Origin of the sequence: Bacillus sp. RE35 (assembly GCF_052146655.1) — a bacterium.
GTDB classification, from domain to species: domain Bacteria; phylum Bacillota; class Bacilli; order Bacillales; family Bacillaceae_G; genus Bacillus_A; species Bacillus_A cereus.
Genome location: NZ_CP197377.1, coordinates 3,739,280 through 3,796,950, shown reverse-complemented (window position 1 = coordinate 3,796,950; position 57,671 = coordinate 3,739,280). Strand labels below are relative to the sequence as shown.

The window sequence follows — 57,671 nt, the reverse complement described above, 5'->3', positions numbered from 1 at the left end:
AGCTTATGTTTGCGAAAGGAAATTTAACGCGAGATATTGGGACGAATGTAATTGGTGGGGATGCAGTAAAGTACGGTCTTATAGATGATGTCGGCGGTATTGGAAATGCGATTCGAAAATTAAACGAATTAATAGATGTTCGTGCGGAAGATAGTACAGAAGGGACAATGCTACAATGATTTTATATACAATTATGCCAGAGCAACTTGTGTATCCGGTCGATTATTCACAATGTGAAAGTCAAAAAGTTGTAAATATAAATGGTGTGGAATTAATGGTTTCTGAAGAGGAACATGGATGTTATTCTATTGTACGTGTGCTAAGTACGGACCCACTTCACTATTTAGAGTTTGAGCCCGGTCAGAAAATAACCTTTTAGCAAAAAGAAGGATTTTGTTTAGAAGCTATGGTATAATATAAAAAACAAGACGGTTGAGCAGCCATGAGTAGGCTGCTTTCTTCTGTTTATTTAGCATTTTACAAGAAGTGTAAAAATAGAAGATATAAAGACCAGAAAAATAGAGAAAACAGACATATAAATAGAGCGTTTTGAAGGGAGCTTTACTTATATGTAGAACACGAGGTGAAGAAATGGCAAAACAAAAGCAAAGAGGGACGAAGGCAAAGGCAAGACGTACGATAAAGCCAACTTTGTATTATGAAATCGTCGGTTTAACTCTTTTTGCACTTTCAATCATTACGATTTTACAGCTAGGCGTTGTAGGGAAATCGTTTGTGTTATTTTTTCGCTTCTTCTTTGGTGAGTGGTACATAATTGGTGTGTTAGGTGTAATAGCTTTATCGGTTTCCTTTGTTATAAAACGCGGATGGCCGAACCTTTTAAATAAACGATTAATTGGATTTTATTTAATTGTATTGGCGATATTAATGTTTAGTCATATTACATTATTTAACCTTCTTACAAAAGATGGAGCAGTGCAAAATACTTCTGTTATTGTGAGTACGAAAGATAACTTCTTTCTTGAAATGAAAAAGGGGCCAGATAGCGTTCATTTAGGTGGTGGTATGTTTGGTGCGCTTATGTTCGCAACATGTTACTTCTTATTTGACGAAGTAGGAGCTTATATCATTGGTATTATTCTAGTTATTCTCGGTATACTTTGTATAACAAATAAGCATATTGGAGAAGTGTTAGCTCCAGTTGGTAGAATTCTTAGAAGTCAGTTTCAAGTGATGCAAGGGGATTATAAAGATTGGAGAGCCAAAAGAACGGCTGAACAAACAGAAAAGAAAAAAACAACAAGAAGCACAAGAAGCAAACGTGCTGCAGAACAAGAAGAAATTATTGAGCCGATGGAAGAAATCTCAATTGATCCTCCGATTATTTCGAATTTCACTGAGAATTATCCTGTAAATGAAGAAGAGGATAAACGAATCGAAGTAGAGCAAGAAGAGTTGATCACTTCACCGTTTATTGAAGAGACTCCGCCAATTGAAGAACCAAAGAAAAAGCGTGGAGAAAAAATTGTTGAATCGTTAGAGAGTGAAGCGCAAGCACCTCCTATGCAATTTTCAAATGTAGAAAATAAAGATTACAAGCTTCCTTCACTTGATATATTAAAATTTCCAAAGAATAAGCAAGTTACAAATGAAAATGCGGAAATTTATGAGAATGCTCGTAAATTAGAACGTACATTCCAAAGTTTCGGAGTGAAAGCGAAAGTAACAAAAGTGCATAGAGGTCCTGCAGTTACAAAATATGAAGTGTATCCTGATATGGGGGTAAAGGTAAGCAAAATTGTCAGTTTAAGTGATGATTTAGCCCTTGCTTTAGCTGCAAAGGACATTCGTATTGAAGCGCCAATTCCCGGGAAATCAGCTGTAGGGATCGAAGTTCCAAACTCAGAAGTTTCGATGGTAACGCTGAGGGAAGTTCTTGACTCTAAGGCTAATAATCATCCGGAAGAGAAGTTGTTAATTGGTCTTGGCCGAGATATTACAGGTGAAGCTGTATTAGCCCGGCTAAATAAAATGCCTCATTTACTCGTAGCTGGTGCGACAGGTAGCGGGAAAAGTGTATGTATTAACGGTATTATTGTTAGTATTTTAATGCGTGCAAAACCACATGAAGTAAAATTAATGATGATTGACCCGAAAATGGTAGAGCTAAATGTATATAACGGTGTGCCTCATTTGTTAACGCCAGTTGTAACTGATCCGAAAAAAGCATCGCAAGCATTGAAAAAAGTTGTGAGTGAAATGGAACGTCGTTATGAATTGTTTGCTCATAGTGGTACACGTAACATTGAAGGATACAACGATTATATAAAAGAGCATAATAGTCAATCAGAAGCGAAACAACCCGAATTACCTTATATTGTAGTAATTGTGGACGAGTTAGCAGATTTAATGATGGTTGCTTCGTCTGATGTAGAGGATGCGATTATGCGTCTAGCGCAAATGGCTCGTGCTGCTGGTATTCATTTAATTATTGCAACGCAACGTCCGTCAGTTGACGTTATTACGGGTGTTATTAAAGCAAATATTCCATCACGTATTGCATTCGCTGTATCTTCTCAAACAGATTCTCGTACAATTCTTGACGGTGGTGGTGCAGAGAAGCTACTAGGTCGTGGAGACATGCTGTTTATACCAATTGGTGCATCGAAACCTGTACGTGTACAAGGCGCATTTTTATCAGATGATGAAGTTGAGAGAGTTGTAGAATATGTTATTGGACAGCAAAAAGCACAATATCAAGAAGATATGATTCCGCAAGATGTTCCTGATACGAAGCAGGAAGTAGAAGATGAATTATATGATGAAGCGGTTCAACTTGTAGTGGAAATGCAAACAGCATCTGTTTCTATGTTACAACGTAGGTTTAGAGTAGGTTATACGCGAGCTGCTCGCCTAATTGATGCAATGGAAATGAATGGTGTAGTAGGTCCGTATGAAGGGAGTAAACCGAGAGAAGTACTCATTAATGATGTACAAGAAAAAAGTTCTTAAAAAAAGCCTAATTGTTTTTACAATTAGGCTTTTTTATATAGTGTTTTTGTTATATACTATACTCAGCGATAAAGAAAGGGCTTACATTTAGGGGTGCCCTTTAGAATACGAATACTTTGAGTATGTTTTATGTAAATGTTCGATATTTAATGCAGAAAAATGTTAGATTTTGTTGACACGTATGAGAGCAAGTGGTAAGATTACTTCGAAAAGAATCACTGCCTCATATAATCTTGGAGATAAGGTCCATAAGTTTCTACCTGGCAACCATGAATTGCTAGACTATGAGGGGAAAAGTGTGTAACAAAGGATGTAAAGGATCTTTGTGCCGAACTTTTTCTCGAAATGAGGAATGTTTATGGTGCAAAGTTTTTTTTATGCAATAAAGAGTGAAAATTTTATTTTAAAAAATTATTATTATTTATTCGACAATTACACTTATTTTGGTGTTTAGTCATTTGTACTATGTTGTAAGTTGAAAAAAGAGAAAAGAAGTCTTACATCAGAGGTCGAATAATTGAAATGCGGGGGAGTCTTATGTCAGTAAAATCTGATAGTCGTCACCTATATCTACGGGTGATTGATCACATCAAAGAAAAAATTAAAGATGGAGCTTATAAAGAACGACAAAAGTTACCATCAGAGTTTGATTTAGCGAAAGAACTTGGCGTAAGTAGAGCGACTTTAAGGGAAGCGTTGCGTATTTTAGAAGAAGAAAATGTTGTCATTCGTAGACATGGTGTAGGGACATTTGTAAATGCAAAGCCATTATTTTCTTCTGGAATAGAACAACTTTCTAGTATTACAGATATGATTTCTAGTGTGGGGAAAACACCAGGAACAATCTTTTTATCATCATCTACTACAACTTTAACAGAAGAGGAAAAAGAGAAGTTTAATAGTGAAGATGGTTTTAATGCAGTGATGATTGAACGCGTGCGTACAGCAGATGGGGAACCTGTTGTGTATTGTATCGATAAACTTGCAAAAGAAATATTGCCAGACTTATCGGGTTACAATGAGGAATCATTATTAACGGTGATACATAATAACACGCATAAGCGCATAACATATGCGGTTGCTCACATTGAGCCAATTGGCTATCACCCTAAAATCTCACCAATTTTAGAATGTGAGCCTGAAACAGCACTGCTTGTATTAAAACAAATGCACTATGATCAAAATGATGAGCCAATCTTATATTCTATCAATTACTTTAGAGCTGATAAATTTAGCTTCCACGTATTAAGAAAGCGTATGTAGGTAAATTCCTTTTTAGGGAGGTGACAGCAAGAAGTAAGGAACAGCAGCGTAAGAATAAATAAATATATATCATTTTTGGAGGGGTTTCTAGTATGAAGAAAAAAGCAGGCCTTTTATTATCATTAACTTTAGCAGCAAGTACAGTTTTAGGTGCATGTGGTAACTCGGATAAGGCGAGCAGTGACAAGAAAGACACGAAAGACAATAAAGACTTCAAGGTTGGTCTCGTAACGGATGTTGGGGGCGTTGATGATAAGTCATTTAACCAATCTTCTTGGGAAGGGTTACAAAAGTTTGGTAAAGATAATGGTTTAAAAGAAAAGACAAATTATCGTTACCTTCAGTCTGAAAAAGAAGCTGATTATATTCCGAATTTAAAAAAATTCTCAAAAGATAAATATGATTTAACATTCGGAATTGGTTATAAATTAGAAGGTGCAATTAAAGAAGTAGCAAAAGAATCTTCAAAACAACAATTTGCAATCGTAGATACTGTTGTAGATGCACCGAACGTAACGAGTATTACGTTTAAAGATCATGAAGGATCATTCCTTGTAGGTGCGGTAGCAGCTATGTCAACAAAATCGAATAAAGTAGGATTTGTTGGTGGAATGAAAAGTGATTTAATTAGTAAATTTGAAAATGGATTTAAAGCTGGTGCAAAGGCAGTAAATCCAAACATTGAAATCGTATCTGAATATGCAGAAGCATTCGATAAGCCTGAAAAAGGTACAGTTCTTGCTTCAGCAATGTATGGTCAAGGCGTAGACGTAATTTATCATGCTGCTGGTGGTACAGGTAACGGTGTGTTCACAGAAGCGAAAAACCGTAAGAAAAAAGGTGAAAATGTTTGGGTAATCGGTGTTGACCGTGACCAACATCAAGAAGGTATGCCTGAAAATGTAACATTAACTTCAATGATTAAACGTGTTGATGTAGCAGTAGAAAAAGTAGCTAAAGAAGCAAAAGATGGGAATTTAAAAGGCGGGAAAATTGAAGAGTTTGGCTTAAAAGATGACGGTATTGGTATTTCAAAAACAACTGATAACGTGAAAAAAGTTAACCCTGAAATTTTAACAAAAGTAGAAGAGCTTGAAAAGAAAATTACAGCCGGTGAAATTAAAGTGCCAGCTACAGATAAAGAGTATAAAGAATATGAAGCTTCTCTAAAAAAATAAATAGAGAAATAGCAAAGGTTAGTTCATAGAACTAACCTTTGTATGTATAAAACTTCCGAATTGCTTAATAAGTTAATAGTGTAATAGGGAATGTTCCCTGTTAAAAGGAGGAACACAATGGAATACGTAATTGAGATGAATAACATTACGAAAGTATTCCCAGGCATTGTAGCGAATGATGATATTACGCTGCAAGTAAAGCAGGGTGAGATACATGCTTTACTTGGAGAAAATGGTGCAGGGAAATCCACATTGATGAATGTACTATTTGGTTTGTACCAACCAGAGCAGGGTGAAATTAAAATTAAAGGTAAACCTGTAAAAATCACAAATCCGAATATAGCAAATGACCTTGGTATTGGAATGGTCCATCAACACTTTATGCTTGTTCATAATTTTACAGTTACAGAGAATATTATTCTCGGAAATGAACCGAAGAAAAAAGGGAAAATTGCTGTTGAGGAAGCTGCTAAAGAAATTCAAAAACTGTCTGAACAATACGGTTTATCTGTAGATCCATATGCGAAAATACAGGATATTTCAGTTGGTATGCAGCAGCGTGTTGAGATTTTGAAAACTCTTTACCGCGGTGCAGAAATTTTAATATTTGATGAACCAACAGCTGTGTTAACACCGCAAGAAATTCATGAGCTAATTCAAATTATGAAAAAGCTTGTGCAAGAAGGAAAATCTATTGTTCTTATTACACATAAGTTGAAAGAAATTATGGAAGTTTGCGATCGTTGTACGATTATTCGTAAAGGAAAAGGGATTGGAACGGTTGACGTTGCAAATACGGATGAAAATAAACTTGCAGAATTAATGGTCGGACGTCAAGTGAATTTTAAAACAGAAAAAATAGACGCGAAGCCAAAAGAAGAGGTACTTTCAATTGCAAACCTTGTTGTTCACGATGCACGTCAACTACCTGCTGTAAAAGGCCTTGACTTAACTGTTCGTGCGGGGGAAATTGTTGGGATTGCAGGGATTGATGGAAACGGACAAAGTGAATTAATAGAAGCAATTACTGGTTTACGAAAAGTTGAGTCAGGTTCTATTGCAATTAAAGGAAAAGAAATAACAAATTGGCCTGTTAGAAGAATAACAGAAGAAGGAATTGGTCATATTCCAGAAGATCGTCATAAACACGGACTCGTTCTTGATTTTTCTGTTAGAGATAATATAGTTCTGCAAACGTATTATAAAAATCCATTTTCAAAGAAAGGGATTTTAAATTTCAGCAAAATTACAGAAAAAGCAAAGGCTCTTATTGAACAGTTTGATGTGCGTACACCTAGTGAGCAAACGTTAGCACGCGCTCTATCTGGGGGGAATCAACAAAAAGCAATTATTGCACGTGAAGTAGACCGAAATCCAGATTTATTAATTGCGGCACAGCCAACACGTGGTTTAGATGTAGGAGCAATTGAATTTATTCATAAGAGATTAATAGAGCAAAGGGATAAAGGAAAAGGTGTATTACTTTTATCATTAGAGTTAGATGAAATCTTAAATGTTAGCGATCGAATTGCTGTTATTTATGAAGGGGAAATTGTAGCAATAGTTGATGCGAAAGAAACGAATGAACAACAGCTTGGATTGTTAATGGCTGGAGGAACAAAGAAGGAGCAGGTGGGTACAAATGGCTAAAAAGCTTTTAACAGAACGAACGATAAATATTTTAGTCCCAGTACTATCCGTTATTTTCGGCTTACTTGTAGGAGCGATTGTAATGCTAGTTAGTGGCTATGATCCAATTGTTGGTTATAGTGCACTTTGGACAGGAATGTTCGGCAGCGCAAGTGCGATTGGTGAAACGCTTCGTACAATGATACCGCTTATTCTTGCTGGCTTATCGGTGGCGTTTGCATTTCGTACAGGTTTATTTAATATCGGGGTAGAGGGTCAATTGTTAGTTGGTTGGCTTGCAGCGGTTTGGTTCGGTTATGCAGTCTCACTACCAGCTTTCCTTCATATTCCATTATCTATTTTATTTGCAGCATTGGTGGGCGGAATTTGGGGCTTCATTCCGGGATATTTAAAAGGGAAGTTTCAAGTGAATGAAGTTATTGTAACTATTATGATGAACTATATCGCTTTGTATGTAACGTATGACATCATTAAGCGTTTCTTACATGCGGGTAATGACAAAACGTATGATATTAAAGAGAGTGCGTCACTATCTTCAGACTGGCTTGCTTCTATTACTGATGGTTCACGTCTACACTGGGGAATTATTGTAGCAATTTTAATCGCTATTTTAATGTGGTTCTTATTAGATCGAACAACTTTAGGTTACGAATTAAAGTCAGTAGGATTTAATCAGCATGCTTCTCAATATGCAGGTATGAAAGTTTCTCGTAATGTAGTATTCTCCATGACAATTGCTGGTGCATTTGCGGGGATTGGTGGAGCGATGGAAGGATTAGGGACATTCCAGAGTATGACAGCGATGTCTTCGTTTACAGGAGTAGGATTTGATGGGATTGCCGTAGCATTACTTGGAGGGAATAATCCGTTTGGTATAATCCTTTCAGCTTTATTATTTGGTGGTTTGAAAAGTGCTTCCCCTCAAATGAACTTTGAGGCAGATGTACCGTCAGAGCTTATTAATGTAATTATTGCATGTATCATCTTCTTTGTTGCATGTAGTTATGTGTTAAGATGGGCGCTTACACGCATGAGCAAGGAGGGGAAATAAATGAGCTTTTTAGATATATTAGCCATTCTTGTGACGGGTACGTTATATACATCGGCACCTATCATTTTCACAGCACTAGGTGGTGTATTTAGTGAACGATCGGGTGTTGTAAACATCGGATTAGAAGGACTAATGCTATTTGGTGCATTTATTGGAGTCGTTACAAACTTATTAATGGGTGATACTTGGGGAACGATGACTCCGTGGATTGCGTTACTATTTGCGGCAATTGGTAGTGGGTTATTTGCATTACTTCATGCGGTAGCTTCTATTACATTCCGAGCAGATCAAGTTGTAAGTGGTGTAGCCATTAACTTCTTATCTCTTGGTTTAACAGTATTTGCAATTAAGAAGATTTTTGATAAAGGGCAGACTGACTTTATTCAGTATCGTATTGAAAAGATTGATATTCCAGGCCTTTCGGATATTCCGGTTTTAGGGAAAATATTTTTCTCGAACGTACCAATAACGTCATATATTGCCATTATTTTAGCATTCGTTGTTTGGTATGTTATTTATAAAACACCGTTCGGTCTTCGTCTACGTGCTGTTGGTGAACACCCAATGGCAGCGGATACGATGGGGATTAACGTATATAAAATGCGCTATATTGGAGTCTGTATTTCAGGAGTGTTTGCTGGAATTGGTGGAGCGATTTTTGCAATGTCAATTTCTAATAACTTCTCAGGGGCAACTATTACAGGACAAGGTTTCTTAGCTTTAGCTGCTATGATTTTTGGAAAGTGGAATCCACTAGGCGCACTAGGTGCAGCTCTATTCTTTGGTTTTGCGCAATCTCTAAGTGTAACGGGCGGAACAATCCCTGTATTAGATCAAATTCCAAGTGTTTTATTAACGATATTACCATATATATTCACAATATTAGCGCTTGTCGGTTTTGTAGGTCGTTCTGAAGCTCCCAAAGCTTTAGGAACTCCTTATGAAAAAGGAAAACGATAAGTATTTTATAAGTATAAAAAAGCTCGCACATTAGTGTGGGCTTTTTTACATAGAATATATTTAATACGGAATTTTACTATGTTCCTTACATATTAAAGTTTTTAGAAAGAATCATATGTAAGCATAATAAGGGAGAAAAGTTGATTTTTTATTTCTAAAAACTGTATATTGAAGAGGAATATTCCTATATACGTAAAGGAGGGCTATAAATGAAACTAATGGAACAACAACTACATGAGTTAGGTGGTTTGCGCGTACATATTATTCCGACTGATAAATATAAAACGAATACCTTTGTATTTCGTTTTAAAGCGCCTTTAAATGAGGAGACGGTGACAGAGCGTGCCCTATTGCCATACGTATTGCAAAGTGCGACAGAAAAATTACCTTCTGTAATTCGTCTTCGTCAATATTTAGAAGAATTATACGGATCTTCTTTAGCGGTAGATGTAAGTAAAAAAGGGGAAGACCATATTATCTCCATTTATGTAGACATTGCAAATGAAGTTTATTTACATGATGCACCACCGTTATTTGAAAAAGCGCTTTCTATGTTGTCAGATATTGTGTTACATCCAGCAACGGAGGGGAACGGTTTCCTATCTTCTATCGTAGAAAGTGAAAAAAGAGCACTGTTACAGAGAATTGAAGCTACTTATGATGATAAAATGCGTTATGCAAACGAGCGTTTAATTGAAGAAATGTGCAAAGTAGAACCGTATCGTTTAAGTGCAAATGGAAAAAAAGAGAGTGTTATGTCTATTACAAATGAAAGTTTGTATCAATATTATCAAAAGGTGTTAGCGGAAGATGAAATGGATCTATATATTATTGGTGATATTTCAGAAAACGCCGTTGATCTTGTAAGTAAGTATTTTTCTATTTCAACTCGTCCAGTGAGAGAAAGAAATGTACTCCTTCATAGACGAAATAATGAAGAAAAAGAAGTTGTTGAAAAACAAGAATTAAAACAAAGTAAATTACACATCGGTTATCGTACATTTGTCACATATAAAGATGAAGATTATTTTGCATTGCAATTGTTCAATGGATTGTTTGGTGGCTTTTCTCATTCGAAGTTATTCGTAAATGTGCGTGAAAAAAATAGTTTAGCGTACTATGCAGCATCGCGCTTTGAAAGTCATAAAGGTTTATTATTTGTTATGTCAGGAATCGAAGCGAAAAATTATGAAAAAGCAGTTGAGATTATTAAAGAACAAATGCTTGCGATGCAAAACGGAGAGTTTTCTGAAGAAGAAATACATCAAACAAAAAGTGTCATCCAAAATCAAATATTAGAGGCAATTGATACACCACGTGGCTTTGTAGAAATGCTATATCATGGTATTATTTCAGATCGTACACGTCCAGTTGAAGAATGGCTTACAGGTATAGAAAGTGTGACGAAAGAAGAAATTGTAAAAGTTGCTAAAAATATTGAACTAGATACAATTTACTTTTTACAAGGAACGGAGGGAGAGTAAATGGAGAAAATTGTTTATGAGCAATTAAAAGAAACACTCTATTATGAAAAACTTCCTAATGGATTAGATGTATATGTTTTACCGAAACAAGGATTTAATAAAACATTTGCGACGTTTACGACGAAATATGGTTCTGTAGATAATACATTTGTACCATTAGGGAAAGAAGAAATGATTCGTGTGCCTGATGGAATTGCACATTTTCTTGAGCATAAATTATTTGAAAAAGAAGATCACGATGCTTTCCAATTGTTTAGTAAACAAGGAGCATCGGCAAATGCTTTTACATCATTTACACGAACAGCTTACCTTTTTTCATGTACTTCAAACGTAGAACAAAATTTAAATACATTGCTAAACTTCGTGCAAGAGCCTTATTTCTCTGAAAAAACGGTTGAAAAAGAGAAGGGGATAATTGGGCAAGAAATTCAAATGTATCAAGATAACCCAGATTGGCGTTTGTACTTCGGGTTAATTGATAGCTTGTTTGTAAAACACCCAATTAAAATTGATATTGCAGGGACAATCGAATCTATTAGTAAAATTACGAAAGATTTATTGTATGAATGTTATGAAACATTTTATCATCCGAGCAATATGTTATTATTTGTTGTGGGTGCAATTGATCCAGAGAAAACAATGGATTTAGTACGTGAAAATCAAGCGAAAAAAGATTATAAAAACCAGCCAGAAATTGTGCGTTCATTTGAAGAAGAACCAAATGAGGTAAATGAAAAGAAAAAAATTATTTCAATGCCTGTGCAAACACCGAAATGTTTAGTTGGTATTAAAGCGACTAATTTAAAGGAAAAGGGGCAAGCGCTTTTAAAACAAGAAATTGCGCTTACGTTACTCTTAGATTATTTATTTGGGAAAAGTTCTGTTCATTACGAAACTTTATATAATGAAGGGCTTATTGATGATTCATTCTCGTATGACTATACAGAAGAAAATAACTTCGGTTTTGCAATGGTTGGCGGTGATACGAAACAACCTGATGAATTGGCAAATCGTTTAAAAGATATTTTATTAAAAACAGATTATGATCAATTAGATGCGGCGGCATTAGAACGAGTGAAGAAAAAGAAAATTGGTGGTTTTTTACGCTCGTTGAATTCACCAGAATATATTGCAAATCAATTTACACGATACGCGTTTAATGAATCTAGCCTATTTGACGCATTGACTGTATTAGAAGGACTAACCGTTCAAGACTTACAAGAAGTAGCGAAATTATTGTTATCAGAAGACAAAATGAGTATTTGTCAGGTGTTACCGAAAAAATAAAATTAAAAAGATACCCTCATCTTATCATTGAAAAATTGTAAGATGAGGGTATTATTTAGTTATGTGAAAATTGAACTTGTAGAGATAAGAGAGGGACTTTATGAAAAAGTATGCGTTAGTAACTGGAGGGAGCGGAGGAATTGGCTCTGCTATTTCGAAACAATTAATTCAAGATGGATATACAGTTTATGTTCATTACAATAACAGTGAAGAAAAGGTATTGGAATTGCAGAAGGCATGGGGAGAAGTTATCCCTGTTCAAGCGAATTTAGCTTCTAGTGATGGAGCAGAGCAATTGTGGGGACAAATTGAACATCCTATTGATGTTATTGTATACGCAGCTGGGAAGAGTATTTTTGGACTAGTAACAGATGTAACAAACGATGAATTGGATTATATGGTAGAACTTCAAGTGAAGAACGTATATAAATTACTTTCTATGGCACTTCCGCCTATGATCGGGAGAAGAAGTGGTAATATTGTAATTGTTTCATCTATATGGGGACAAATAGGGGCTTCTTGTGAAGTGCTTTATTCAATGGTAAAAGGGGCACAAAATTCATATGTGAAAGCTTTAGCGAAAGAAGTTTCTTTAAGTGGATTACGTGTGAATGCAGTAGCACCAGGAGCAATTGAAACGGAAATGTTAAGTGTTTTTTCTGAAGAAGATAAAATGGGAATTGCTGAAGATATACCATTAGGTAGAATAGGATTACCAGAAGAAGTAGCGAAAACAGTTTCATTCCTCGTATCACCAGGAGCGTCTTACATAACTGGACAAATTATCGGAGTGAATGGCGGTTGGCACTGCTAAAAAATTCTTACATAAAAAATGAATAGTTGCACAAATTAAGGATGATTTTATTACTCAATAGTGAGGTGCTTAATTATGTCAGTATTAGATAATTTTGATCAGTGGAAGAGCTTTTTAGGAGAACGTTTAGAGCAAGCGCAAGACAAAGGTTTAGATGGCGGTGCGGTATCAGATATGGCGTTTCGTGTTGGCGACTATCTTGCTAATGAGGTAGAAGGACGCAATGACCAAGAGAAATTATTAGCTGAGCTTTGGAAAGTTGCTGATGAACAGGAGCAACATACAATTGCAAATTTAATGGTTAAGTTCGTACAACATAAGTAAAAGTAGAGAGGAGATTCTCCTCTCTACTTTTTTTGTATAATAATTACACAGGGTAGATTATACATTTAGCTTCCCTATTAAGGTGAAATCATATAATATAGTACGTAGGTGTAAAGTAAGCAAGGGGAGTGATCTTGGATGATTGAATGGTATTTTGAATATGAAATACATAAAAACCGACCTGGCTTGCTTGGTGACGTTTCTTCGTTAATCGGTATGCTCGGCATTAATATTGTCACAATTAATGGTGTAGATAATGCACGACGTGGGTTACTTCTTATGTGTGATAATCAAGAGCAAATCTCTAGACTTGAATCAATTTTAAATACGATGGATAACATAACGGTAACGAAATATCGTCCGCCCAAGCTAAGAGATAAGCTAGCGGTTAGACATGGTAGGTACATACAACGAGATGCAGATGATAAGAAAACATTTCGATTTGTGCGTGATGAATTAGGCTTACTTGTAGACTTTATGGCAGAAATTATGAAAAAAGAAGGCCATAAACTAATTGGGATACGCGGAATGCCTCGTGTCGGAAAAACAGAATCCATTGTTGCTGCAAGTGTTTGTGCAAATAAAAGGTGGTTATTTGTATCATCTACTCTTATTAAGCAAACTGTTCGTAGTCAATTAATTGAAGATGAGTATAGCGATGACAATATTTTCATCCTAGATGGAATTGTGTCAACGAAGCGTGCTAACGAAAGACATTGGCAGCTCGTTCGTGAAATTATGAGATTGCCTGCAACGAAAGTTGTGGAACATCCTGATGTATTTGTGAGTCAGTCAGAATACACATTGGATGATTTTGATTATATTATCGAGTTGCGTAACGATTATGATGAAGAAATTCAATATAATTTAGTAGATGAAATTGAGCAAGGTACGCAAAATAATTTCTCTATGTTTGACTTTTAAAGAAATATTGAGGTGTTAGTAGTGACGGAATTGGGACAAAAGCTGAAAGAAGCAAGAGAAGCGAAAGGCTTGTCTATTGATCAGCTGCATGAGATTACAAAAATTCAAAAACGCCATTTAGTGGCAATTGAAGAAGGCAATTATGATGTATTGCCAGGAGCTTTTTATGCGCGTGCATTCATTAAACAATACGCAGATGCGGTTGGATTAAATGGAGAGGAACTGCTCGTAGAACATCAGAGTACGATACCACAATCTGAAAAGCGTGAAGTTCCACAAGTATCAACGGGACAAAAAACACAAGAAACAATGCAAAAATCTTCATCATGGCCAATTGCAGATCACATGCCGAAAATCTTAGTTGCGCTGTTAGTAATCGCAGTTGGAGTGGTAATCTGGTTTGTGTTTCAAGCGTTAACTGGAAAAGATGATGAAAAAGTTCCGAGTGCTCAAAGTGAGAAAATTGAAGTTCAAAAAGCGAAAGATTCTCCGTTAGATACGAAGAAAGATGAAGTGAAAGCGGAAGAGCCAAAAAAAGAGGAACCAAAGAAAGAAGAACCAAAGAAAGAGGAGCAACCAGCACAACCAACTGGACAGCAAGAAGTGAAAGTAGTTGGAACAACTGGAAAAGTATCTACTTTGGAAATTCATAATAATAAAACATTAGAACTGGAATTATCGGGTAAAGGTGCGAGTTATGTAGATGTTAAAGATGATGCTGGGAATGTGATTCTAAACGCTACAGTACAAGAGGGCCAAATAGAAAAACGTGATGTATCAACATTAAAAGAAGTGCGACTTAATATTGGAAATGCAACGAATGTTGAAGTTAAACTGAATGGCCAAGTGGTCGCTTATCCATTGGATCCAGAAAAAGAACTTCACCAAAGATTGGTGATAAAAAACCAAGGGATAGAGCAACCTGCACAATAACAGTCATCGCTTCGATGACTTTTTTTCGATGAACAAATGTTTTTGATATGATGGAGGAATAGCTGTGAATTTACCAAATAAAATTACAATATCTAGAATCTTCTTAATTCCAATTTTTATGGTAATTATGTTAGCACCCTTTGATTGGGGTTCATACAAAATTGGTGATGTTGATTTACCGATTCAACATTTAGTGGGGGCACTTATCTTTATCATTGCTTCAGCTACAGATTGGATTGATGGACATTACGCAAGAAAATATAATCTTGTAACGAATTTAGGGAAGTTTCTTGACCCGTTAGCTGATAAATTACTTGTTTCGGCAGCACTTATTACATTGGTAGAGATGCAATATGTACCGGCTTGGATTGTTATTGTAATTATCAGTCGTGAGTTTGCGGTAACTGGTTTACGTCTTGTACTTGCTGGAACAGGGGAAGTAGTTGCAGCAAACCAGCTAGGAAAAATTAAGACATGGACACAAATTATTGCGATTGCAGCATATTTATTACACGATGTACCTTTAAATTTAATCCATATTCCAGTTGCGGATATCTTCATATGGATTGCATTAATCTTTACTGTTATTTCAGGATGGGATTATTTCTGGAAAAATAGAGCTGCTTTTGTAAACTCAAAATAGAAGTTTATGGGGGAATTGGGATGAATGCTGAGATTATTGCGGTTGGAACTGAATTATTACTTGGACAAATTGCAAATACAAATGCCCAGTTTTTATCTGAAAAGTTAGCTTCAATCGGAATTAACGTGTACTATCATACTGTTGTTGGTGATAATAATAAGCGATTGCAAAAGGCGATTGAAGCTGCGGAAGAACGTGCTGATATACTTATTTTTACAGGTGGATTAGGACCGACAAAAGATGATTTAACGAAAGAAACGATAGCTGCTAGTTTAGATGAAGAGCTTGTGTATGATGAAAAGGCATTAGCCTTAATAAGTAATTACTTTAAGCGTACAGGCCGTGAATTTACGGAGAATAATAAAAAGCAAGCGCTCGTTTTAAATGGAGCAACAGTATTTGCAAATGACCACGGTATGGCGCCGGGTATGGGGGTAAATAAGAACGGAAAAGTTTATATTTTATTACCAGGGCCGCCAAAAGAAATGAAACCAATGTATGTAAGTTACGTAGAGCCTTTTTTACGTAATTTTACAACAGGAGAAAACATTTATTCTCGTGTGCTTCGTTTCTTCGGCATTGGGGAGTCCCAATTAGAGGTGAAAGTTCAAGATTTAATTGATGGACAAACAAACCCAACAATTGCCCCATTAGCAAATGATGGAGAAGTGACATTACGTTTAACCGCTAAGCATCAAAATGTTAGCGAAGCGGAGAAACTAATTCAACATGTGGAAGATTTGATTTTAGAAAGAGTAGGAGAATTTTTCTACGGATATGACCAAGAATTTTTGCATTATAAGGCAATCGAGTTATTGAAGAGAAAAGGGTTAACTTTAGCGTGTGCAGAAAGTTTAACAGGTGGTCTTTTTGGAAATCAAGTAACTGAAACCGCTGGTGTTTCTTCTGTGTTTAAAGGCGGTGTCATTTGTTATCATAATGATGTGAAGCAATATGTTTTACGTGTGCCTGAAGAAGTGTTGCATACTGATGGTGCAGTTAGTAAAGAATGTGCTCGTTATCTTGCTGAAAATGTTAAGGATGTACTAAAAGCGGATATTGGAATTAGTTTCACTGGGGTAGCAGGGCCAGATGCTTCAGAACAGAAAGAACCAGGAACAGTATTTGTTGGGCTTTCGATTAAGGATGAACCAACTGTAGTCTTTCCTCTTAATTTAAGCGGAAGTCGTCAACAAATTAGAGAACGAACAGCAAAATATGGATTTTATCATTTATATAAAAAGCTAGAAGAGATATAAGTTTCTTCTAGTTTTTTTACGGTTAAATTTAGATATTATTTGATAGAAAATAAAAAAATCGAATAAATGTTCGATTTTTGTTGGCAAATTGAATTGAAAATAGGTATAATAAGATTAGCAATTCAGTTAAGGAGGAATTTTGAATGAGTGATCGTCAAGCAGCGTTAGATATGGCGTTAAAACAAATAGAGAAGCAATTCGGTAAAGGTTCAATTATGAAATTAGGAGAACAAGCGGAGCGTAGAGTTTCTACGGTTTCTAGTGGTTCTTTAGCACTTGATGTGGCACTAGGGGTAGGCGGATATCCACGTGGCCGTATTATCGAAATTTACGGACCTGAAAGTTCAGGTAAAACGACAGTTTCATTACATGCAATTGCAGAAGTACAACGTCAAGGTGGACAAGCAGCATTCATCGATGCGGAGCACGCAATGGATCCTGTATATGCACAAAAATTAGGCGTTAACATAGATGAATTACTATTATCACAGCCTGATACAGGGGAGCAAGGATTAGAAATCGCGGAAGCACTTGTACGAAGTGGTGCGGTTGACATTATCGTAATTGACTCTGTAGCAGCTCTTGTACCGAAAGCAGAGATTGAAGGCGACATGGGTGACTCACACGTAGGTTTACAAGCACGTTTAATGTCACAAGCACTTCGTAAGCTTTCAGGAGCAATCAACAAATCAAAAACAATTGCAATCTTTATTAACCAAATTCGTGAAAAAGTTGGGGTTATGTTCGGAAACCCAGAAACAACTCCAGGTGGTCGTGCGTTGAAATTCTATTCAACTGTTCGTCTTGAAGTGCGTCGTGCGGAGCAATTAAAGCAAGGTAACGACATCGTTGGTAATAAAACAAAAGTAAAAGTAGTGAAAAATAAAGTAGCACCACCATTCCGTGTTGCTGAAGTTGATATTATGTACGGAGAAGGTATTTCAAGAGAAGGTGAAATCTTGGATATGGCTTCTGAGCTTGATATCGTTCAAAAGAGCGGTGCTTGGTATTCTTATAATGAAGAACGCCTAGGACAAGGTCGTGAAAATTCGAAGCAGTTCTTAAAAGAAAATACAGATTTAAGAGAAGAAATTGCTTTCTTTATTCGTGAGCATCACGGAATTAGTGAAGATTCTGGTGCTGAGGGCGCAGAAGATTCAACTCTTCTTGATTAAAAAAATAAAAGACACGGCCTCGTGTCTTTTATTTTTTTATCTACTATTAAGGAGCATAATACTATAGATAAAAAATATTTTTTTACTTCAAATGCGTTGTGTAAAGAGGGATATTTAAATATTTTAAGTAAAAGAAATGGGAATTACTAAGGTTTTCCAGTATAGTAGGCTCCTTACTTTTAAAATTTAGGTCACATTCAAGGCTGAAGGCAAAGAAAGTAAAAGTAGACAACGCTTGACAATGAAAATTACGATAGATACAATGAGAATGTATATTTTTTCTTATATACAATATACTCTTCTCAAGAAGAGAAGTAATATTCGGAGTAAGGTTTAAATCTTACCGAAATAATAATATGACATTTTAATTGTGAAATGAAGAAAGTCCCTTAAAAAAGCGGGACGACGGTCTTTGCTGTATGTTGTAATTCAATGTACATGCCGACAGTCTTTTTTCATTCATAGCAAGGGGAGGTGAAATCATGACGAGTACAGTTTGGATACTCATCTCCATTTTGCTTGCAACAGTCGGTGCAGTTGTTGGCTTTTTTGTTCGAAAGTCTATTGCTGAAGCGAAGATTAATGGTGCGGCTAATGAAGCGAGACGTATTTTAGACGAAGCGAATCGTGATGCTGAAGCACTTAAGAAAGAAGCGCTTTTAGAAGCAAAGGATGAAATTCATACACTTCGTACAGAAGCTGAATTAGAAATTCGTGACCGTAGAAGCGAATTACAAAAACAAGAAAATCGTTTAATGCAAAAAGAAGAGAACCTTGATCGTAAAGACGAAACGCTCGATAAACGCGAGCAACAGTTAGAGAAGAAAGAGGAATCTCTTGTAGCGAGACAACAACAGATTGAAGAGTTGGAAAGCAAAGTGGGAGAGTTAGTTCAAAAGCAACAAACAGAATTAGAGCGCATTTCCAATCTGACACGCGAACAAGCGAAAGCAATTATTCTTGGTAAAGTAGAAAGTGAAGTTTCTCATGAAATCGCTGTTATGGTAAAAGAAAGTGAAGTTCGCGCGAAAGAAGAAGCGGATAAGAAAGCAAAAGAGATTTTATCTCTTGCAATGCAAAGATGTGCAGCTGATCATGTTGCTGAAACAACCGTTTCGGTTGTAAATCTTCCAAATGACGAAATGAAGGGACGTATTATCGGGCGTGAAGGTCGTAATATTCGTACGTTAGAAACGTTAACGGGTATTGACTTAATTATCGATGATACACCAGAGGCAGTAATCCTTTCTGGATTCGACCCAATTCGTCGTGAAACAGCTCGTATCGCTCTTGATAAACTAGTACAGGACGGACGTATTCATCCAGCGCGTATTGAAGAGATGGTCGAAAAATCAAGACGTGAAGTGGACGAGTATATTCGCGAAGTCGGAGAGCAAACAACGTTTGAAGTGGGTGTTCATGGATTACATCCAGATTTAATTAAAATTTTAGGTCGTTTAAAATACCGTACAAGTTATGGTCAAAACGTCTTAAAACACTCTATGGAAGTTGCATATTTAACTGGACTTATGGCGGCAGAGCTTGGCGAGGATGAAAAACTAGCAAGACGTGCAGGTCTATTACATGATATCGGAAAAGCGATTGACCATGAAGTAGAAGGAAGCCACGTTGAAATTGGTGTTGAACTTGCAACGAAATATAAAGAGCATCCTGTAGTTATAAACAGTATCGCATCTCACCATGGTGACACAGAACCAACTTCTATCATTGCAGTTTTAGTTGCAGCAGCAGATGCTTTATCAGCTGCAAGACCGGGAGCTCGTAGTGAAACACTTGAAAACTATATTCGTCGTCTTGAAAAGTTAGAAGAGATTTCAGAGTCTTATGAAGGCGTTGAAAAGTCATTTGCAATTCAAGCAGGACGTGAAGTTCGTATTTTGGTAAAACCAGATACAATCGATGACTTAGAAGCTCATCGTTTAGCTCGTGATATCCGAAAACGTATTGAAAATGAACTGGATTACCCAGGACATATTAAAGTAACTGTTATTCGTGAAACACGTGCAGTGGAATACGCAAAATAAAGTGGTGAAACACCACTTTATTTTTTTGTGTTGGAATTGGATAAAATAAAGACAGTTAGTTATATAGTATAAAAGTGAAACAAACTTATAATAAACATATTATAAGGAATTTACTTGATGCTATAGAAATAAAAAATGCAGTACATAGAAAGGGTAAGACATATGAGAATATTATTTGTTGGGGATGTAGTAGGATCTCCTGGTAGAGGTATGATTCAACAATACGTACCGGCATTAAAGAAAAAATATACACCTACAGTAACAATCATTAATGGAGAAAACGCAGCAGGTGGCCGTGGGATTACAGAAAAAATATATCGAAACTTTTTAGAATGTGGGGCGCAAGCAGTTACACTTGGAAACCACGCTTGGGATAATCGTGAAGTATTTGAATTCATCGATGATGCAAAATATCTTGCAAGACCAGCTAACTTCCCAGAAGGAACTCCAGGAAAAGGACTTATCTTTGTGAACTGTAATGGAACAGAAGTTGCAGTTATTAACTTACAAGGACGTACTTTCCTTCCTCCGATTGATTGTCCATTCCGTAAAGTGGATGAATTAATTAATATTGCGAAAAAACGTACGAATATTATCTTTGTTGACTTCCATGCGGAAACTACAAGTGAAAAACAAGCGCTAGGTTGGTATGTAGATGGACGTGCTACAGCAGTAGTAGGTACGCATACGCATGTCCCTACAGCAGATAACCGTATTTTACCAAGCGGAACGGCATACATTACAGATGTTGGAATGACAGGGCCGTATGATGGAATATTAGGTATGGATAGAGAAGCAGTATTGAAGAAGTTTTTAACAAACTTACCAGTACGATTTGAAGTAACAAATGGTAGAACGCAATTAAGTGCAGTGTTAATTGATGTGGATCCAAATACAGGAAAAGCAAAGAAAATTGAACGTATTTTAATTAATGACGATCAACCATTTTTTGAGTAAATTCCCGTTAAATTTTAGATAAGTTATTATATTTTAATTTTTTAGAAAAATTACGAAAATTTAGCAGGAATACGCGCCATTCCTCGTGAATATAAGTTAAAGTGAAATAATTGCTAATACTTTTTAAAGAAACGAGGAGGAAACGCGGAATGGAAATATTAAAAGTTAAAGCAACGTCGGTCCCTAATTCTGTAGCTGGTGCACTTGCAGGTGTTATTCGCGAACGCGGAACAGCAGAAATTCAAGCTATTGGTGCAGGTGCATTGAACCAAGCGGTAAAGGCAGTAGCAATCGCAAGAGGATTTGTAGCGCCTAGTGGTTTGGACCTGATTTGTATCCCAGCGTTTACAGATATTATGATTGATGGCGAAGAGCGTACAGCAATAAAATTAATTGTAGAACCTCGTTAAGTTTTAAACAACCTGTTTGCAGTATGCAAACAGGTTGTTTTTATAATGGAGGAATGAAAATGAAAATTTTTGATGCTCATTGTGACGTGCTTCTTCAGTTATGGAGTGCACAAGGGAAAAGGAATTTTAACGATGATTCACAATTACATATTACATTTGAACAGTTAAAGAGAAGAAAAGGAAGTATACAATGTTTTGCTATATATGTACCAGAAACAGTGGCATATGAAAACCGATTTGAAGCAGCATTACAAATGGTAGATATTTTTTATAATGAAATTTTATCCCTACCAGGTGTAAAGTTTATTCAGACAAAAGATGATATTAACATGTTAAAACAGGACGAGGTTGGAGCGATATTAACACTAGAAGGATGCGAAGCAATTGGAAAAGAAGCAATGAAATTACGGTTGTTGTATCGCCTAGGAGTACGTTCTTTTGGACTAACATGGAATTATGCCAATCTCTTAGCTGATGGTGCGCTAGAGACACGTGGGGCGGGTTTAACGAATTTTGGTAAACAGGTTGTACAAGAACTGAATGCGCTACATGTATGGACTGATGTGTCTCATCTGAATGAAAGAAGTTTTTGGGATGTTATAGAGATTGCAAAAAATCCTATTGCTTCCCACTCAAATTGTATGAAACTTTGCGAGCACCCACGTAATTTAAACGATGAACAACTTAAAGCTCTTATAAAGAAAAATGGCATGATCGGTGTCACTTTTGTACCGCAGTTTCTAACGAATGAAAATGAAGCAAATATAACAGATATAGTAAGACATATCGAATATATTTGTTCATTAGGTGGAGAGTACAATATAGGATTTGGTTCAGATTTTGATGGGATTTTAGAAACAGTTGTAAATGTATCAGTTTATCGAGATTATGAAAATGTAATGAATGAGCTTTGTAAACACTATGCTACATCTACTGTAGAACGATTTTTATATGATAATTTTGTAGAACATATGAGTTTTTAAGTTTTGGTTTAAAATTCAGAAAAATTAAAATTAATTCATTTGATTTTATTGCTTTTTTTAAGACCTAATACTAGAATGAAAAACAAAATAGCTTTATACTAAAGATTCAGGGAAATCAGAAGAGGCATAATTTGCGTCCGTTGTAGTTTATTTGCATAAAAAATGCTAAACTATTACTGTAAAAAAATACACTACAATGAATGCAGCCAAAAGGGGTGTAGGAGATGATTAGTCAACTTTCATGGAAAGTTGGAGGCCAACAAGGTGAAGGAATTGAAAGTACAGGAGAAATCTTCTGTATTGCATTAAACCGATTAGGATATTACCTATACGGTTACCGCCACTTCTCATCACGTATAAAAGGCGGCCATACAAATAATAAAATTCGTGTAAGTACAACAGAAGTACGAGCGATCTCGGATGATTTAGATATTTTAATTGCTTTTGACCAAGAAACAATTGATTTTAATTTCCACGAACTACGTCCAGGTGGAATTGTAGTTGCGGATGCGAAATTTAATCCAACAATACCTGACAATACAGATGTAAATCTATATGTGATACCGTTTACAGATATTGCTTCAGAATTAGGCACATCATTAATGAAAAACATGGTTGCTGTTGGAGCATCAAGTGCAGTATTAGGATTAGATGAAACAGCTTATTTAGATGTTGTTGAAGAAATCTTTGGTCGTAAAGGAGAGCAAGTCGTTCAAAAGAATATGGACGCAATTAAACGTGGCTCTCAATATATGAAAGAATTACTAGGTGAGAAAGTAAACATGATGCAGCTTGAAAAAGCTGATGGTAAAAAACGCATGTTTATGATTGGGAACGATGCAATCGCATTTGGTGCGGTAGCTGGTGGTGCTCGTTTTATGTCAGCATACCCAATCACACCTGCATCAGAAATTATGGAATACTTAATTAAAAAATTACCGAAAGTCGGCGGAACAGTAATCCAAACTGAGGATGAAATCGCAGCTTGTACAATGGCAATCGGTGCAAACTATGCTGGTGTTCGTACATTAACGGCATCTGCTGGTCCAGGTCTTTCATTAATGATGGAAGCAATCGGTTTAGCAGGTATTACAGAAACTCCATTAGTAATTGTTGATACACAACGTGGCGGCCCAAGTACAGGATTACCAACTAAGCAAGAACAGTCTGACTTAATGGCGATGATTTACGGTACGCATGGTGAAATTCCAAAAATCGTAATGGCGCCAAGTACAGTTGAAGAAGCTTTCTATGACATTGTAGAAGCATTTAACTTATCTGAAGAATATCAAGTTCCTGTTATTTTCTTAACAGATTTACAGCTTTCTTTAGGAAAACAAACAGTAGAACCACTTAAATTAGATAAAGTGGAAATTCGTCGTGGTAAGCTTGATTTAGAAGTAGAATTACCAGAACGTGAAAATAAAGCATACTTCAAGCGTTATGAAGTAACAGAAGACGGCGTTTCACCACGTGTTTTACCTGGTATGAAAAATGGTGTTCACCATGTTACAGGTGTAGAACATGATGAAACTGGAAAACCATCGGAATCAGCAATAAACCGTAAAGATCAAATGGACAAACGTTTCCGTAAAATGGAGAACTTGAAGTTTAATACCCCTGTTTATAAAAATGTTAAGCATGAAGAAGCAGACGTATTGCTTGTTGGATTTAACTCAACTCGTGGTGCGATCGAAGAGGCAATGACGCGTTTAGAACAAGAGGGTATGAAAGTAAACCATGCTCATGTGCGTTTAATTCACCCGTTCCCAACAGCTGAAATCGATCCACTTGTGAAAAAGGCGAAGCGTGTTGTAGTAGTAGAAAACAATGCAACAGGTCAGCTTGCTAACATTATGAAAATGAATCTTGGTAATGGTGAGAAAATTTCTAGTCTTTTAAAATATGATGGAAACCCATTCTTGCCGAAAGAGATTTACAACGAATGCAAAAAAGGGGTTGTATTAAATGGCAACATTTAAGGACTTTCGTAACAGTGTAAAGCCAAACTGGTGCCCAGGTTGCGGAGACTTCTCAGTGCAAGCTGCAATTCAACGTGCGGCAGCTAACGTTGGCCTAAATCCAGATGAACTTGCTGTTATTTCTGGTATCGGCTGTTCAGGCCGTATTTCAGGTTATATTAATTCATATGGTGTGCATAGTATTCATGGTCGTGCCCTTCCAATTGCGCAAGGTGTGAAAATGGCAAATCGTGATTTAACAGTTATCGCTTCAGGTGGTGACGGTGATGGATTTGCGATTGGTATGGGTCATACAATCCATTCTATTCGTCGTAATATCGACATTACGTACATCGTAATGGATAACCAAATTTACGGATTAACAAAAGGGCAAACTTCACCACGTAGTGAAGCTGGATTTAAAACGAAAAGCACACCACAAGGTTCAATTGAACCATCACTAAATGTAATGGAAATGGCCTTAACAGCTGGTGCGACATTTGTGGCGCAAAGCTTTTCGAGTGATTTAAAAGAATTAACACAAATTATTGAAGCTGGTATTAACCATAAAGGATTTTCATTAATTAACGTATTTAGCCCATGTGTTACTTACAATAAAGTAAATACTTACGATTGGTTTAAAGAGAATTTAACGAAACTAAGTACAGTAGAGGGATATGATCCATCTAATCGCATGATGGCTATGCAAACTTTAATGGAAAATAACGGTTTAGTAACAGGGTTAATTTATCAAAATACTAAGCAACCATCATATCAAGAACTTGTTAAAGGCTATAGTGAAGAGCCTTTAGTGAAATCTGATTTAAATATGGATCAGAAAATGTTTGATGAGCTTGTTGCTGAATTTATGTAATGTAAGAAGAGGAGGTTGCCGATTTGGTAACCTTTTTTTATGTACAAAAATATAGGGTAGTCTTATTTACTTAGAAAATTCAGAATGATAAAATAATATATAAATCGTTGTATGAAAATGGCAAGTTCATTGCTTATGAAATGTAAGATAATAAAATGGCCTCTTTATTGTTAAAATTGGCGAAATACATCATACTATGGTAATGTTTATAGGGATAAAGCAATATGCTTTTTGGTAGGACAACAAGAAATGATAAAAAGGGAATGTCTATTTGCGTGGGGAAGACTTCATTCTTATGAATGATTAGATTGATTACTCAAGTTTCAAAGGACAAGTTATCTCTCAAGCTATCTAACCATTTTTGAGGTGAGTCTAGGCGCATTAAAATGGACTATAGAGTATGTATAGTTAAGGGTGAAAGGAGATTACCGATGAACGAGCAACAACGATTAGCAAGTCAACAAGCAAATTCCTCTACGAAAAAAGAAGAGAAAGATTATAGTAAATACTTTGAAAGTGTATATCAACCACCTTCCTTAAAGGATGCGAAAAATCGCGGGAAAGAAGAAGTTAAAATTGAACGGGATTTTGGCTTACCTGAAGAGTTTCGCAATTTTGGTACAGGAAGAAAGTTCTATATTCGTACATATGGTTGTCAAATGAATGAGCATGATACGGAAGTAATGGCAGGCATTTTCACCGCACTTGGATATGAACCAACTTTTTCAACTGAGGATGCAGATGTAGTTTTATTAAACACTTGTGCAATTCGTGAAAATGCTGAAAATAAGGTGTTTGGTGAGCTAGGCCATTTAAAGTCACTCAAACGAAGAAATCCAGACCTTTTAATTGGTGTATGTGGTTGTATGTCTCAAGAGGAATCTGTTGTAAATAAAATTATGCAAAAAAATCAGCATGTAGATATGGTATTTGGAACGCATAATATTCATAGATTACCGTACATTCTAAAAGATGCGATGTTCTCGAAAGAGACGGTAGTTGAAGTATGGTCAAAAGAAGGTGACGTAATTGAAAACCTTCCGAAAGTACGTCGTGGTGATATTAAAGCTTGGGTAAATATTATGTATGGCTGTGATAAATTCTGTACGTATTGTATTGTACCGTATACACGCGGAAAAGAGCGAAGTAGACGTCCAGAAGATATTATCCAAGAGATTCGTCATTTAGCTGCAAATGGTTATAAAGAAATTACTTTACTTGGTCAAAACGTAAATGCATATGGTAAAGACTTTGAAGATATAGAATACGGTCTTGGCGATTTAATGGACGAACTTCGTAAAGTTGATATTGCCCGTATTCGTTTTACAACGAGCCATCCACGTGATTTCGATGATCACTTAATTGAAGTGCTTGGCAAAGGTGGCAACCTAGTAGAACATATCCATTTACCAGTTCAATCTGGAAGTACGGATATGCTGAAAATTATGGCACGTAAATATTCGCGTGAGCATTATTTAGAACTTGTAAGAAAAATTAAAGAAGCAATTCCAGATGCAGTATTAACAACAGATATTATCGTTGGTTTTCCAAATGAAACAGATGAGCAATTTGAAGAAACGATGTCGTTATATCGTGAAGTAGGGTTTGATACTGCCTTTACATTCATTTACTCTCCTCGCGAAGGTACACCAGCTGCAAAAATGAAAGATAATGTACCGATGGAAGTAAAGAAAGAACGTCTTCAACGCTTAAATACACTAGTAAATACGTTGGCAATTGAAAAGAATAGTCGTTACAAAGGTCAAATTGTAGAAGTGTTAGTTGATGGGGAAAGTAAAAATAATCCGGAAGTACTTGCAGGTTATACTCGTACGAATAAACTTGTAAACTTCGTCGCTTCAAAATCTTTAATTGGTCAGCTTGTGAAAGTAAAAATAACGGAAGCAAAAACTTGGTCTCTTAACGGGGAATTAGTTGAAGAGCCGATTGAGGTGAAATAATAGATGAAAGTATATTCGAAAGATGACATTGTTGAACAAGCGAAAGAATTAGCAAAAATGATTTCTGAAACAGAAGAAGTTGATTTTTTTAAGAAAGCAGAGGCGCAAATTCATAAAAATGAAAATGTAAAGCGCGCAATCGATGAAATTAAAGCACTGCAAAAACAAGCAGTAAACTTGCAACATTACGGGAAATGGGAAGCTTTAAAAAAGGTAGAAGCTGAAATTGATGCATTGCAAGATAAGTTAGACAGTATTCCAGTCGTACAACAATTTAAATCTTCACAAACATACGTAAATGACTTATTACAGTTAGTTGCTAGTACAATTTCTAACAACGTAACAGATGAAATATTAATTTCAACTGGTGGCGATGTACTAAAGGGTGAAACTGGCGCAGCAGTAGAAAGTAAAAAAGGAAATTGTGGTTGTTAAAGAGATGTCATATTGACATCTCTTTTTTTGTGGATTAAACGTAAGGTCTTCTCAAAAAAAAGAATGACACATTCCGCTATTGTCACGCATATGATTAAGTGAATAGTGATTGAGGAGGGTTACGAATGTCCGAATTTAGAGAGATTATTACAAAAGCAGTGGTTGGAAAAGGACGTAAGTATACAAAGTCAACGCATACATGTGAATCGAATAATGAGCCAACAAGTATTTTAGGGTGCTGGGTAATTAACCACTCGTACGAAGCAAGAAAGAATGGAAAACATGTGGAAATTGAAGGTTTCTATGATGTGAACACTTGGTATTCATTTGATGGAAATACAAAGACTGAAGTTGTAACAGAACGTGTGAACTACACGGACGAAGTAAGTATTGGTTATCGTGATAAAAACTTTTCTGGTGACGATTTAGAAATTATTGCTCGTGTTATTCAGCCGCCAAATTGTTTAGAAGCACTTGTATCACCAAATGGTAATAAAATTGTTGTAACTGTAGAACGTGAATTTGTAACAGAAGTAGTTGGAGAAACGAAAATTTGTGTAAGTGTAAATCCTGAAGGTTGCGTAGAATCAGATGATGATTTCCAAATTGCTGATGATGAATTTGAAGAATTAGATCCGAACTTTATCGTTGATGCAGAAGAAGAGTAATAGAAAGCTAGGGAGAAGTTCTTCCTAGCTTTTTACTTTACATAAGTGGCGCTGAATGAACATGATTCTTTATGAAATATGTTATAATGAAGAAAGACTCCTGAAATAGGAGATAAGAGTGTCCGTGAAATGCGACATATATGAAAATAGATTATCATGTAAGAATTATGGAGGAAAAGTATGACTCAATATACGCCTATGATACAGCAATATTTAAAGGTTAAGGCAGATTATCAAGATGCCTTTTTATTTTTTCGCTTAGGCGATTTTTATGAAATGTTCTTTGAGGATGCTGTTAAAGCAGCCCATGAACTTGAAATTACATTAACGAGCCGAGATGGTGGTAGTAGTGAACGTATACCAATGTGCGGTGTACCATATCATGCGGCTAAAAACTATATTGAACAACTTGTTGAAAAAGGATATAAAGTAGCTGTTTGTGAGCAAGTAGAAGATCCGAAAACAGCTAAAGGTGTAGTACGTCGTGAAGTAGTACAATTAATTACGCCAGGAACGATGATGGAAGGGCGTACAATTGATGAGAAAGAAAACAACTTCTTAGCCGCATTAACACATTTTGAAGATGGATCATATGCATTAGCTTGTAACGACTTAACGACTGGACAAAATACAGTAACGTTACTGACTGGTTCAGTAGAAGATATTTTATTAGAAGTGTATGCAACTGGTTCGAAAGAAATTGTTGTTGATTCTTCATTTTCTAAAGATGAACTAAACAAGTTAACTGAAACATTGAAAATGACGATTTCGTATGAAGATGCAACGGCAATTCCGGAAGGATTAGAACATCTTGTGAAAAATGTTTCACAAGCAAAATTAATTAAAGCAGTTGGACGTTTATTTAACTATGTAATAAGAACGCAAAAACGTTCTTTAGATCATTTGCAACCAGTAGAAATTTATTATACGAATCAATTTATGAAAATTGATGTACATTCAAAGCGAAACTTAGAACTGACAGAAACACTTCGGACGAAAGAAAAAACAGGATCACTATTATGGTTATTGGACAAGACGAAAACAGCTATGGGTGGTCGTATGTTAAAACAGTGGATGGAACGTCCACTTATACAGAAAGAAAGAATTGAAGAGCGTTTAGAAATGGTTGAAACGTTTGTAAATGATTACTTCTTACGTGAAGATTTAAAAGAAAAGTTAAAAGAAGTATATGATTTAGAACGCTTAGCAGGAAAAGTTGCATTTGGTAACGTAAATGCAAGAGACTTATTACAATTAAGACGTTCATTACTTCAAGTGCCAGCTATTTTAGAAGCAATTAGTTTGTTAGATAACGCTTATGCATCGAGATTAATTCAAGGTGCAGATCCATGTGAAAGCTTAACAGAATTACTAGGAAGAAGTATTCAAGAAAACCCACCGCTTTCAATTAAAGATGGAGATATTATTAAAGATGGTTATAATGACAAGCTTGATCAATATCGTTACGTGAGTAAAAACGGGAAAACGTGGATTGCTGAGCTTGAAAAAAGAGAACGTGATATTACTGGAATTAAATCGTTAAAAATCGGATACAACCGTATTTTCGGTTACTACATTGAAGTAACGAAAGCGAATCTTGCAGCACTTCCAGAAGGTCGCTATGAACGTAAACAGACGCTTGCTAATGCTGAACGTTTCATTACAGATGAACTGAAAGAAAAAGAAACGTTAATTTTAGAAGCAGAAGAAAAAATTGTACAACTAGAATACGATTTATTTACAGCGCTTCGTGAAGAAGTAAAAGTATTTATTCCGAAATTACAACATTTAGCAAAAGTAATTAGTGAATTAGACGTACTGCAAAGTTTTGCGACAGTTAGTGAAGAAGAACAGTTTGTAAAACCTGTACTAACAACGAAGCGTGAAATCTTTATTAAAGATGGTCGTCATCCTGTCGTTGAAAAAGTATTGAACGGGAAATTGTATGTACCGAATGATTGTATTATGCCAGAGAAGATGGATGTCTTTTTAATTACAGGACCGAACATGTCTGGTAAAAGTACGTATATGAGACAATTAGCACTTGTAACTGTTATGTCGCAAATCGGTTGTTTCGTACCAGCAACAGAAGCAGTATTACCTGTATTTGATCAAATCTTTACGAGAATTGGTGCAGCGGATGATTTAATATCAGGTCAAAGTACATTTATGGTCGAAATGTTAGAAGCGAAAAATGCAATTGCAAACGCATCAGAAAGAAGTTTAATTTTATTCGATGAAATTGGACGAGGTACATCTACCTATGATGGTATGGCACTTGCACAAGCAATCATTGAACATATTCATGACCAAATTGGTGCAAAAACGTTATTCTCTACGCATTATCATGAATTGACTGTGTTAGAAGAGAGTTTAGATCAACTGAAAAATGTACACGTTTCAGCAATTGAAGAGAATGGAAAAGTAGTATTCCTTCATAAAATTCAAGACGGGGCAGCTGATAAAAGTTACGGAATTCACGTTGCGCAACTTGCAGAGCTTCCAGATAGCTTAATCGCCCGCGCGAAAGAAGTGTTAGCACAGCTAGAAGGACAGGAAGAAATTATTATTCCAAAACGAGTAGAAGTGAAAGTACAAGAAGCTGCTCCAGAACCTGTAGTTGTAAAAGAGGAAATAGCAGAAATACAGGAAACGAAAGTAGAGACTGAAGAAGAATCGCAACTATCTTTCTTTGGAGGAGAACAGTCTTCGAAGAAACAAGACAAACCTCTGCTAGATCAAAAAGAAACAGCAGTATTGGCGCAAATTAAAAAAATCGATTTACTTGATATGACACCTTTAGAAGCGATGAACGAATTGTATCGCTTACAGAAAAAGTTAAAGAAAGGATGAGTAAGTAGATGGGGAAAATTCGCAAACTCGATGACCAACTCTCTAACTTAATTGCGGCAGGGGAAGTAGTAGAGCGCCCTGCTTCAGTCGTAAAAGAACTTGTGGAAAATTCTATCGATGCGAATAGTACATCTATTGAAATCCACTTAGAAGAAGCTGGGTTATCGAAAATTCGTATCATTGATAACGGTGATGGTATTGCAGAAGAAGACTGTATCGTCGCTTTTGAACGCCATGCGACGAGTAAAATTAAAGATGAAAACGATCTGTTTCGCATAAGAACACTCGGTTTCCGCGGTGAGGCATTGCCGAGTATTGCCTCTGTTAGTGAATTAGAATTAATTACTAGCACAGGTGATGCGCCTGGTACACACCTCATAATTAAAGGTGGAGACATTATAAAACAAGAGAAAACTGCGAGCCGAAAAGGAACAGATATTACAGTACAAAACTTATTCTTTAATACACCAGCGCGTCTTAAATATATGAAAACCATTCATACGGAGCTCGGGAATATTACAGATATCGTGTATCGTATTGCAATGTCACATCCAGAAGTATCGTTAAAACTGTTTCATAATGAAAAGAAATTGCTTCATACATCAGGTAACGGTGATGTAAGACAAGTACTTGCATCGATTTACAGTATTCAAGTTGCGAAGAAGCTTGTTCCAATTGAAGCTGAATCTTTAGACTTTACAATTAAAGGCTATGTAACATTACCAGAAGTAACGAGAGCATCTCGTAATTATATGTCAACGATCGTAAATGGTCGTTACGTTCGAAACTTTGTACTAATGAAAGCAATTCAGCAAGGCTACCATACATTACTGCCAGTTGGCCGGTATCCAATTGGCTTCTTATCGATTGAAATGGATCCAATGCTAGTTGACGTTAACGTACATCCAGCGAAGTTAGAGGTTCGTTTTAGTAAAGAACAAGAATTGCTAAAGCTGATCGAAGAAACATTGCAAGCTGCATTTAAAAAAATACAGCTCATTCCAGATGCAGGCGTAACAACGAAGAAAAAAGAAAAAGACGAAAGTGTGCAAGAACAGTTCCAGTTTGAGCATGCGAAGCCGAAAGAACCATCTATGCCGGACATTGTTTTACCAACTGGCATGGATGCAAAACAAGAAGAACCGCAGGCTGTGAAACAGCCACCACAACTGTGGCAACCGCCGAAACAAGAATGGCAACCACCACAGTCGCTCATAAGAGAAGAACAAAGTTGGCAACCATCCACTAAACCGATAATCGAAGAACCAATTCAAGAAGAGAAATCGTGGGACAGTAATGAAGAGGATTTTGAACTAGAGGAATTAGAAGAAGAAGTTCGGGAAATAAAAGAGATTGAAATGAACGGGAATGACTTACCACCGCTTTATCCAATTGGACAAATGCATGGAACATATATTTTCGCTCAAAATGATAAAGGCTTATATATGATTGACCAGCATGCCGCGCAGGAACGTATTAATTATGAATACTTCCGTGATAAAGTAGGAAGGGTAGCGCAAGAAGTACAAGAGTTACTTGTACCGTACCGTATTGATCTATCTCTTACTGAATTTTTACGTGTCGAAGAACAGTTAGAAGAACTAAAAAAAGTTGGGCTATTTTTAGAACAATTCGGCCATCAATCCTTTATCGTCCGCTCGCATCCAACATGGTTCCCGAAAGGACAAGAAACAGAAATTATCGATGAAATGATGGAGCAAGTTGTCAAACTAAAAAAAGTGGATATTAAAAAGTTACGTGAAGAAGCAGCCATCATGATGAGCTGTAAAGCATCCATTAAAGCGAATCAATATTTAACGAACGATCAAATATTTGCCTTACTGGAAGAATTACGTACAACAACAAACCCATACACATGCCCACACGGAAGACCGATTCTTGTGCATCATTCTACTTATGAGTTGGAGAAGATGTTTAAGAGGGTTATGTAGAGTGAATAAATTATATTTCAAAAGGGAGCAACATTTACTGTTGCTCCCTTTTCATATGTAGATTTAATAGTTAAACGAGAATATGGTGGAGTAATTTTACCGTTTATTTCTTGGTTGTGTTAGCTTAAATTTATCTATGTATAAAAAAGCGCTGTATACAGCACTTTTTAAAATGTGCATGAATTGTATCATTACTAACTAAATAACTATGCATGGTTGAATGTTGCTTCTTATTTAGCTAATTGTTATAAAGATCTATACAATTACTTATTTTTATTATTATTAATTTTTTCAGTGTATAGAACTTGCTCTTTATAGTGCTTCTTAATTGGGAAGTTATGTGTACCTGTGCCGTTCTTGAATTTTTTATCAATGGGGTTCTTTAGAGGAACTGTTGTAGTTTCAGTAAATTCATATGGGTAATTTATTTTAGATTTATCTTCAAACATGAAAATGCCTCCTTTTAGGATCTCCTAAATTCTTTACTATAACATGATATGCATATAGATATTTTTTGGACTAGTTATTTATATAGGTTAATGGAATTTAATTACATAACTACTGAAACATTTTAAAGGAAAACAATTTGAGAAAGAAATGGTATGAATAGCTGTTGGCTCCTATTGTTGTTTTTTTTGTTTGACAGCACAGTTAATTATGTATATAAATTCAATATAGATTGTTTTTATAATATGGTTTATATGGGGTTTTCTTGATAATATAATGTGGAATATTATAGTGTTATTAGGTTATTAGGAACATTTAATGCTGTTTCATAACTGAAAGGTAATTGAAAAAAAACTGAAACTTTTCTCATAAAAATTCAATCTAACTTGAAAAATGAAAGGAAAATGAAATTTTCCAAAAGATATTCTTTGTTAAGATAAAAAGCATACATACAAAAAGTATTGACATATCTTAAAAATGTATTTTCAAGATATAGTGGGGGAAAAGATGAGATTAGAAAAACAATTAATAAAAAAGATGTATTATGAAACATTCCTAATGGAGAATGAAACAAAACCAACTCTTGACGTACTTGGACAAGCTTATGTAAACGAAGAAAAAAATGAGATTTCTGATGGGTCTTATATTCGTTTTGCACAAGGTGAATTTTATTATCGTCATCAAGATTTTGAAGCAGCTATTTTTAAATGGGAGAAGGTTAGTAATGAATTAGCACCATGGGCACAAAAAAATATTGCGGATGCTTATTTCGAACTGAATCAGTTATCATTTGCTGAAAATATTTATACTTCTATTACTACTGATAATAAAATATTGATGACCGAAATTAGACTACAATTACTTTCTCTTTACATTGAGCAAAATAATTTTGACTCAGCTTTCGGTGTTATTAAAGAAGCAGTTTCTTTAAATCCTGATTATCCGAATGTCACAAAAATTGCCCGTTCCTTTTATGAGGAACAGCAAGATTTTGATAGTGCAGTAGAGCTTGCTGTGAATGAGTTAATTCGCATAGAATCGTATCCTTGGTTTGAGGTGTTAAAAGGATATATCGATAAAGGGTTTACTAAACATATTTCACCAGACTATTTTTATGATGCATTAGCTACATTAAATAATGTAGATCAAGTACAATTTACGCAAATGGTTTCATCACTCTGGAACAGTTATAAAAATGAAAAAAATTACTTATTGTGGCTTAACACAATAAATGAATTTTTCTTACATATTGAAATACATTCGTCCGATATATGGAACAAAGTTTCTGCTCTTTACGAAGAAACGTACTTTGCATTAATTCAAGGTCAATATACGCTTAGACAATTAAACGATATCATACCAAATCTGTTAGCAAATTGGTTAAAGGTAGTCAATCCATCTTATGCTGTATTTCCATCTGCAGCTGTATTGGCATGGGATGAGATTTTCCCTTCCAAAATAGATTCAGCAAATATAGAACATGCGGAAAACTTACTGTCACATTCTATTAATCATGTAAATGGCTTAGAGTACAGCTTACACCTTTTTGAATCTATTACACAGTGGGCACAAAAGCAGAATATAGAAATAGGTCACCGATTTAAATGGTTAGTTGACGAGCTCGCAGATTTAAGAACAAATCGTATTTTAGTAACGGGAACTTCAGGGAACGGAAAAACTACATTTATTAACTCTATATTAGGAGAAAATATATTAGAAAAATCAATTTCAAATGTAGTAGTTTTAAAAAATGATGCTCATATAGAAATAAACGCTATAACAGACTCAGCAATTACAACAACGGAAGATGTCTCTGATTACCATAATATGATGTCTCAGCACCATCAAACATATAGAGATAGAGCGTGTGTTGAATTTAAATTACCATGCAGATTTTTAAATGAAAATAAACTTACATTTGTAGTGACACCTGGCTTTAATAGGAATAACGACACTAGAGATGAGATATTCGAATATTTAAATTCTGTAGACGAATTACTGTTCGTATTGAATGCGGATTCACCTTTTACTGATAAAGAACGTGACATTCTATTAAGTATTCAAGAACATACGCCAAATTTACAAATTCATTTCTTATTAAATAAAATCGATAACATTTACAGTGAAGCAGAAGTGAAAAGGGTATTACATGATACGGCAACGAGAATAAACACATATTTCCCGTATGCGAGAATTTTCCCTTATTCCTCGTTATATACAAGTAGTCAACAATTAAATGATTTAACTGAGTTTATTCATTTTAACTTTAATCATAAACATATCGATGCAGAACGTACTGAAAAGTTATTATTTTTCATTCGAAAAACAATTACATATCTTTTGGATAAACGTGTTGAGAAAGAAAATAATCTGGTGGATGCTATTAATTGGAATGAAGATATGCTAGTGAAACTAAACGGTAGCATTAATAACCTTACTACATTTGAGAGGGAAAAAATTCATTTCATTACACAATCATATCGTTCAATGAAGACTGAAATTACAAATGATCTTACTGAAAATATTCCGAAGATATTAAAGAGCTGTTCTAATTTAATTAGTGAAGAAAGTGATTTCGGGCACATGGATACGGAACTAAATAAAGCAATGAATGAAAGAGTGCATAAATATTTAGAACAAACTGTGTTACCTAATCTGGCTCTTTCTATGCAAAATTGGATTGCAACTTCTAATAATGAGCTTCTTCAAAGTCAAACGTATTTAGAAGAACTTAGTGAAGGGCTTAATTCACTATTTGGAGAAAATAGAATACAGTTAGAATGTGACTTTAAAGTGCTTGATGACTGGCGCAGAGATACTGACAGGATGACGACTAGAATACAAATGGATGAAGTAAATATTTTACGTCGATTTACGCCAGCACAATTTTTACTGAAAAGTGCCGGTAAATTGTTTGGAGTTCTTCCTAAAAATAAATCTATGCTATATAACAAATACAAACAGTATGTAGAAAATGAAGATTATACTGAAGTAACGGCTTCTATTATGAAGAAATTTTTCTTGCAATTTGAGCTGTTTGAAAACACACAAGAGCGAGATATTAATATATTCTTTAGGAATCCATTTAACTCTTTAAAGCAAGCTGTAGAAAACACGCATTTAGAAATACAAGAAAAACAAGAGATATTACATAAGATGAAATCAAATCCTGAAATCTATCATGATTCTATCATGCTCTTTGAATTGAGATTGCGTCAATGTGAAGTAATTTTAAATATAGGTAATGATAATACCTATACGGATGTAGCTTTAGAAATAAGCGTAGAATAAAAGTAAAAAGGAGCAACTGTAATAAGTTGCTCCTTTTTCATATATAGATTATTTTTCTGTTTCTTTAATTTTAGTTTGTACTTCGCCAGTTTTAATTTTATTACTTTCTGAGAAGCGTAATAAATCGCCTTCAATAATTTTGTCAGACATTCGTAATTCATTTTGGGCACGTTTAATGAGGGCTTGAGCTTCTTTTTTTGGTAAATCTACAATTTCACCTGTTATACGGTCGTAGAAAGTGTTGTTTTTGTATGCATACTTATCTGTAACGAAGCTACCATCACGTAAAACAACAAAGCCAGTATATTCATCTGAAAACATATCATGGCCAAAACGAATATCATTCGTAGAATCAACACCTAATAAATTTAGAATAGTAGGTTTCATATCGATTTGTCCAGTAGGCTTTGAAATAGTTTGACCTTCTGTTTGTCCAGGAATATGAATATATAAAGGTGTACGTTGTAAATTTAAAGTATCAAATTCTGTTATTTGATCTTTTTCTAAAAACTGTGCCATTGCACGATTATGTTTTTCGGAAATACCATAATGATCACCGTATAACACAATAATAGAATCATCGTAAAGCCCCTCGGCCTTTAGACGTTCAATAAATTTTTTAATTGATTCGTCTAAGTAACGTGCTGTTACGATGTAACGATCAAATACGCCATTACCAGAGTTGTATGGTTCAATGAATTTTGTATCTTCATCATACGTAAATGGATAATGGTTTGTTAAAGTAAGGAAACGAGCATAGAATGGTTGATTAACAGTTTTTAATATATCTACTGATTGATCAAAGTATTCGATATCTTTTAATCCCCAATTTAAATTTGTTTCTGGTGTAATTTTGTAATCAAGCTCATTATAGTAACGATCATAACCAAGAGCAGAGTACATGATATTACGATTCCAAAATGTTGCGTTATTCGCATGAAATACAGAAGTGAAATAACCTTGCTGACGTAAAATTTCTGGAGTTGCAGTATAATCATTGTTACCGTGTGTAAAGAATACAGCTCCTCGATTTAATGGATACAACGACGTATCGATTAGAAATTCAGAATCAGATGTTTTCCCTTGACCAGTTTGATGGAAAAAGTTATCAAAGTAATAACTTTCATTTATGAATTCATTTAGGAATGGTGTAACTTCTTGCCCGTTCACTGATGCGCCTATTAAGAAGGTCTGCAAGGATTCAAGAGTGACGACAATTACGTTTTTTCCTTTCGCTGCACCAAACATATTAGGGTTTGGCTCGCTTTGATTTGCTTTTACGTAGTTTTCAGTTTCTTGTAATTTACTACTATCAGCAAGTGCTTTTTGTGACCCAGCTTTTACTTGCAGTGTTAAGTCATATACTTGGTGAGTATATAAGCCTAAATTTTTGACAAGCATGACTCGGTCGAATGATCTTGTTAATAATTCAGGGCGCTCTTTTTCTGCAAGATGTAGATTCGCAAAGAATACACCAATCGTTAAAAGAAAGTATAACAAGCGCGTAGAATGATTTACACGTTCTGTTTTAAAGACCAATGATTTCTTTTTTAATAAAATAAAGAAGAAAACAATGTCTACGAATGCGAGTATAATTTTGTAGTTTAATATTTCTATAATACTGCCGCCTAATTGGCCGAAGTTTGAGGTTTGTCCAAGTACTGGTAATGTAACGAAATCACTATAAAAATCATAGAACATTACATTTCCAACAAGCACGATTGTTAATAAGAAATTAATACAGAGCGCTATATAATTTCGCTTTTCACCAGTTGCAAATAATGCTAATCCAACAAATGCTAATGATGCGGCTAGAGGGCTAATAAACAAAATGAGCTCTTGCGTTGAAGACTCGATTTTTAAATCAAAACTGAATCGCGTAATAAGATATGTTTTTAACCATACCGCTAAAGCCATTATTATAACAAAACTTATATTTTGCATTTGTAAATTTATTTTGTTCTTCATTTTTACACCTTCTTTATATAATTTATTTAACTAAAGTTATATATTATGTTTTTATAACTATTAGAGTGTAATGAACCATTTAGACTTTGTTTTCTAAAGGGAATAATTTGAAGTATTCATATATATACAATGGGGATTTTTAAAGCGTAGTAGCATAAATATAACTCTTTTTGAGAAACGGGCAGAACAAGTCATAGTTGTAGTGAAATTGACTTATAGACATCCTACCATATTAAACACTATGATGATGTTACAAAATATCGAACAAATAAAAGTGAAAATGGATAGAGACTTTTAAAACTGTTGACATTCAATTTATTAGAATTGAATGTCAATCGTTTTAAATATACAGTTATATTACATATGTATTTTGTAAAATCCCGATTTTTTGTCGGTTAATTATTAGCAGGGAAGGATAGGGGTTTTATTAATATAATTTTACTATATGTAAGTAAAGTGTTTTGAAATTGAAAATATTTGACTGACATTTTAATGATAGAAATTAAATGTCAGATAAGTACTTTCCAACATACAGACCACTTGCAGCTGCTTGAGATAATGAATGCGTAACGCCTGAACAATCTCCAATTAAAAATAGCCCATGTATACTAGTTTCAAAATGATTATTAATTTTTATCGTAGGAGCATAGAACTTTCCATCAATTCCATATAGTAAAGTATGTTGATCAATAGGTTCTTGTATAAATTGTTCTAAACGTAATAAAAATTCTTTGAGCCCTTCAATATATAATTGAGGAATTTCTTGATTCAAATCTCCATAATCCCCCTGTAGTGTAGGCTGTATACGGCTATGTTCCATGATGTTTTCCACCGTAGGTTGTTTCTTTAGTAAGTCCTCTAAGCGCTGTATAACAATCCGATCTCGTCCTTGGTTAATGCCTTTAATAATTGAACTTGCGTATACATTTGCTTCTTTGAGAGTTGGAAAATAGCTAGGAATAAATAAAGTGAAATTTAAATTAGAAGTGCCAGTTCCTTGCTCTCGAAAATTTTGACCGTCAGGCATAACTAAACCTTCTTCGTACTTTCGAATGATGCGTCCTTTTGGATTCATACAGTAAGTAGTTGCTGTGAAATGCTCACCTTGATAAGAAAGTTTTGTTTCAAAAGTATCTTTTAATATAGAACGTAATTGATGTTCTTTCATTTCTACTCTAATTCCTAAATCTACACGTGTTTGCTCCTGAGAAATATTTAGGGAACTGCACATTTCTTTTAACCAATCGGCCCCAGAGCGCCCAGTTGCAAATACTAGTTGCGTAGTTTGAACTGTTCCTTGATTTGTATCTATTGTAAAATGATCTTCCTGTTTCAGAATATGTTGTACATCTATATGAAATTGGATCTTTATTTTCGTCAGTAAAAATTCATAGAGCTGCTGAAAAATGTTACTGGAAAGTGTAGTACCAAGATGTCTTACTTCTGTTGTTAGCATTTGTAAACCACACGCTTCAGCTCTCTTAGTGAGACTTGAATTTTCAGTAGAATATTTTGAAACCGAACTTCCACCAAACTGACATAGAATTTCATCTACTTCAGCCATGAGTTGTATAAAACCCTCTTTACCGACTTTTTTCTCAAGTTCTCCGCCAAATCCGTTTGTATAATTAAATTTCCCTTCAGATTTGCCTAAACCACCAAACCCAAAATATTTATCACATGTAGTACAATTACACACTTTTCCTTCGTCTAAAGGACAATGGCGATCTTCTAGCGCTTTACCTTTATCAAGAATTAAAACTTTTTTGTTACCTTTAGCTAGTGAATAAGCCATAAAAATGCTACTTACTCCAGCGCCGATAATCGTAACATCATACATATTCTTCCACCTGCTAACGAATAGTTTGTTTTTTATTTTTCTAGTGTATAACAATTTTATGAAGTTAAGAAATAGCTTTTATTAATAAAGTGGGAGTTTTTGAACTTGATGCTTTATTAATTTCTACGAGTGGTGGAGTAAATACAAAAATTTTTATTTGAAAGAAGAAACAGTTTAAAAAATAACTATGTCATATGATTAATAACATCTTACATAGAAAAAAACAGACCTTTTAAGTGAAGAGGTCTGTTAATGATTTTAAATCTTATTTAGCAAACACATGATTACCAATTACTGCTACTGTTTGACGTGTCGTAATCCACTTGTCCGTTGATGTTTTTGGATTGTAGAAATAAATCCAGTCTGAATCTACTCCATTTGTGGAGATAGCCTCTTCTACAGCCATTTTTGCTTCTGCACTTGCAGGTTGATTAATTCTTCCATCTGTAACAGGAGTAAATGCATATCCGTATTTAATAGGTTCATAAATAACGCCTGTTATTGTATTTGGAAAACCTTTTGCATTTACACGATTTAGTATAACTTTGGCTACTGCTACTTTTCCTTTATAGGATTCGCCACCTGCTTCAGCGGTAACTAAGCGTGCCATTAAGTCTTTTTCTTTTTTTGAAATACTTGAGTTGATTTTTAAATGTTGTCCTGTATAAAGCTTGTTTCCGACTGTATTGTTCATTTGTTTTATAGATTGGACAGTGACATTGTAACGCTTTGCTATCGTTTCTAATGAATCTCCCGGTTGTACTTGATAAATAATTTGTTCAGAAATGTTCGCAGGCTTGGAATTTTGAGGAACAGTGATTTCATTTGATTTCACGGACCCTGGAATATGTAACTGTTCGCCAATAAAGGTTTTATCGTTTCCTTTATTATTAGCCTGTTTAATGGATTGTATTGAAACTCCGTATTGTTTACTAATGCCCCAAAGTGTATCGTTCTTTTTTACTGTATGAATGGTAGAAGCTTCAGCTGTACTTTGACTACATACGAATGTAATTGCGGCCGCAGATAAAGGAATTATATGTTTTAGTTTTAGTAATTTCATTGTAAATCCTCCTAAGAAAAAATTAAGGTGAAACGATTAAGTAATGTAGTTTGAAATGTGTATATGCGTAATATATTAATGTAAGTATATTAGCACATATAAAATAAATAATCACTATAAGTTTCATATTCGTTTAGTGTAGAGTCAGAATATGAAATATTGCATATGAAAATACATTGAAGTTCATATTTCTGATTACTATAATCTATTTAGTAGAAAGGGAATACGTTATAGAATTAATCATTATAGATTAATATAATGATTAATAATTATTAATAGGAGGATTGATGTAATGAAAATATTTCAAAAAATGTGTGCGTCAACTGTAATCATTACAACACTTTTAGGAACAGGAGGCACTATCAATAGTGTATATGCTGATTCTATAGAACAGCAGAGTAAATTAGGGATAGAACAAGAAACAGATAAGCAAATCATTGTAAAATTTAAAGCGGATTTGGATTTGCCATATGAAGATGGTATTGAAAAACAAATACAATCTCAAACGAATGATAAAGTAATAAAAGATCTTTTGACAGAATATCCAGATGTAACATTTACTCGTTTATTCACATCTGTAAGCCCGGAACAAATACAAAACCTTGAAGTGAAAGCACCTAATCATGTATCTACAAGTCTATTAAACTACTATATTCTTCAAAATCAAAATAGTGGGTATGAAGAAGAAATAGTAGATAAGTTAAAGGCATCTTCTTTAATAGAAGATGCGTATATGAAGAAACAAGAGAAAATAATGCCACCTGAAGTGCAATCATCAAGTGTAGCTCTTAATCCTAATAACAATCCTAGATTTAAAAAACAAGGTTATCTTGAAGCAGCCCCATACGGTATTAATGCGCCTTTCGCCTGGGGAATTCAAGGCGGTAATGGAAATGGTATTACTTTTGTTGATATGGAATACGGATGGCTATTAAATCATGAGGATTTATTACATCAAAATATTGAATTAATGTCTGGAAGAAATATAGATCAGCATGTCGGTCATGGGACGTCTGTACTAGGAATTGTATCCTCTGAGGACAATGAAGTCGGGAATATTGGGATTGCGCCAAAAGCGAAAGCAAAGGTTATCTCTCAAATAAGAGATAACGGACAGTATAATACGGCTGATGCAATATTAAGCGCTGTAAATCAGTTAGAAGCTGGGGATGTTTTATTATTAGAGGCGCAAGCATCCTTTGATGGATATGGTGATAAATATTTACCTGTTGAAGTACAACCAGATATTTTTGATGCAATTCGTGCTGGTACAGATAAAGGGATTGTAATTATAGAGGCTGGAGCAAATGGGTGGAATGATTTAGACCAGTTCAAAGATAGAAAAGGTAAGCAAGTCTTAAATCGTAATAGTAAAGATTTTAAAGATTCGGGTGCAATTATGGTAGGCGCTGGCTCTTCATCTTTCCCTCATGAACGTATGTGGTTTTCGAATTATGGAAGCCGTATTGATGTGTACGGATGGGGAGAAAATGTAGATACAACTACAGCTGAACAAAGTAGAAGTGCTGTAAATCTTTATACTTCAAGCTTTAGCGGAACATCTAGTGCTTCGCCAATTATTGCTGGGGCAGCGACTTTAGTACAAAGCATTGCTAAAGAAAATTTAGGACAACCATATAGACCTAGTGAACTAAGAGCAATATTAAGCAACCAGAGCACAGGAACAAAATCTAAAGATCCATATGCAGATAAAATTGGTGTTTTACCAGATTTGAAGTCTATACTAGTAAACTTAGGCTATGAACAAAGAAAACCAAACGGTGGGAATGAATTACAAGTAACAGAAAATGAACCAAATAATGAGCCTAGACAGGCAAATAAAGTTAACTTTCATACACCGGTGAAAGGAACGCTACATAATAGTGATAGAGTAGATGTATTTACTTTCCAAATTGACTCGCCGGAAAATATTAATATTTCTCTACTAAATGAACAAAATATCGGAATGACATGGGTACTTCATCATGAATCAGATTTAAATAACTATGTAGCATATGGTGAAAATGAAGGCAATGTAGTTAAAGGAACTTATAATGCAAAGCCAGGTAAATATTATTTATACGTCTATAAATATGAGAATAAAGATGGTTCATACGTATTGAACATAAAATAAGTAAAAGGAACTTCAGATGAAGTTCCTTTAAATTTTTCTAATTTAGTATATGTGAATGATTTTTTAACTTTACTTCTATGCAATATTTCATATTGATGAAATGTTATTTATTTTTTCTGAACTAGCTTATATTATATTCAATAAGTTTGATATAAAAACAGAAAAAGAGAGGGATAATAATGAGCAATAAGAAGTTAATTTTGAAATTATTCATATGTAGTACAATATTTATCACATTTGTATTTGCTTTACATGATAAGAGAGTAGTTGCAGCTAGCTCTGTTAATGAGCTTGAAAATTGGTCGAAATGGATGCAACCTATACCTGATAATATCCCGTTAGCACGAATTTCAATTCCAGGAACACACGATAGTGGGACGTTCAAGTTGCAAAATCCGATTAAGCAAGTATGGGGAATGACGCAAGAATATGATTTTCGCTATCAAATGGACCATGGAGCTCGCATTTTTGATATAAGAGGACGTTTAACAGATGATAATACGATAGTTCTTCATCATGGGCCATTATATCTTTATGTAACACTGCATGAATTCATAAACGAAGCGAAACAATTTTTAAGAGATAACCCGAGTGAAACGATTATTATGTCTTTAAAAAAAGAGTATGAGGATATGAAAGGGGCAGAAGATTCATTTAGTAGTACGTTTGAAAAAAATTATTTTGTTGATCCTATCTTTTTAAAAACAGAAGGAAATATAAAACTTGGAGATGCTCGTGGGAAAATTGTACTACTAAAAAGATATAGTGGTAGTAATGAATCTGGAGGATATAATAATTTTTATTGGCCAGATAATGAGACGTTTACCACAACTGTAAATCAAAATGTAAATGTAACAGTACAAGATAAATATAAAGTGAGTTATGATGAGAAAGTAAAATCTATTAAAGATACAATGAATGAAACGATGAACAATAGCGAGGATTTAAATCATCTATATATAAATTTTACAAGCTTGTCTTCTGGTGGTACAGCATGGAATAGTCCATATTACTATGCCTCTTATATAAATCCTGAAATTGCAAACCATATAAAACAAAAGAATCCTGCGAGAGTAGGCTGGGTAATTCAAGACTACATAAATGAAAAGTGGTCACCATTATTGTATCAAGAAGTTATAAGAGCGAATAAGTCATTAATAAAAGAATAAAGATGATGAGAGTGAGAAGCGATAAAATATATCGCTTCTTATTTCTTTTCCAATAACCAACAATATAAATTGTACTTTTATAATAGAAAAAAATAAAAACATAAGATATAATCATACATATAAAATTTGTACCTATAAATTTTATATGTATGATTGAATTTGATTTGTTGTAATGAAATGGAGGTATATACTATGAAGTTTCCACATGATTTTTTATTCGGAGCTGCTTCAGCTTCTTATCAAGTAGAAGGTGCATGGAATGAAGATGGAAAAGGTGTTACGAATTGGGACGAGTTTTCAAAAATTCCTGGCAAAACATACAATGGAACAAATGGTGATATAGCTGTTGATCATTATCATCGATATAAGGAAGATGTTCGCTTAATGGCTGAGATGGGATTAGAATCGTATCGTTTTTCTATTTCTTGGGCGAGAATATTGCCGACTGGAGATGGAAAGGTAAATGAAAAAGGGATTGAATTTTATAACAACTTAATTGATGAATGTTTAAAATACGGGATTGTGCCGTTTGTCACTTTATATCATTGGGATTTACCATTACCGTTAGAAAAAGATGGTGGATGGACGAATAAAAGAACAGCAGAGGCTTTCGTAAAATATGCAGAAACTTGTTTTAAGGCATTTGGTGACAGAGTTAAGCATTGGATTACTTTTAATGAGACCGTAATGTTTTGTGGATTAGGTTATTTAAAAGGTGCACATCCACCAGGAATACAAAATGATGTTCCAAAGTATTTTCAAGCGACTCATTATGTATTTTATGCACACGCGAAAACAGTTGCGGTGTACAAGCAGCTGAAACAATATGGTGAGATTGGGATTACACATGTTTTCTTACCAGCTTATAGTGTGGATGATCAAAAAGAAAATATACAAGCAGCAAATCATGCGAATGAATATGAAACGTATTGGTATTATGATCCAATTTTAAAAGGCGAGTATCCGTCTTATGTTGTACAACAATTAAAGGAAAAAGGATGGACTCCTAATTGGACGGTTGAAGAATTAGAAATCATTAAACAAAATGCAGAAGAAAATGATTTTATTGGCTTGAATTATTATCAACCAATACGAGTAGAAAGATACGATATGGATATAAAGAGTGAGGAACATTCTCGAGAAAACTCAACGCTTGCTCCAGGTAACCCTTCTTTTGATGGTTTTTATCGAACAGTTAAAATGGATGATAAAACATATACAAAATGGGGATGGGAAATATCTCCCGAAGGTTTCTTAGAGGGATTGCATATGTTGAAAGCGCGTTACGGTGACATAAAGATGTATGTAACGGAAAATGGACTTGGTGATGAAGATCCAATTATTGACGGAGAAATTGTAGATGTTCCGAGAATTAAATTTATTGAAGCGCATTTAAAAGTAATGAAGCGTGCAATTGAAGAGGGAATTAACTTAAAAGGTTATTATGCATGGTCAGTGATTGATCTTTTAAGTTGGTTAAATGGATATAAAAAGCAATATGGCTTTATTTTTGTCGATCATAATGATAACTTAAAACGTAAGAAGAAACTTTCGTTTCATTGGTATAAACGTGTGATCGAAACGAGAGGGGAAGAGTTATAACAGATAAAAGCGTATTTTAGGAGAAAGTGTATGAGTGCAAAGTATAAACAAATTGCAGATGTGTTAGAGCAAAACATTCGAGATGGGCTTTTTAATGAAACGAAAAAACTACCTACAGAAGAAGCGTTGATGAATCGATTTGAAGTAAGCCGTAATACGATACGGAAAGTAATTAGTCAGCTTGTGAATAGAGGTTATATTTTTCAAGTGCAAGGTAGTGGCATGTTTTTACGCGAAACTTCTGTAACAGATTACATTAATTTAGGAAGTTTACGTGGATTAACGAAAAATCTTGTTTCACAAAATATTGAAACGAAAGTGTTAGAGCTGGAAGTAATAGATGCGGACGAAGAGATAGCAAAGCGGATGCAATGCGAAGCTGGAACTAGGTTGTATTTTTTGAAGCGCTTAAGAATTGTAGATGCTAAACCATTCTCTATTGAAGTAAGTTATTTCAAAAAGGATATTATTCCATATTTGAACGAAGAAATAGCATTAAGCTCTGTATACAGTTATTTCATTGAAGATTTACGATTAAATATTGGTTTTGCTGATAAAGTTATTAGTTGTGAAAAAGTAAATAAAGAAAATGCACAGCTTTTAGAATTAAATGAAGGTGATCCGGCGCTTCTTATTGAAAATACAGTGTATCTTGTAAATGGAACAATTTTTGAGTTATCTCAGTCGATGTTTCATTATGAAAAGGCGAAACTTTTAAATCGAATTAATTTTAAATGAAAAATTATCGTGTGAAAAAAGCAACTGGTCCTAAGTGATCAGTTGCTTTTTATTTTTTAAGTGGATGAGCAAAAAAACATGAAAGTGGTTGGTCCGCTTTTTGCAAACATCTATTATGATAAGAGAAGAAAGGTAGTATGTTATCGACGTTTTAAAGAGGAAGGTTTTTATGTAAGTTCTTTAATTAAAATAGATGGGTCTTAGAGAGGTGAAAAGACAATGAGTTTTGCAATTTCACTAGTCGTTATTATTGTAATTGTATCGCTATTTGGGACTGTACTAGTTGCAAGAAACGTGGAGGAGAATTACGGTAAGTCTACAAAAAGAAATGTGAAAAACTTATCTGCAATCTATATTCTTCTTCTTTTTGTTCTACTGGCCGGGGTAACATGGTACGCGGTAATGATTTAATAGTTTGTAAAAGAACTGAAATGAGAGTATGAAGTTGGAATTTCAGAAGCTATTGAGTAATCAGAAAGAGAACCATTTTGGATATATCCATTTACGGATAAGAAAATGTGACTAATTAATACTATTTTTACGGTGAATACTGTTAGTAAAAAATGAGGATAGTTCGTTTTGAAAGGAGGAAACTAGATGGAATGGAAACCAAATCGTGCAGATAAGACACCTGTATATAAACAAATTGCGGATTATATTGAAAGAGGCATTTCTTCAGGTGAATTTCCTTCTGATAGTAAGTTACCTTCTGAGCGTATGTTAGCAAAGGAATTACAGGTGAACCGGAGTACAATAGTAGCTGCGTATGAAGAATTAAAATCACTTGGAGTAGTAGAACGGCAAAAGGGAAGCGGAACACGGGTCAATACAGACATATGGGGTGTCTCACATAAACGAATACCGAACTGGGGTAGGTACGTGGAGGATGGATCGTTCTTACCTAACGTACCACTCGTTCAACAAATTCGAACGGAAACACAAAAAGATGATTTAATTAATTTAGCAAGCGGTGAACTGTCACCAGAATTAATTCCAAGTGATAGATTTCGAACAATTTTGTCGGAGAAAACATTTATGGAAAACCTCGGTTATGATCATCCACTTGGAAATGAGATGTTGAGAAAAACAATTGCAGCACATGTTCAGCAATATAAACAAATTGAAGCAGATTCAAGCTCTATTCTTATTACGTCAGGAGCACAACAGGCGCTTAATCTTATCGTTCAATGTTTATTAAAACCTGGTGATGCGATCGCGATTGAAGATCCTTCGTATTGTTTTTCGCTTCCAATGTTTAAATCGGCCGGTTTAAACATATTTCATTTACCTGTTGATGAGCATGGAATGAATCCAGATGACTTAATCGATTTGCACAAAAAGCATCGCATTCGTATGGTGTTTTTGAATCCAGATTATCAGAATCCGACGGGGACTGTGCTTTCATTAGCGAGACGTAAAAAAATTTTAGAACTGTCTTCTGAGTTCGGTATACCAATTGTAGAAGATGATCCGTATAGTTTAATCTCTTTTAATGGAGAAGTGAACCCGACATTAAAATCAATGGACCAAAATGGAAATGTTCTTTATATAAGTTCATTATCAAAAATTGTTGCATCAGGATTACGTATTGGATGGATAATTGGTCCTACACGTGTAATTGAGCGTTTAGCAGATGCAAAGCAACAAGTTGATTTTGGCCATAGTGTATTTACGCAGTGGGTAGCAAATCAATTTTTAGAATCAAAGGATTTCCATAAACATATTACGATACTTCGTGGACAATTGAAGCAAAGAAGAGATGTATTAATTGCAGAGCTTGAAGGAACATTGGGAGACCGAGTTGAATGTTTCGTGCCAGAGGGTGGAATACATGTATGGTGTAAAGTGAAAGGAAAGTTTGATGAATATCACTTATTAGGTGAATCTATACAGAATGGTGTCGCATTTGTTCCGGGCAGTGTTTTAGGTTCGAAAAATGAATATATACGATTTACGTTTGGTAGAGCGAATATAGAACAAATTCAACTTGGAATTAAACGGTTTGCCGACACGCTAAATGAGATTTCATAATATGGATGTGTGATAGTGAAATGAGGGAAAGAAATGAAGTACGTGACGCTTTTACTTCAAGTAGGCGTGCTATATGTATTTAGCCTAGTGGGTACGTGGATTCAAGGAGTATTCCATCTATCAATGCCAGGAAGTTTAATAGGGATGTTAATACTGTTCCTGCTCCTTTCCACTCGCGTTTTACCGTTAAAATGGTTTGAGTTAGGTGCGGAAAAGTTAATCGTATTTTTACCGTTATTTTTAATCCCTTCGACAACAGGGCTCATGGAATACGGGTCTTTTCTTTTCAGTAAGGAGAGTATTATATTCCTTTTAGTAGTTGCAAGTACTGTAGTAACTTTGATTGTTTCAGGGTATATAAGTCAATTATTAATAACAACAAAAAAATAAAATCGACAAGGTGCACGATTCAAATGGTCTTAATTATTATTACTGTAGCAATTTATTTCTTGGCGACAAAGCTATATAAAAAATTTACGTTTGCATTTACGTTACCGGTGTTAACAGTTACGGCAATTATGATTTGTTTATTTTTCATTTTTGGTATTTCTCATCATGAGTATAGGGAAAATGGAGGAGACATTCTTTCAAGCTTATTGAGCCCTGCAATTGTAGCATTAGCCATACCTCTATTTAAAGAGCGAAAGATACTTATGAAAAATTTTTTATCGATACTTATTGGAGTAGTGATAGGTATAGTGGCTGTAACGAGTATGAATGTAGTGATTGGCGGAATTTTAAATATAGATAAGGAACTTATATTAACTACTTTACCACAGTTAGCAACGATGCCTATTGCCCTATCATTAGCGGATCAAATTGGTGGTATTCCATCTATGACTTCTAGTTTTGTAGTTGTTGCAGGAATAACAGGCGCTATTATCGGACCAACAGTACTTAAGTTTTTCAGTATAACAAGTACGATTGGAAAAGGAGTTGGAATGGGCTGTGCATCACATATTATCGGTGTGAGCCGTCTCGTGAAGGAAGGCGAGAAAGAGGCGACAATCGGTTCGGTAACGATGATTGTAACTGGAATACTCATTAGTATACTAATACCGTATGGAACGAAATTTATTTTTTAAATGTAATGGAGATGATAACAATGACAACATGGTTTATAGTTACATTATTTGTTTTTGGAGCTATTAAAGTATTAGTTTCTAGCATGCCCACTTCTGTTGTGGAATCAATTATTAGTAAATTTGAATTGCATCAAAAGCTTGAGGCGGAAAATACTTCTATATCGATAGATGGAAAAAATATAGAGGGAGAAATGAAACTACAAGTTATTCATGAATTTAATGAGGCTTTGTTTTTAGATAAACATTATTTCCCGCCGCACGGAGAAGGGACACCCATAGTCATTGATACGAAGAAAGGGAATAAAGAGATTAGATTTTCGCTATATAGCTATGAAGAACATGTTGATGTCATTAAGCAATATAAGAAGAAAGTCGTTGCCTATCGTTTACGCTCTAAAAGCCTTCAAACATTGGCACCATTAGCAATAACGGAAGAGTATGCTTAAGAAGGGACCTATAATGGTCTCTTTATTTTTTTATCCAATTATATACGTTCCAAATAAAAGAATGAAAAATCATATAACCAAATAAAGAATATGTATGGTTCCAATTCGCGTTATGTACAAATAAACCTAAACTTTCAGCAATCTGTTCAAAAAGGCTAGCACAAATACCGATTGAAATAATAAATAAAATTCTAGAAACGTTAGATAATTTTTTTGAAATGTGTATAAAGATAACTGTTAAAATCGGCAGTACGAACAATGTAAAAGCTATATTAACCGAAAATGTGGATGAGAAGGGCCTAGCCGGAAAGGAATATATTTGTTTATGAACAAAAAAGGCATCTAAGCAAGTTCCAATAATAGAAGAGAGAAAGATTGTAACTACTAATGCTAGAAACTCATTCTTCTTCTCGGAGGAGGACATTTTTCTTTGCGAGAATGGCGAGTTCAATTTTTTCGAGTGTTTTGCAGTAGTCTTCTGTAATTTGTCCATTTATATTTTCCTCCTTATCAACTAAGTAATTTACAACTTGCCAATCGGTAAACCAATCTTCACTGTCAACTTCTTCATGCTTCATATCTCGCCATGCATAGATGAGTGCAGGGCTGTATATGCGATAAGCGCCATTTCGTAACTGGCATTTCTTTATTCGGCGCTTATAAAACTCACGGGAAAAAGATTCATTTACACTTGAAAATAAATGGGGCCAGTAATCTTTCCTTGATCCTGTATGTGGATGGTGTTGAGCCCAGCTTATTATTTGAGATAAAACATGTGTATCTCGAAATAATAATGAGTACAATCTTTTTCCAATTAATATCCGTTCATGTAAGGAAGTGAAATGTTTCATTGTATCACCAAATAGTAATACTTTTTGTTTCTTATCATTTTCGTAGAATGGGAAAAGAATATGATTAAACTGAAAGAAATCAAAGAGTTTAAATCCAATACTATTTAGTACAGTCTTTTTAAATTGTACATTTTGAATCACTCTTTTTTCTAAGTAGTTTTGTTCATTAATAATAGTGGCAATCGCTAAAGTTTTTTTGTTACCTGTTTTCCAAAAATGGTGCCACATCGTTTCCATAAATGTAGAAACATTTAGGTGAGGGAGAAGGTGAAATAACTTTTGTGATCTCTTTACACTTTGTTCGTAAAGTAAAAATTGAGGGTATACATCTTGGAAAATAAGCCAATTCCCTTTTTCTAAAAAAGAAAAAAATATGAATTGATCTTTCTCTGATAAAATTCTCGTATATAAATCCCCCTTTAAATCAGTCATATTCCAACCGCCGTTACGTGATACCATATGTCCAAGCAGTGCCCAATGTATTTCTGGATATTGAATGTAAAATTGGTAGTATGCGCGTGTTCTTGTAACATTATTTTTATTTAGCTGTTCTGTTTGTATTTTTATTTTGTTGATGATGAGTTGCTCTTCTTTCGTTAATTTATACATGGTATCAGAAGGAATAAGTTTGCTTTTTTGTTTCAATTCATTTTTTACATCGAATAGGGAGAGAGGCAGTGCTTTGGAAGGTCCGTTATATGTATGATATGAATTGTTTCGGTCCATTCCGTTACCTCCCTTTTTCATAAATTTAAACATGATTATTGGCTATGAATCATTCTATTTATTTTATTACGAGTATAAGAAATAAATGAGCGGTGTTTTTTTACAAGGAATTTATTTATCATGCAAACAGTATGGAAAATCTTACTGTTGTGAGGTGAAATGAAAAACAGAAACTAAGTTTAATAGTTTCTGTTTTTTTATTTTGTCAATTAAATGTAACAAACGACGATTATGATTTGAATCAATTGAAAATAATTCAATAAATATTATTTAAATTGAGATGTTTCGTAGGAGGAAAAGGAATGTTAAATAAAATAATTTTAATTACTGGTGGTACAGGTTCGTGGGGGCATGAACTTATAAAACAACTATTAGAAAAATCACCGAAAGAAATTAGAGTTTTTTCAAGAAATGAAACGGTTCAGTTTGAAATGCAGCAACAGTTTATAAATGATGATAGGCTAAAATTTATTATTGGAGATATTCGTGATAAAGATCAACTAGTCTATGCATGCCAAGGTGTACATTATGTATTCCATCTTGCAGCTTTAAAACACGTTCCAGTATGTGAGTATTATCCTTATGAAGCTATAAAAACTAACATACATGGTACGCAAAATGTAATTGAAGCCTCTACACAGATGCAAGTTGAAAAAGTTATATATGTTTCAACGGATAAAGCAGCTGATCCATCAAATACGTATGGGATGACAAAAGCAATTGGTGAAAAATTAATGGTTCATGCGAATATACAAACGAAGAAAACAAAATTCATTTGTGTTCGTGGTGGAAATGTTTTAGGAACGAGTGGAAGTGTAGTACCGCTTTTTAAACAACAAATTAAAAGATCTTCAGAAGTAGGGATTACCGATGCGAATATGACTAGATTTTTCTTAACAGTTGAAGATGCTGTTGGATTGTTATTTAAAGCCGTATCTCAAGGTAGAGGCGGGGAAATCTTTGTTATGAAAATGCCGGCATGTAAAATAACAGATTTAGCGGAAATATTAATTGAAGATTCAAAAAAAGAAAATATTAAGGTGAAAGAGGTAGGGATAAGACCGGGTGAAAAATTAAGTGAAATGCTTCTATCTGAGGTAGAGAGTAAAACAAGTATAAGTTTTGATCAAAATTATTTTGTGGTACTACCGACGATTCCTATCGAAGGACTTCAAGAATATTATTCTAGCTATCCGCTAGTGGATGGGAAGAATTTTAGTTCTCAACAAGATTTACTTGCAAAACATGAGGTGAAACAAATGCTATTAAAAGGAGGGTTTTTGCGATGAAAAAAAATGCGAGCCTTTTAATAACTGGTGCAAATGGTTTCACAGGCCGCCATGCTTGCCACTATTTTTTAGAGCAGGGCTTTCATGTAATTCCTATGTTTCAAAATCGTGCACATAGAGAAAAAATTAGAAATGGTATTACGTGTAATTTAACTAATAAGAGCGAAGTAATGAAGGTAATGAAACAAATAAAGCCAGACTACGTATTGCATTTAGCGGGAAGGAATTCGGTTATAGAATCTTGGACAGCTGCTCTTGAGTATATAGAGATTAATGTAATAGGAACGTTATATTTATTAGAAGCAATTAAGCAAGAAGCCTCGCATTGTAGAACATTAGTTATAGGATCTGCTTTGCAAGCAGATAGTATGAACGAAATGAAAATTTCAAATCCATATAGTTTAAGTAAAACGATGCAAGTCATTATTGCAGAGGCTTGGGGAGGATTAATGGATTCAAATATTATCATTGCAAAGCCCTCAAACTTAATTGGTCCAGGGGTATCGAATGGTATTTGTTCGATTCTCGCAAAGAAAATAATAGATATAGAATCAGGTAGAAGTAAGGCTATTATCGAAGTAAACAGTTTGAAAGATAGTAGAGATTTTCTAGATGTACGTGATGCGGTCAAAGCGTATCATGTGTTATTACGAGATGGAATAAATGGAAAACAATATAATATCGGATCAGGAGTAAAACGATCTTTATTAGATGTACTAGAACAATATAAAGAATTAACACAGCTAAATTTTTTTATAGAGGAAACAGAGAAAAGTGGGAGCGACTCAAATGAGAGTTTAGCAACAGAGGAAATAAAAAATTTAGGTTGGATCCCAGAAATTGAATTTCATCAATCATTAAAAGATGTACTTGAGTATGCGAAGTGTAGTGACATCTGCGTGCAATGAAAAACAAAAAAGGGTGTAAGAAATATATGAATGGTTATGAAGTAATAGATAATCAAAATACGCTATTTCTTTCAATTGTTGATACGCTGGACTGGAGAGATGAAGAAGCGCATGTATTGCTTATTTATGAGGCAATACATAAATATCAAGCGTATGTAGAAGAAAAAAGGGTTAATCGAATAAAGTCAGCATTAGAGACGGAAACTAGATATGTGATTCAAATCTTTGCTCAATACGAGTGTAGTGAGTATGGAAATGATTTTTATGAACTCATTAACGATCTTTTACAAGATATAGAGGTGGAGTTAAAGATTTATATAAAAAAATAATAAGTTTATTTACATTTAAAAGGTAAAGAGAAAGCTAGATTTTTAATAATAAAGGTGGGTATAAGTTATGAGCAAAACGATTCTTTTTACTGGGGGCGGTACAGCCGGACACGTTATGATTAATATTGTATTAATTCCTAAATTTATAGAGAAAGGCTGGAGAGTCGAGTATATTGGATCCAAAAATGGAATTGAAAAATCATTAGTGCAAAATGTAAAATACAATAGTGTTTCAACGGGAAAGCTTAGGAGATATTGGGATTGGGAGAATTTTAAAGATCCTTTTAAAATTATACGCGGTTGTTTACAAAGTTATAATTTAATTAAGAAAACAAAGCCTGACGTTATCTTTTCAGCAGGAGGATTTGTTTCAGTTCCTGTAGCTATAGGAGCATGGTTAAATCGTGTGCCTATAATTATACGTGAACCAGATAGCACATTAGGGCTTGCCAATAAAATAGCATTACCTTTTGCTACAAAGCTATGCACAACATTTCCTCAGACAGGAGAAAATGTAAGTAATGAGAAGAAGGTTTATGTAGGACCAATTGTAAGGGAAGAAATTGAGAAGGGTAACGTATTACGAGGAAGAAGATATTGTGAATTTCAGCAAGATAAACCAGTATTATTAATTATGGGTGGGAGTCAAGGTGCTAAGTGGATAAATGATATGGTAAGGGAATGTTTAGATACAATACTATTAAACTTTAATATTATTCATATATGTGGTAAAGGGAAGGTAGACCCATCTATTGGCATGGAGGGATATATGCAATTTGAATATATAGGCGACGAGTTGCCGCATATACTAAATATGGCAAGTGTTGTAGTTTCTAGAGCGGGTTCTACTGCTATTTCTGAATTGTTATTTTTGAAGAAACCGATGTTGCTTATCCCGTTAACTAACAGTTCCAGTAGGGGAGATCAAGTTTTAAATGCTGAATATTTTTCACGGCAAGGATATGCGGAAGTTATACTCCAAGACAGAGTAAGTACGAATACATTTATACATGCAGTAAATAAGTTGTATACAAATAAGGAGAAATATATTCAAAACATGAATGGATATAAGAAAACAAATGATGAGGGAATTCATCAAATAATAGATATAATAAATGAAGTGGTGAAGTAATAGAAATGTAAATAGAAAAACAAAAGGAAAGAAGGTATCTTCTTTCCTTTTTGCTATATTTGTTCTAATTAGTTATGTACTATGGGTGAATGCCGTTTTCTAATAGCTCAGTAAATGCATGAATATGAATAGGTTTACTGTAATAATAACCTTGAATAAACTGACATTTATTTTTTTGAAGGAAATTTACGTGCTCTTTCGTTTCTACACCTTCAGCAATGACAGACATTCCTAATGTATTTGCTAATGTGATGATCGTTTTAATAATTTCCATTCCATCATCACATGTTTCAGACATTGTAATAAATTCTCTCGGGATTTTTAACGTATCAATTGGATACAAAGGTAAGTAGGCTAGCGAAGAATAACCTGTACCAAAATCGTCGATAGAAATGTGAATCCCTAAACTTTTTAGTGTACGCAGTTTTATCAATGTTTCTCGCTCATCCATCATTGCAATTCGCTCTGTTAATTCAAGATCAAGAGAGCTTGCTGGTAAACCTGTATTTGTTAAAGTAGAAGAAATAGATTTTACAAAATCCTCTTGTTCAAATTCCTTAGCAGATAAATTTACACCTATTTTTAAATGTGAATATCCGAGTACGTGCCAACGTTTCATTTGTTTACAAGCCTGCTCTAATGTCCATTTACCTATTGAAATAATTTGTAGTGTTTCTTCTGCAATCGGAATAAACTCGTATGGAGAAATAATACCTAATTCAGGATGATTCCACCTAATTAAAGCTTCTGCACCGATAATTTTATTAGATTCACTATCAACTTGAGGTTGATACAAAAGGAACAATTCTTCATTTTGTAGTGCGTTTGGTAAATCTTTTTCTAATCGCAATCGTCTTTCAATTTTTTTAGCGATTACATCGTCATAAATAGATACAGAGTTAAGTTCTTTTGCTTTTGCATCATACATTGCAACATTAGCGTTTTTCAGAAGTGTAGCGGTATCGATTCCGGAATGTGGATAAATAGCGATGCCGATACTCAGTGATAAAGTTAATTTATGCTCATGTATGATAAATGACTTTTTCATGCATTTAAATAATTGGTTACATAATTGGAATAAGTAATCTTCGTCAGTATAGTTTTCAATTATGATTGTAAATTCATCGCCACCGATTCTTGAAAGATGAGTATGTGATGGAAGACATGATTGGAAGCGCTTTGCTACTTCTTCTAATATGTAGTCTCCTGATGAATGTCCAAGTGTATCGTTAATTGCTTTAAAGCGATCTAAATCTAAATATAATAATGCAAACTCGCTTTCTGTTATTTCAGCATTTTTTATAACTCTCTTTAATTTCTTATGGAAAAAGGCACGGTTACCAATTTTCGTTACAGTGTCATGGAATGCTAAATATTTTATTTCTTCTTGCTGTTTTTTTAGTGCAGTAATATCTTTCACCATAATATAGCTTCCTGAAATTTGTCCGTCTATTATAATAGGAATGATTGTAACGTATAAAAAATAAGTAAAGCCATCTTTATATTGAGAACTAAGTTGTAAGGATGCCGATTCTTGTTGTTTCACTTTCTCTAACGCCAATGCTAGCTTATGCTTATCTTCATCTAAAATAATCGAAAAACAAG

49 protein-coding genes and 1 riboswitch (2 of these 50 running past the window's edge) are annotated in these 57,671 nt (G+C 34.6%); of the genes, 42 read left to right on the top strand and 7 right to left on the bottom strand.

The genetic code is table 11. The features are described from left to right. The 28 genes from tepA to mutL form a co-directional block, all read left to right on the top strand. A protein-coding gene (gene tepA, locus ACTL4X_RS19245) for a translocation-enhancing protein TepA (protein WP_000139806.1) crosses the window boundary here: on the top strand, positions 1 to 179 show its 3' portion. Its footprint begins 571 nt before the window's first position; 179 of the gene's 750 nt are visible here — the last part of the coding sequence; its start codon lies beyond the left edge, outside the window; the stop codon is at positions 177 to 179. Next, entirely contained in the window at positions 176 to 379 is a 204-nt protein-coding gene (locus tag ACTL4X_RS19240; RefSeq protein WP_000605036.1) for a YlzJ-like family protein, read from the top strand. Before tepA ends, ACTL4X_RS19240 begins: the two co-directional genes overlap by 4 nt. A gap of 212 nt (positions 380 to 591) precedes the next feature. Then, entirely contained in the window at positions 592 to 2,973 is a 2,382-nt protein-coding gene (locus ACTL4X_RS19235; protein ID WP_001118782.1) for a DNA translocase FtsK, read from the top strand. Positions 2,974 to 3,176: 203 nt separating this feature from the next. Continuing rightward, a riboswitch (purine riboswitch) is annotated at positions 3,177 to 3,278 on the top strand. A gap of 232 nt (positions 3,279 to 3,510) precedes the next feature. Further along, complete coding sequence (locus ACTL4X_RS19230; protein WP_000114182.1) at positions 3,511 to 4,236, top strand: GntR family transcriptional regulator; 726 nt, start codon at positions 3,511 to 3,513, stop codon at positions 4,234 to 4,236. 92 nt (positions 4,237 to 4,328) lie between these two features. Next, the gene (locus ACTL4X_RS19225) at positions 4,329 to 5,414 is read left to right on the top strand and encodes a BMP family lipoprotein (protein WP_000725771.1); all 1,086 of its coding nucleotides are present in this window, start codon (positions 4,329 to 4,331) and stop codon (positions 5,412 to 5,414) included. A gap of 117 nt (positions 5,415 to 5,531) precedes the next feature. Next, a complete protein-coding gene (locus ACTL4X_RS19220) occupies positions 5,532 to 7,064 on the top strand; it encodes an ABC transporter ATP-binding protein (RefSeq protein ID WP_000456914.1) in 1,533 nt (510 codons plus the stop codon). Continuing rightward, positions 7,057 to 8,115, top strand: coding sequence for an ABC transporter permease (locus tag ACTL4X_RS19215; RefSeq protein WP_001085254.1), 1,059 nt, complete (start codon positions 7,057 to 7,059; stop codon positions 8,113 to 8,115). The genes ACTL4X_RS19220 and ACTL4X_RS19215 overlap by 8 nt, the downstream gene beginning before the upstream one ends. After that, entirely contained in the window at positions 8,116 to 9,075 is a 960-nt protein-coding gene (locus ACTL4X_RS19210) for an ABC transporter permease (protein ID WP_000008856.1), read from the top strand. A 209-nt stretch (positions 9,076 to 9,284) separates the two neighbouring features. After that, positions 9,285 to 10,559 carry an EF-P 5-aminopentanol modification-associated protein YfmF gene (gene yfmF / locus ACTL4X_RS19205; RefSeq protein WP_000772418.1) on the top strand — a complete coding sequence of 425 codons (1,275 nt, stop codon included), beginning with the start codon at positions 9,285 to 9,287 and terminating at the stop codon, positions 10,557 to 10,559. Next, positions 10,560 to 11,846, top strand: a complete 1,287-nt coding sequence (gene yfmH, locus ACTL4X_RS19200) for an EF-P 5-aminopentanol modification-associated protein YfmH (RefSeq protein WP_000411976.1) — start codon at positions 10,560 to 10,562, stop codon at positions 11,844 to 11,846. Positions 11,847 to 11,946: 100 nt separating this feature from the next. Beyond that, positions 11,947 to 12,660 carry an elongation factor P 5-aminopentanone reductase gene (ymfI, locus tag ACTL4X_RS19195; RefSeq protein ID WP_000759604.1) on the top strand — a complete coding sequence of 238 codons (714 nt, stop codon included), beginning with the start codon at positions 11,947 to 11,949 and terminating at the stop codon, positions 12,658 to 12,660. A 75-nt stretch (positions 12,661 to 12,735) separates the two neighbouring features. Beyond that, the gene (locus ACTL4X_RS19190; RefSeq protein ID WP_000114450.1) at positions 12,736 to 12,984 is read left to right on the top strand and encodes a DUF3243 domain-containing protein; all 249 of its coding nucleotides are present in this window, start codon (positions 12,736 to 12,738) and stop codon (positions 12,982 to 12,984) included. A gap of 138 nt (positions 12,985 to 13,122) precedes the next feature. Next, on the top strand, positions 13,123 to 13,908 hold the full coding sequence (locus ACTL4X_RS19185) for a DUF3388 domain-containing protein (RefSeq protein WP_000574107.1): 786 nt from the start codon (positions 13,123 to 13,125) through the stop codon (positions 13,906 to 13,908). 21 nt (positions 13,909 to 13,929) lie between these two features. Continuing rightward, the gene (locus ACTL4X_RS19180; RefSeq protein ID WP_000137461.1) at positions 13,930 to 14,841 is read left to right on the top strand and encodes a helix-turn-helix domain-containing protein; all 912 of its coding nucleotides are present in this window, start codon (positions 13,930 to 13,932) and stop codon (positions 14,839 to 14,841) included. A gap of 64 nt (positions 14,842 to 14,905) precedes the next feature. Further along, complete coding sequence (gene pgsA, locus ACTL4X_RS19175) at positions 14,906 to 15,484, top strand: CDP-diacylglycerol--glycerol-3-phosphate 3-phosphatidyltransferase (protein ID WP_001052967.1); 579 nt, start codon at positions 14,906 to 14,908, stop codon at positions 15,482 to 15,484. A gap of 20 nt (positions 15,485 to 15,504) precedes the next feature. After that, a complete protein-coding gene (cinA, locus tag ACTL4X_RS19170; protein WP_000990692.1) occupies positions 15,505 to 16,743 on the top strand; it encodes a competence/damage-inducible protein CinA in 1,239 nt (412 codons plus the stop codon). 143 nt (positions 16,744 to 16,886) lie between these two features. Further along, positions 16,887 to 17,918, top strand: coding sequence for a recombinase RecA (gene recA / locus ACTL4X_RS19165; RefSeq protein ID WP_001283860.1), 1,032 nt, complete (start codon positions 16,887 to 16,889; stop codon positions 17,916 to 17,918). A 482-nt stretch (positions 17,919 to 18,400) separates the two neighbouring features. Next, the gene (gene rny, locus ACTL4X_RS19160; RefSeq protein ID WP_000204911.1) at positions 18,401 to 19,963 is read left to right on the top strand and encodes a ribonuclease Y; all 1,563 of its coding nucleotides are present in this window, start codon (positions 18,401 to 18,403) and stop codon (positions 19,961 to 19,963) included. A gap of 162 nt (positions 19,964 to 20,125) precedes the next feature. Further along, complete coding sequence (locus ACTL4X_RS19155; protein ID WP_001221095.1) at positions 20,126 to 20,920, top strand: TIGR00282 family metallophosphoesterase; 795 nt, start codon at positions 20,126 to 20,128, stop codon at positions 20,918 to 20,920. A 149-nt stretch (positions 20,921 to 21,069) separates the two neighbouring features. Further along, positions 21,070 to 21,330, top strand: coding sequence for a stage V sporulation protein SpoVS (gene spoVS, locus ACTL4X_RS19150; RefSeq protein ID WP_000404341.1), 261 nt, complete (start codon positions 21,070 to 21,072; stop codon positions 21,328 to 21,330). Between the two features lie 59 nt (positions 21,331 to 21,389). Beyond that, positions 21,390 to 22,313: a dipeptidase gene (locus tag ACTL4X_RS19145; RefSeq protein WP_000688046.1), complete on the top strand. Its 924-nt coding sequence runs from the start codon at positions 21,390 to 21,392 to the stop codon at positions 22,311 to 22,313. A 224-nt stretch (positions 22,314 to 22,537) separates the two neighbouring features. Further along, entirely contained in the window at positions 22,538 to 24,295 is a 1,758-nt protein-coding gene (locus ACTL4X_RS19140) for a 2-oxoacid:acceptor oxidoreductase subunit alpha (RefSeq protein WP_000625418.1), read from the top strand. Continuing rightward, positions 24,282 to 25,148 carry a 2-oxoacid:ferredoxin oxidoreductase subunit beta gene (locus ACTL4X_RS19135; RefSeq protein WP_000190155.1) on the top strand — a complete coding sequence of 289 codons (867 nt, stop codon included), beginning with the start codon at positions 24,282 to 24,284 and terminating at the stop codon, positions 25,146 to 25,148. Before ACTL4X_RS19140 ends, ACTL4X_RS19135 begins: the two co-directional genes overlap by 14 nt. A gap of 431 nt (positions 25,149 to 25,579) precedes the next feature. Continuing rightward, positions 25,580 to 27,109 (top strand): tRNA (N6-isopentenyl adenosine(37)-C2)-methylthiotransferase MiaB, encoded by a 1,530-nt coding sequence (gene miaB / locus ACTL4X_RS19130; RefSeq protein WP_001005394.1) that lies wholly within the window; start codon positions 25,580 to 25,582, stop codon positions 27,107 to 27,109. A 3-nt stretch (positions 27,110 to 27,112) separates the two neighbouring features. After that, positions 27,113 to 27,544: a RicAFT regulatory complex protein RicA family protein gene (locus ACTL4X_RS19125; protein WP_000870461.1), complete on the top strand. Its 432-nt coding sequence runs from the start codon at positions 27,113 to 27,115 to the stop codon at positions 27,542 to 27,544. Between the two features lie 125 nt (positions 27,545 to 27,669). After that, positions 27,670 to 28,212, top strand: a complete 543-nt coding sequence (cotE, locus tag ACTL4X_RS19120; RefSeq protein ID WP_001288799.1) for an outer spore coat protein CotE — start codon at positions 27,670 to 27,672, stop codon at positions 28,210 to 28,212. 180 nt (positions 28,213 to 28,392) lie between these two features. Then, positions 28,393 to 31,065: a DNA mismatch repair protein MutS gene (mutS, locus tag ACTL4X_RS19115; RefSeq protein WP_000196021.1), complete on the top strand. Its 2,673-nt coding sequence runs from the start codon at positions 28,393 to 28,395 to the stop codon at positions 31,063 to 31,065. A gap of 8 nt (positions 31,066 to 31,073) precedes the next feature. After that, positions 31,074 to 33,017, top strand: a complete 1,944-nt coding sequence (mutL, locus tag ACTL4X_RS19110; protein WP_000516465.1) for a DNA mismatch repair endonuclease MutL — start codon at positions 31,074 to 31,076, stop codon at positions 33,015 to 33,017. Positions 33,018 to 33,280: 263 nt separating this feature from the next. Here the strand turns inward: mutL and ACTL4X_RS19105 are convergent, their stop codons facing one another. Next, on the bottom strand, positions 33,281 to 33,466 hold the full coding sequence (locus ACTL4X_RS19105) for a hypothetical protein (RefSeq protein WP_000461138.1): 186 nt from the start codon (positions 33,464 to 33,466) through the stop codon (positions 33,281 to 33,283). 505 nt (positions 33,467 to 33,971) lie between these two features. Between ACTL4X_RS19105 and ACTL4X_RS19100 the strand changes: the two genes are divergently transcribed. Continuing rightward, complete coding sequence (locus tag ACTL4X_RS19100) at positions 33,972 to 36,755, top strand: dynamin family protein (protein WP_086400999.1); 2,784 nt, start codon at positions 33,972 to 33,974, stop codon at positions 36,753 to 36,755. A gap of 48 nt (positions 36,756 to 36,803) precedes the next feature. On the opposite strand, the gene ACTL4X_RS19095 is transcribed toward ACTL4X_RS19100, so the two are convergent. The 3 genes from ACTL4X_RS19095 to ACTL4X_RS19085 all read right to left on the bottom strand — a co-directional run bounded on the left by ACTL4X_RS19095 (position 36,804) and on the right by ACTL4X_RS19085 (position 41,626). Further along, positions 36,804 to 38,723 (bottom strand): LTA synthase family protein, encoded by a 1,920-nt coding sequence (locus ACTL4X_RS19095; RefSeq protein ID WP_000791023.1) that lies wholly within the window; start codon positions 38,721 to 38,723, stop codon positions 36,804 to 36,806. Positions 38,724 to 39,225: 502 nt separating this feature from the next. Further along, positions 39,226 to 40,563, bottom strand: coding sequence for an NAD(P)/FAD-dependent oxidoreductase (locus ACTL4X_RS19090; protein ID WP_441394941.1), 1,338 nt, complete (start codon positions 40,561 to 40,563; stop codon positions 39,226 to 39,228). A 265-nt stretch (positions 40,564 to 40,828) separates the two neighbouring features. Further along, positions 40,829 to 41,626, bottom strand: a complete 798-nt coding sequence (locus tag ACTL4X_RS19085; protein WP_098214146.1) for a cell wall hydrolase — start codon at positions 41,624 to 41,626, stop codon at positions 40,829 to 40,831. A gap of 292 nt (positions 41,627 to 41,918) precedes the next feature. On the opposite strand from ACTL4X_RS19085, the gene ACTL4X_RS19080 reads away from it, so the two are divergent. The 9 genes from ACTL4X_RS19080 (at position 41,919) to ACTL4X_RS19040 (ending at position 50,831) form a co-directional block, all read left to right on the top strand. Then, positions 41,919 to 43,760 (top strand): S8 family peptidase, encoded by a 1,842-nt coding sequence (locus ACTL4X_RS19080; protein ID WP_000689198.1) that lies wholly within the window; start codon positions 41,919 to 41,921, stop codon positions 43,758 to 43,760. Positions 43,761 to 43,939: 179 nt separating this feature from the next. Then, positions 43,940 to 44,929 (top strand): phosphatidylinositol diacylglycerol-lyase, encoded by a 990-nt coding sequence (plcA, locus tag ACTL4X_RS19075; protein WP_000066298.1) that lies wholly within the window; start codon positions 43,940 to 43,942, stop codon positions 44,927 to 44,929. Between the two features lie 192 nt (positions 44,930 to 45,121). Beyond that, on the top strand, positions 45,122 to 46,531 hold the full coding sequence (locus ACTL4X_RS19070; protein ID WP_000671620.1) for a glycoside hydrolase family 1 protein: 1,410 nt from the start codon (positions 45,122 to 45,124) through the stop codon (positions 46,529 to 46,531). A 30-nt stretch (positions 46,532 to 46,561) separates the two neighbouring features. Beyond that, complete coding sequence (locus ACTL4X_RS19065) at positions 46,562 to 47,269, top strand: GntR family transcriptional regulator (protein ID WP_001274912.1); 708 nt, start codon at positions 46,562 to 46,564, stop codon at positions 47,267 to 47,269. A gap of 219 nt (positions 47,270 to 47,488) precedes the next feature. Then, positions 47,489 to 47,680, top strand: a complete 192-nt coding sequence (locus tag ACTL4X_RS19060; RefSeq protein WP_000006458.1) for a hypothetical protein — start codon at positions 47,489 to 47,491, stop codon at positions 47,678 to 47,680. A 186-nt stretch (positions 47,681 to 47,866) separates the two neighbouring features. After that, positions 47,867 to 49,300: a MocR-like pyridoxine biosynthesis transcription factor PdxR gene (gene pdxR, locus ACTL4X_RS19055; RefSeq protein WP_000454965.1), complete on the top strand. Its 1,434-nt coding sequence runs from the start codon at positions 47,867 to 47,869 to the stop codon at positions 49,298 to 49,300. Positions 49,301 to 49,333: 33 nt separating this feature from the next. Next, complete coding sequence (locus ACTL4X_RS19050; RefSeq protein ID WP_000878488.1) at positions 49,334 to 49,690, top strand: CidA/LrgA family holin-like protein; 357 nt, start codon at positions 49,334 to 49,336, stop codon at positions 49,688 to 49,690. A 23-nt stretch (positions 49,691 to 49,713) separates the two neighbouring features. Continuing rightward, on the top strand, positions 49,714 to 50,385 hold the full coding sequence (locus tag ACTL4X_RS19045) for an LrgB family protein (protein ID WP_000242939.1): 672 nt from the start codon (positions 49,714 to 49,716) through the stop codon (positions 50,383 to 50,385). Between the two features lie 20 nt (positions 50,386 to 50,405). Then, the gene (locus tag ACTL4X_RS19040; RefSeq protein ID WP_000214634.1) at positions 50,406 to 50,831 is read left to right on the top strand and encodes a YfmQ family protein; all 426 of its coding nucleotides are present in this window, start codon (positions 50,406 to 50,408) and stop codon (positions 50,829 to 50,831) included. Positions 50,832 to 50,853: 22 nt separating this feature from the next. On the opposite strand, the gene ACTL4X_RS19035 is transcribed toward ACTL4X_RS19040, so the two are convergent. Beyond that, positions 50,854 to 51,255, bottom strand: a complete 402-nt coding sequence (locus ACTL4X_RS19035; protein ID WP_033666325.1) for a CBO0543 family protein — start codon at positions 51,253 to 51,255, stop codon at positions 50,854 to 50,856. Next, positions 51,230 to 52,408, bottom strand: coding sequence for a DUF2515 domain-containing protein (locus ACTL4X_RS19030; protein WP_000375773.1), 1,179 nt, complete (start codon positions 52,406 to 52,408; stop codon positions 51,230 to 51,232). Before ACTL4X_RS19030 ends, ACTL4X_RS19035 begins: the two co-directional genes overlap by 26 nt. Positions 52,409 to 52,710: 302 nt before the next feature. Between ACTL4X_RS19030 and ACTL4X_RS19025 the strand changes: the two genes are divergently transcribed. The 4 genes from ACTL4X_RS19025 to ACTL4X_RS19010 all read left to right on the top strand — a co-directional run bounded on the left by ACTL4X_RS19025 (position 52,711) and on the right by ACTL4X_RS19010 (position 56,066). Continuing rightward, entirely contained in the window at positions 52,711 to 53,697 is a 987-nt protein-coding gene (locus ACTL4X_RS19025) for a UDP-N-acetylglucosamine 4,6-dehydratase family protein (RefSeq protein ID WP_086401001.1), read from the top strand. Further along, positions 53,694 to 54,605, top strand: coding sequence for an NAD-dependent epimerase/dehydratase family protein (locus ACTL4X_RS19020; RefSeq protein ID WP_000739078.1), 912 nt, complete (start codon positions 53,694 to 53,696; stop codon positions 54,603 to 54,605). The genes ACTL4X_RS19025 and ACTL4X_RS19020 overlap by 4 nt, the downstream gene beginning before the upstream one ends. A gap of 26 nt (positions 54,606 to 54,631) precedes the next feature. Then, the gene (locus ACTL4X_RS19015) at positions 54,632 to 54,934 is read left to right on the top strand and encodes a DUF6572 domain-containing protein (protein ID WP_441395071.1); all 303 of its coding nucleotides are present in this window, start codon (positions 54,632 to 54,634) and stop codon (positions 54,932 to 54,934) included. Between the two features lie 67 nt (positions 54,935 to 55,001). Further along, a complete protein-coding gene (locus ACTL4X_RS19010; RefSeq protein ID WP_000047562.1) occupies positions 55,002 to 56,066 on the top strand; it encodes an undecaprenyldiphospho-muramoylpentapeptide beta-N-acetylglucosaminyltransferase in 1,065 nt (354 codons plus the stop codon). 79 nt (positions 56,067 to 56,145) lie between these two features. Here the strand turns inward: ACTL4X_RS19010 and ACTL4X_RS19005 are convergent, their stop codons facing one another. Further along, on the bottom strand, positions 56,146 to 57,671 hold the 3' portion of the coding sequence (locus ACTL4X_RS19005) for a sensor domain-containing protein (RefSeq protein ID WP_000773558.1). The gene runs 1,195 nt beyond the window's last position; 1,526 of the gene's 2,721 nt are visible here — the last part of the coding sequence; the start codon falls outside the window, past its right edge; the stop codon is at positions 56,146 to 56,148.

Excerpts from the sequence above, each read along its gene's own strand:
- ACTL4X_RS19025 (WP_086401001.1), top strand. The coding sequence starts at position 52,711 with ATGTTAAATAAAATAATTTTAATTACTGGTGGTACAGGTTCGTGGGGG.
- ACTL4X_RS19145 (WP_000688046.1), top strand. The coding sequence starts at position 21,390 with ATGAAAATTTTTGATGCTCATTGTGACGTGCTTCTTCAGTTATGGAGT.
- ACTL4X_RS19155 (WP_001221095.1), top strand. The coding sequence starts at position 20,126 with ATGAGAATATTATTTGTTGGGGATGTAGTAGGATCTCCTGGTAGAGGT.
- ACTL4X_RS19040 (WP_000214634.1), top strand. The coding sequence starts at position 50,406 with ATGACAACATGGTTTATAGTTACATTATTTGTTTTTGGAGCTATTAAA.
- mutL (WP_000516465.1), top strand. The coding sequence starts at position 31,074 with ATGGGGAAAATTCGCAAACTCGATGACCAACTCTCTAACTTAATTGCG.
- ACTL4X_RS19085 (WP_098214146.1), bottom strand. The coding sequence starts at position 41,626 with ATGAAATTACTAAAACTAAAACATATAATTCCTTTATCTGCGGCCGCA.
- ACTL4X_RS19210 (WP_000008856.1), top strand. The coding sequence starts at position 8,116 with ATGAGCTTTTTAGATATATTAGCCATTCTTGTGACGGGTACGTTATAT.
- ACTL4X_RS19095 (WP_000791023.1), bottom strand. The coding sequence starts at position 38,723 with ATGAAGAACAAAATAAATTTACAAATGCAAAATATAAGTTTTGTTATA.
- recA (WP_001283860.1), top strand. The coding sequence starts at position 16,887 with ATGAGTGATCGTCAAGCAGCGTTAGATATGGCGTTAAAACAAATAGAG.
- ACTL4X_RS19015 (WP_441395071.1), top strand. The coding sequence starts at position 54,632 with ATGAATGGTTATGAAGTAATAGATAATCAAAATACGCTATTTCTTTCA.
- ACTL4X_RS19225 (WP_000725771.1), top strand. The coding sequence starts at position 4,329 with ATGAAGAAAAAAGCAGGCCTTTTATTATCATTAACTTTAGCAGCAAGT.
- yfmH (WP_000411976.1), top strand. The coding sequence starts at position 10,560 with ATGGAGAAAATTGTTTATGAGCAATTAAAAGAAACACTCTATTATGAA.
- cinA (WP_000990692.1), top strand. The coding sequence starts at position 15,505 with ATGAATGCTGAGATTATTGCGGTTGGAACTGAATTATTACTTGGACAA.
- ACTL4X_RS19125 (WP_000870461.1), top strand. The coding sequence starts at position 27,113 with ATGAAAGTATATTCGAAAGATGACATTGTTGAACAAGCGAAAGAATTA.
- ACTL4X_RS19030 (WP_000375773.1), bottom strand. The coding sequence starts at position 52,408 with ATGGACCGAAACAATTCATATCATACATATAACGGACCTTCCAAAGCA.
- ACTL4X_RS19045 (WP_000242939.1), top strand. The coding sequence starts at position 49,714 with ATGGTCTTAATTATTATTACTGTAGCAATTTATTTCTTGGCGACAAAG.
- yfmF (WP_000772418.1), top strand. The coding sequence starts at position 9,285 with ATGAAACTAATGGAACAACAACTACATGAGTTAGGTGGTTTGCGCGTA.
- ACTL4X_RS19070 (WP_000671620.1), top strand. The coding sequence starts at position 45,122 with ATGAAGTTTCCACATGATTTTTTATTCGGAGCTGCTTCAGCTTCTTAT.
- miaB (WP_001005394.1), top strand. The coding sequence starts at position 25,580 with ATGAACGAGCAACAACGATTAGCAAGTCAACAAGCAAATTCCTCTACG.
- ACTL4X_RS19020 (WP_000739078.1), top strand. The coding sequence starts at position 53,694 with ATGAAAAAAAATGCGAGCCTTTTAATAACTGGTGCAAATGGTTTCACA.
- rny (WP_000204911.1), top strand. The coding sequence starts at position 18,401 with ATGACGAGTACAGTTTGGATACTCATCTCCATTTTGCTTGCAACAGTC.
- ACTL4X_RS19220 (WP_000456914.1), top strand. The coding sequence starts at position 5,532 with ATGGAATACGTAATTGAGATGAATAACATTACGAAAGTATTCCCAGGC.
- ACTL4X_RS19135 (WP_000190155.1), top strand. The coding sequence starts at position 24,282 with ATGGCAACATTTAAGGACTTTCGTAACAGTGTAAAGCCAAACTGGTGC.
- ACTL4X_RS19140 (WP_000625418.1), top strand. The coding sequence starts at position 22,538 with ATGATTAGTCAACTTTCATGGAAAGTTGGAGGCCAACAAGGTGAAGGA.
- ACTL4X_RS19240 (WP_000605036.1), top strand. The coding sequence starts at position 176 with ATGATTTTATATACAATTATGCCAGAGCAACTTGTGTATCCGGTCGAT.
- ACTL4X_RS19105 (WP_000461138.1), bottom strand. The coding sequence starts at position 33,466 with ATGTTTGAAGATAAATCTAAAATAAATTACCCATATGAATTTACTGAA.
- ACTL4X_RS19100 (WP_086400999.1), top strand. The coding sequence starts at position 33,972 with ATGAGATTAGAAAAACAATTAATAAAAAAGATGTATTATGAAACATTC.
- ACTL4X_RS19230 (WP_000114182.1), top strand. The coding sequence starts at position 3,511 with ATGTCAGTAAAATCTGATAGTCGTCACCTATATCTACGGGTGATTGAT.
- mutS (WP_000196021.1), top strand. The coding sequence starts at position 28,393 with ATGACTCAATATACGCCTATGATACAGCAATATTTAAAGGTTAAGGCA.
- ACTL4X_RS19010 (WP_000047562.1), top strand. The coding sequence starts at position 55,002 with ATGAGCAAAACGATTCTTTTTACTGGGGGCGGTACAGCCGGACACGTT.
- cotE (WP_001288799.1), top strand. The coding sequence starts at position 27,670 with ATGTCCGAATTTAGAGAGATTATTACAAAAGCAGTGGTTGGAAAAGGA.
- plcA (WP_000066298.1), top strand. The coding sequence starts at position 43,940 with ATGAGCAATAAGAAGTTAATTTTGAAATTATTCATATGTAGTACAATA.
- ACTL4X_RS19065 (WP_001274912.1), top strand. The coding sequence starts at position 46,562 with ATGAGTGCAAAGTATAAACAAATTGCAGATGTGTTAGAGCAAAACATT.
- ACTL4X_RS19060 (WP_000006458.1), top strand. The coding sequence starts at position 47,489 with ATGAGTTTTGCAATTTCACTAGTCGTTATTATTGTAATTGTATCGCTA.
- ACTL4X_RS19215 (WP_001085254.1), top strand. The coding sequence starts at position 7,057 with ATGGCTAAAAAGCTTTTAACAGAACGAACGATAAATATTTTAGTCCCA.
- ACTL4X_RS19185 (WP_000574107.1), top strand. The coding sequence starts at position 13,123 with ATGATTGAATGGTATTTTGAATATGAAATACATAAAAACCGACCTGGC.
- ACTL4X_RS19080 (WP_000689198.1), top strand. The coding sequence starts at position 41,919 with ATGAAAATATTTCAAAAAATGTGTGCGTCAACTGTAATCATTACAACA.
- ymfI (WP_000759604.1), top strand. The coding sequence starts at position 11,947 with ATGAAAAAGTATGCGTTAGTAACTGGAGGGAGCGGAGGAATTGGCTCT.
- ACTL4X_RS19035 (WP_033666325.1), bottom strand. The coding sequence starts at position 51,255 with ATGTCCTCCTCCGAGAAGAAGAATGAGTTTCTAGCATTAGTAGTTACA.
- spoVS (WP_000404341.1), top strand. The coding sequence starts at position 21,070 with ATGGAAATATTAAAAGTTAAAGCAACGTCGGTCCCTAATTCTGTAGCT.
- ACTL4X_RS19090 (WP_441394941.1), bottom strand. The coding sequence starts at position 40,563 with ATGTATGATGTTACGATTATCGGCGCTGGAGTAAGTAGCATTTTTATG.
- ACTL4X_RS19235 (WP_001118782.1), top strand. The coding sequence starts at position 592 with ATGGCAAAACAAAAGCAAAGAGGGACGAAGGCAAAGGCAAGACGTACG.
- ACTL4X_RS19190 (WP_000114450.1), top strand. The coding sequence starts at position 12,736 with ATGTCAGTATTAGATAATTTTGATCAGTGGAAGAGCTTTTTAGGAGAA.
- ACTL4X_RS19050 (WP_000878488.1), top strand. The coding sequence starts at position 49,334 with ATGAAGTACGTGACGCTTTTACTTCAAGTAGGCGTGCTATATGTATTT.
- pdxR (WP_000454965.1), top strand. The coding sequence starts at position 47,867 with ATGGAATGGAAACCAAATCGTGCAGATAAGACACCTGTATATAAACAA.